A 55022-nucleotide genomic window follows, 5' to 3' on the forward strand; every position below is an offset into this window, starting at 1 on the left:
TGACCAGTCAGCCCAACACCGGACCCGATTCAGCAGCCCAGGACATGAGTCCTGCGGAAATCCAGGCTGTCATCGACCGGATCCTCTCCAAGGACACCCCTGCCCGGAACACAGCCCCGGCCGGCGCCGAGCCCACCTCGGTGCTCGGCAAGGCCCAGGCGATTTCCCGGCTGGACGAGGAACACAGCACCTTCGACGGCGACCAGCAGGACCTCGAGGACCGCCACGCCCGGCGCCGCACCGGCAGCCTGTCCACGGAACTCGAAGACGTCACCGAAGTCGAATACCGGCAGCTGCGCCTCGAGCGTGTCGTCCTGGCCGGCCTCTGGACCGAGGGCACCCTCGCCGACGCCGAAAACTCGCTCCGCGAGCTTGCTGCCCTCGCCGAGACCGCCGGCTCGGAGGTCCTCGACGGGATCGTCCAGCGCCGGCAGAAGCCCGATCCGGGCACGTTCCTCGGCTCGGGCAAGGCCCAGGAGCTCAAGGACATCGTGGTGTCCACGGGCGCGGACACGGTGGTGGTGGATGCCGAACTGGCCCCGTCCCAGCGCCGCAGCCTCGAAGACATCGTCAAGGTCAAGGTCATCGACCGGACGGCCCTGATCCTGGACATCTTCGCCCAGCACGCCAAGAGCCGCGAAGGCAAGGCGCAGGTGGAACTGGCCCAGCTAGAATACCTGCTTCCGCGCCTGCGCGGCTGGGGCGATTCGATGTCCCGCCAGGCCGGTGGCCAGGTAGGCGGCGCCGGTGCCGGCATGGGCTCGCGTGGTCCCGGTGAGACCAAGATTGAACTGGACCGTCGCCGGATCCGCACCCGGATGGCCAAGCTGCGGCGCGAAATCGCCGCGATGAAGCCGGCCCGGGAAACGAAGCGCGCCAGCCGCCGTCGTAATGCCGTGCCGTCAGTCGCGATCGCCGGGTACACCAACGCCGGCAAGTCCTCACTCCTGAACCGGCTGACCGACGCCGGGGTCCTGGTGGAGAACGCCCTGTTCGCCACCCTGGACCCGACCGTCCGGAAGGCCGAAACCTCGGACGGGCTGGGCTATACCCTCGCCGATACCGTGGGTTTCGTCCGGTCGCTGCCCACCCAGCTCGTGGAGGCGTTCCGCTCCACCCTGGAAGAGGTTGCGGACGCGGACCTCATCCTGCACGTCGTCGACGTCTCCCACCCGGATCCTGAAGGCCAGATCGCCGCCGTCCGCAAGGTGTTCAGCGAAGTCGATGCGCGCAAGGTGCCGGAAATCATCATCCTGAATAAGGCCGACGCCGCGGATCCGTTCGTGATCGAACGGCTCAAGCAGCGCGAACCGCGCCACGTTGTGGTCTCGGCGCGCACGGGTGAAGGCATTCCGGAACTGCTCAAGGCCATCAGCGAAGGCATCCCGCGGCCCAGCGTGAAGCTCGAACTGATGATCCCCTACAACCGCGGGGACCTGCTCAGCAAACTGCACGATGCCGACGCCGAGATCCTCAGCCTCGACCATGAGGAAGCCGGCACCCGTGCCGTGGTGATGGTGCGTGAGGGCTTCGCGGCTGAACTGGATCTGTTCATCACCCATGACTGAGTCAGCGGTGGCAGGGGCGGCGGTGGCAGAAGAGGACGCGGCAGACGGATCAGCAGCACTCCAGCCGCGGGGCGAGGAGTTCGTCGTCGAGCTCCTCGACCGGGCGGTGGCAGGCATGGGCGGCCAGAGCCGCACCGGACAGCACGAAATGGCCCGGCAGGTGGCACGCGCGATCGACTCCGGCGACCACCTGCTGGTCCAGGCCGGCACCGGTACGGGCAAATCGCTCGCCTACCTGATCCCGCTGATCGCCCATTCGCTGGTCAGCGACAAACCGACCCTCGTTTCCACGGCCACCCTGGCCCTGCAGACCCAGATCGTGGGCCGGGACCTTCCCCGGCTCCTCAAGTCGATCACCCCTGCCCTGGACCGGCCAGTCAAGGTGGCCCTCGTCAAGGGCCGTTCCAACTACGTCTGCCGCCACAAGCTCGAAGGCGGCTTCCCCTCCGAGGAACCCTCCGAGGGCCAGCTCTTCTCGCTCGGCGAGGACACGAGTGTGCCGCATTTCGCGGCAGCCATGGGCGGGCCGTCCTCCCAGCTGGGCAAGGAAGTCGTCCGGCTCCGCGACTGGGCCGAGGAGACCGCCACGGGCGACCGCGACGAGTTGATGCCAGGCGTGACCGACCGCGCCTGGCGGCAGGTCTCCGTCACCTCAATGGAGTGCCTCGGCGCGCAAAAATGCCCGCTCGCGGCCGAATGCTTCAGCGAACTGGCCCGGCAAAACGCCGCGGACGCCGACGTCGTCGTGACCAACCACGCCATGCTTGCTGTGAGCGCCTTCGAGGGCCTCGCCGTGCTGCCCGAGTACGACGTCGTGGTGGTGGACGAAGCCCACGAGCTGCAGGACCGCGTGACCGGCGCCGTGTCCGGCCAGCTCTCCGCCGCGATGGTCCACGTTGCGGCCTCCGGTGCCCGGAAGCACACCGGAATCACCGTGGACGCGCTCAACAACGCCGCGGCCAACCTCGAACTCGCCATCGAAGGCGTCCCCAGCGGACTCATGCCCAACGGCCTCAACGGCGACCAGCTGGACTGCGTGGACCAACTGCGTGACGCGTGCCGCGCCGCGCTCTCCGATTCGAAGGGGGATAGCGCCAACACGGCCGACGGCGGCAGGCAGCTCGCGCGATCCCGCCTGATGGTGATCCTGGAACTCTGCGAGCGTTTGCTCGCGGCCCGGGAAAACCGCGAAGTGGTCTGGTTTTCCCGCAACAGCACCTTCGACCCGGCGCAGGGCTACTCCCAGCCGGACGAGAATGCACCGGCACTGATCAATGTGGCACCGCTCAGCGTCGCTGGCCGGCTCCGTGAGGGCTTGTTCGCGGACCACACCGTGATCCTGACCTCGGCCACGCTGGCGATCGGGTCCGCGTTCGAGCCCGCCGCCGGCGGCCTGGGCCTGGTCGGCCCCGGTGCGCCGAGCTGGACCGGCGTCGACGTCGGCTCGCCGTTCGAATACCCCAAGCAGGGCATTCTCTATGTTGCCAGGCACCTCCCCAAACCCGGCCGCGGCACGTCTCCGGAAGCGCTGGATGAGCTGGAGAAGCTGATCCGGGCCTCCGGCGGCGGGGCCTTGTGCCTGTTCTCGTCCCGGCGCGCCGCGGAGGACGCCGCAGAGGCCATGCGGCCGCGGCTGGACGTCAGCATTCTGTGCCAGGGAGACTCGACCATGACGGCGCTCGTCCGGCAGTTCGCGGACGAGCCGGACACCTGCCTCTTTGGCACCATGTCCCTCTGGCAGGGCGTGGACGTCCCGGGCGATTCCTGCCGGCTCGTGGTGATCGACCGGATTCCGTTCCCCCGGCCCGATGACCCGCTGATGACGGCGCGGTCCCGTGCCGTGGCCCAGGCGGGCGGGAACGGCTTCATGAGCGTCTCCGCAACCCACGCGGCGATCCGGCTAGCCCAGGGCGCCGGGCGCCTCATCCGAACGACGACGGACAAGGGAGTGGTGGCAGTGCTCGATTCACGGCTCTCCACCGAACGCTACGGGGCATTCCTCCGGGCCGCACTGCCGCCGTTCTGGCCCACGACCGATCCGGCGATTGCCCTCGCGGCGCTGGAGCGGCTCGCCAAGGAATCAGGGCAGCCGGCCCAATAGGCGGCGCTGGCCGGGGCTGTGACGGCCGGGGCTGTGACAGCGGGAGCTGTGACAGCGGGAGCCTGCCGCAGGCACGTCCACGCCCCGGCTGCTCCTAGAGGGAGCGCAGCACCGAGACGACCTTGCCCATGATCACGGCGTGATCGCCGAGGATGGGCTCGTACTGCGTGTTCTGCGGCAACAACCACGTGTGGCCGTCGCGCTGGCGGAATGTCTTGACAGTTGCTTCGTCGTCGAGCAGGGCGGCCACAATCTCGCCGTTCACGGCATCGCCCTGCCGGCGCACAACCACCCAGTCGCCGTCGCAGATGGCGGCGTCGATCATGGAGTCACCCGCGACCTTGAGCATGAACAGTTCGCCGTGGCCCACGAGCTGGCGCGGAAGCGGCATAACATCCTCCACCACCTGGTCGGCCAGGATGGGGCCGCCGGCGGCAATGCGGCCCACGAGCGGAACCATCGCGGTGTCTGTGGCGCTGGCCAGCTCCGAGACGGAATGGCCGCCGACGGACCGCAGGCCGCTCGACTTCTCCACACCGGAAATTTTTGTTGTTCCCTCGTCCAGGGTGAGCGGCATCAGCACCTCCATCGCCCGCGGGCGCTTCGGATCGCGGCGCAGGTAGCCGAGCTTCTCTAGCTGGGAAAGCTGGTGGGTGACGCTGGAGAGGCTGGCCAGTCCGACAGTGTCGCCGATCTCGCGCATGGAGGGCGGGTAGCCATGGTCCGAGACGGAGCGCTGGATGGTCTCCAGGATCTTTTTCTGCCGGACGGTCAGACTCTTGGGAGGCCGCGCTGCCTGCGTGTTCCGCGGCGTGGCCCTGCTGCCCGGGGCTTGTGCTGCCATATTCGCCAACGCCTTTCCATTCCGCCCGGCTGCCGTGGCTGCAGGTGCCGGGAACGTCCGGCCTGAATGTCAGACCCTGCTGATCAACTGCAGATGTGGTTGTTCTGTGACTCAAACGTAGGCCAGCCGCGCAGCTTTTTCAAACATTTGTTCTAGCGAGTCTCGACAATGTTCGTCAATAGGTGCTAAAACAGAAACAACAGAGTTCGAATATGTGTTCGATTCAGCAGTGGTTTGGCCAGTGCACAAGTTTCGGTTCTATGTTCGAAGGTCAGGCCGGTTGGCGGAAAGTACGTGGAGTACGCCGGGCGGCACAGTTTGGTCCAGGAAGGCTCAGTTCATGTCAGCATCTAGCGCATTTCACGACACATTCGGTGAGGCAGCATTTGGCGTCGCCTCGGGCGGGAGTGATTCGTCCCGTTCACATTCCCGCCCCGCGGGCGGAACCGTCCGCGGGTACGGCTCGGTTGCCCCCACACGGCAGGCGCCGCTGCGGCTGACCAGGCGCGGCCGCTTCGTCTTCTTCGGCGTTCCGCTGATCCTGCTGGCCGCCCTCATGCTTTCCTTCAGCGGCTTCCTCAACGCCCCGGCCAAGGCGTCTGAGTCCGCGGCGGAGCTGTCGCTGACACCCACCGTGTCGGTCACCGTGAAGTCCGGAGAGTCGCTCTGGGCCATTGCCGGAACCGTGGCACCGGAGCGCGATCCCCGCGACGTTGTTGCCGATATTGTGCAGCTCAACAACCTGGATGCGGCGCGCGTGGTGCCGGGCCAGACCCTCTTTGTCCCGTCGAAGTAACACCCCCGGCGCCGGCCCGGGGGAGTCACAGTTTCAGAGCCCGTCGTCCTTCCACTTAAACTGGTGCAGTGAACGACCAGTTAGAGCGCCTGAACCGACTGCCCCTCCGGACCAACCTGCGCGGCCTGAGCCCGTACGGGGCGCCGCAGCTGGACGTTCCCATCCTGCTCAACGTTAACGAAAACACCCACGGAGTGCCGGCCGATGTCCGTGCCGCCATCGCCGAGGCCGTGACGATTGCCGCAGCCGGGCTCAACCGCTATCCGGACCGCGAGTTCACCGAGTTGCGCGAAGCCCTGGCGGAATATCTCGGGCACGGCTTGGGAGCGGAGAATATCTGGGCAGCCAACGGCTCCAACGAGGTCCTCCAGCAGATCCTCCAGGCTTTCGGCGGGCCGGGCCGCACCGCCCTGGGATTCCCCCCCACCTACTCCATGTACCCCCTGCTGGCGGCCGGCACGGATACGGAGTACATCACTGGGCTCCGCGCCGATGACTACGGCCTCAGCGCCGAATCCGCGGCCCGCCAGGTCCGCGAACTTCAGCCCAACATCGTGTTCCTGTGCTCTCCCAACAACCCGACCGGAACAGGCCTGGGCCTGGATGTCGTGGAAGCGGTCTACGAGGCCGGAGAGGCCAGCCAGAGTATCGTGATCGTCGATGAGGCGTACCACGAGTTCGCCCACGACGGCACCCCCAGCGCCCTGATGCTGCTTCCGGGCCGCGAGCGGCTGATCGTCTCGCGCACCATGAGTAAGGCCTTCGCCCTCGCCGGCGCACGGCTGGGCTACATGGCGGCAGCCCCGGAGGTCGCCGACGCCCTTCGCCTTGTCAGGCTCCCGTACCACCTCTCGGCCATCACCCAGGCGACCGGCCTGGCCGCCCTGCAGCACCGCGTGGCGCTGATGGCCGACGTCGAGGACATCAAGCGCCAGCGCGACCGGATCGTCGCAGAACTGCGGCGGATCGGCCTCAAGCCGGCCGCCTCCGACTCCAACTACGTCTTCTTCGGCGGTCTCGACAACCCCCACGAGACCTGGCAAGGCCTGCTGGAGGCCGGTGTGCTGGTCCGCGACGTCGGCATTCCGGGTCATCTGCGCGTCACCGCAGGAACTGAGACGGAAACCACAGCGTTCCTCGAGGCCCTCGAACGGATCCTGACCGGCCCCGCGGCACAGCAGGCCTAGACTTAAGCGCGGAGCCCGCACCACCCCCCCGCTGGCACCCCGCAAGCACACCGCAAGCAGGAGCTGAACGGCCCCACATCCCGCCTCATCCAAAGGACACCTCCACATGAGCAACACCGGATCAACCGCTGCCCGGACCGCACGGATGGAACGGACCACCAGCGAGTCATCCGTGCTGGTCGAGATCAACCTGGACGGCACCGGCGTCTCGGACATCAGCACCTCGGTGCCGTTCTATGACCACATGTTGACGGCGCTGAGCAAGCACTCGCTGATCGACATGACCGTCAAGGCCACGGGGGATATCCACATCGACGTCCACCACACGGTGGAGGACGTCGCCATCACCTTCGGTGAGGTCCTGCGCACCGCGCTGGGCAACAAGGCCGGCATCCGTCGCTTCGGTGAAGCGACGGTCCCCCTGGACGAGGCCCTTGCGCAGGCTGTTGTCGACGTTTCCGGTCGCCCGTACCTCGTGCACGCCGGAGAACCCGCCGGCCAGGAGTACCACCTGATCGGCGGACACTTCACCGGATCCCTCACCCGCCACGTGTTCGAGGCCATCACCTTGCACGCAGGCATCTGCCTGCACATGAACGTCACCGCCGGCCGCGACCCGCACCACATCGTCGAGGCCCAGTTCAAGGCCTTTGCCCGTGCGCTGCGCGCGGCCGTGGAGCCCGATCCCCGCGTCACAGGCATCCCCTCCACCAAGGGTGCGCTGTGACCGGCAAGGTGCTGCAGGACGGCGCCATCATCAACCCCGACGCAGGCCGCAAGCCCGCCTCGCCCGAGGGCAAGCCCACCGTCACGGTCCTCGACTACGGCTCCGGCAACATCCGCTCGGCCGTCCGGGCGCTCGAGCGTGCCGGTGCCGAGGTCATCCTCAGCTCCAAGCCGGAAGACGTGTTGAACGCTGACGGCCTCCTGGTCCCCGGCGTGGGAGCGTTCGAAACGGTCATGCGCGAGCTCAAGGCCGTCGACGCCCTCCGCATGATCGGCCGGCGCGTTGCCGGCGGACGGCCCGTCCTGGCCATCTGCGTGGGCCTCCAGGTCCTCTTCGAGGCCGGCGTCGAACACGGCACCGAAGCCCCGGGCATGGGGGAGTGGCCCGGCAAAGTCGAGTTGCTGCCTGCCGAGGTAGTGCCCCACATGGGCTGGAACACGGTGTCCGTCCCGGAAGGTTCGACGTTGTTCGCCGGAGTCGAGAACGAGCGCTTCTACTTCGTGCACTCCTACGGCGTCCAGCAGTGGGACTTTGACGTTATCCAGCCGCGGATGGCAGCGCCGCTGGTCACCTGGTCCGAGCACGGCGCCCCGTTCATCGCGGCCGTGGAAAACGGTCCGCTCTGCGCCACCCAGTTCCACCCGGAGAAGTCCGGCGATGCCGGAGCCCGGCTGCTGCGGAACTGGGTCGAGAGCCTACGTGCGCGTTCCAGGACCACTGAAGCCGGGACCACTGAAGCCGGGACCACTGAAGCCGGGACCGCCTAGATGTGGTCCCTCGTGCTCATGGGACTTGCGGGTCTGCTGGTGGGCGGCGCGCTGTCCTTCCGGCAGCAGAAGAGCCCGCGCTGGGTCCAGGTCGTCTTCTATGGGCTCGCCGGAATGTCCCTGCTGGCCGCCTATCTCCTGACCCTGCCCGCCAGCTAGCCGCCGGCAGCGCCCCCACCACCCCGCCGTCCCCGAAAAGCTGAGGATCCCACGATGACCACCGAAACCCCGTTGCCCGTGCTTGAGCTGCTGCCCGCCGTCGACGTCGTCAACGGCCAGGCCGTCCGCCTCGTCCAGGGCGAGGCCGGCAGCGAAACTAGCTACGGGACACCGCTGGAAGCCGCACTCAACTGGCAGCAGCAGGGCGCCGAATGGGTGCACCTGGTGGACCTCGACGCCGCTTTCGGCCGGGGCTCCAACGCCGGGCTGCTCCGCGAGGTGGTCGGCCGGCTGGACATCAACGTGGAGCTCTCCGGCGGTCTGCGGGACGACGAATCCCTCGAGAAGGCGCTGGACCTCGGCGTGGCCCGGGTGAACCTCGGCACTGCTGCGCTGGAGAATCCCGAGTGGACGACCCGCGTGATCGAGCGCTTTGGTGACAAGATCGCCGTCGGACTCGACGTCCGCGGAACCACGCTCGCGGGCCGCGGCTGGACGAAGGACGGCGGTGACCTCTGGGAGGTCCTCGGCCGTCTCGAAGAAGCCGGCTGTGCCCGCTACGTCGTCACCGACGTGACCAAGGACGGCACCCTCCAGGGCCCGAACGTGGAACTGCTGCGCCAGATGGTCGAGCGGACCGGCAAGCCCGTCGTGGCCTCCGGCGGGATTTCCAGCCTTGACGACCTCAAGGTCCTGCGGTCCCTGGTGCCGCTGGGCGTCGAGGGTGCAATCGTCGGCAAGGCCCTCTACAACGGCAACTTCACGCTGCCCGAGGCGCTTGACGTCGCCGGACGCCGCTAGCCGGACCGCCGCCATGGAGCCCCAGCCGGCGGACGCCGGGAGCCACTCCCGCCCATTGCCCGGCCACATCGCCGCAGCCCTGGCAGCCGCGGGCGGCCCTGCCGACTCGGCGGGGCAGCCCTGGGCCGGGCGCAGCCTGAGCGGTGACGACGCCACGATCCACAACTTCGAGGACGACGACGGCACCGCGGATTCCGGCTACGCCGCCGCGCTGGCGGCCCTCGCCGCCGGGGACGGCGACGAAGCGGCCGTGGTCGCTGCCCTGGCCACCGCGCGGGTCTTCGTGCCGATCGTTGCCCAGCTGGCGGAAGACGGCGAGGGTGCCGTGGGGCCTCGCGGCGACAGACTCCAGGGGGACAAGCAGGCAGACATGGCCCTCGTGACGCTCAAGGCGCCCGACGGCCGGACGGCGCTGCCCGTCTTCACCTCCGCGGCTTCACTTGCGGCCTGGCACCCCGAAGCACGCCCCGTCGCGGTCTACGCAGCCCGCGCGGCGCTCTCTGCCGTTGCGGAAGGGGCCGAACTCCTCGTGCTCGACCCAGGCTCCGCGGTCACCTTTGTGGTGCGCCGCCCGGCTGTCTGGGCCTTGGCCCAGCAGCAGCACTGGACGCCGTCGTATGCTGATCCCGAACTGGCACAGTCCCTCGGCGCGGCCGCGGTTGGCATTCCGGCGGTCCGGCGTGTTGAAATTCAACCAGGCGGCGGAGTAGCTTCGCTGGCAGCGGACGGCCGCCAGCTGCCCGGTGGAGGCGCCGGCCCTGAACTGCGGGTGATCCTCTACCTTGAGGACGGCCTCGACGCCGCGGGCGTGCAGTCGATCGTCGCGGGCCTGAACAACGAGTGGGCCCGGAATGAAATGTTCGCCGGCCGGGTTGACTCGATCGAAGTCAAGTTGCAGCGGGCAGCACCGTAGCTGACGGCCGCCCGGGAGCATTCCCGTGCTGCCCGGGGCAGTACCTGAAGGATGTGTCAGTGAACTTCACGCTTTACCGGGAACTACTGGCAGTGCGGCCGATCAGGCGGCTCCTGCTGGTGGGGATGATCGCCCGCATACCGCATTCGGCCGCGGGCGTGCTGCTGACGCTGCACATAGTCCTGACCCTTGGCCAGGGCTATGCCGCCGCCGGAGCCGCCGCCGCCGTCATGACCATCGGCATCGCTGTCGGGGCACCCTGGCGGGGCCGGCGCGTCGATACAGTGGGCCTGCGGAGGGCACTGATCCCGTCGGTTATTTCCGAGACCGTCATCTGGTCGATCGTGCCGCATGTGTCCTACGAGCTGCTCCTGCCTCTGGTCTTTGTCGGCGGCCTGCTCACCCTGCCGATCTTCAGCGTGGTGCGCCAATCCCTCGGCGTCCTGGCCACGGGTGAACAGCGGCGCACGGCGTTCGCCCTCGACGCGATCACGACGGAACTTGTCTTCATGATCGGACCGGCCGCAGGCGCCCTTGTCGCCACCGCCGGGTACTCGGTCCTTGGACTGACCATCGTCGGCATCGCCACGTCCGTGTCCGGGTTGTTCCTCATGTGGTTCAACCCACCGACCCGCAGCGCCGCGACCGACGCAGGGTTCGAGGCGGACCAGCTTGAGTGCGCCGAAGCCGCCCTGGTGGCCGCCGCTCCGGCCCACGTGCACGAAGCTGCCGCTGAGCTCGCCCCGCTGGCCGCCGCTGGGCAAAGGCGCCGGCGCGGTTCCGGTCTGCGGCACAGGGTCGTCCATAATTTCGCCTGGCTCACGGCAGCGGTCGGCGCCGTCTTCGCCGTCGCCGCCGGGGCCGGCATGGTGCTCAGCGGTACCGACGTCGGCATCGTGGCCGCTCTTCAAACGGGGGGACACCAGGCCGAGATCGGGATGGTGTTCCTGTTCTGGTGCGCGGCTTCGGTGGTCGGCGGCCTCATCTACGGCGCCATGCACCGGCCGATCTCGCCGATCCTGCTGCTCCTGGGCATGTCCGCACTGACCGTCCCGATGGCGTTCGCGGCGGACACCTGGACACTGAGCCTGCTCTCGCTGCTGCCGGGGCTGCTGTGCGCCCCCGTCCTTTCGGCCGCCTCGGAAAAAGTTGCCGAGCTCGTCGACGAGAGCCGCCGCGGCGAGGCGATGGGCTGGTACGGCTCGGCCCTCACCGGCGGCGTGGCGCTCGGGGCGCCGCTCGCCGGTCTCTTCATCGACGAGGTGGGCCCGGGGGCCGGATTCGTCTCGGTGGGGGCAGCCGGCGTCGTCCTGTGCGTCGTGGGACTGGTACTGCAGCACCGCCGCCGTCGTGGCTGGGTTGGTGAGGCTCCTAGTTGACGGCCCCGGTATACTTCTCGCCCGGGCCCTTGCCCGGGGCATCCGGAATGACGGAGGCCTCGCGGAAGGCCAGCTGCAGGGAGCGCAGTCCGTCGCGCAATGGTCCGGCGTGCTGAGAGCCGATCTCGGGCGCGGCCGCGGTGACCAGGCCGGCAAGGGCCGTAATCAGCTTGCGGGCCTCATCCAGGTCCTTGAGCTCCTCGGCATTTTCCTCGGCGGCGAGCCCGAGCTTCACTGCGGCGGCACTCATGAGGTGCACTGCGGCGGTGGTGATGACCTCGATCGCGGGGACCTCGGAGATGTCGCGGATCTGCTGTGAGACGTCGCCCTGGGCGCCGGCGGGCTCGTAAACGTGTGAATTACTTTCTGAAGTGCTCATGCTGGTAAGCTTGTCACAGACCGACTGGATGTCGTTATTTCGCTTAGGCTCTTTCATCGTGACGATGAAGCGCCGCAGCGGGGAACTACCGAGGAAGCCCTTCCGATCCATACATGCTCCGTCATGTATGTGCGGCGGACGGGTTTTGTTCTGTAGTATCGGTATCCAGTTTGCAAGCGGAGTTCTCTCCCACCCGCGTCAGCCGCTCTCCTTCGGGAAGCTTCGCAAGAAGCAAGGTTGCCGGGTATCTGGTCGGGCATTCACCACGGGCGTCAGCCTGGCGGGAATGTATGCCGCCTCCCACGGGGCAGGCAGTACCGATCTTCGAGGCCTTCGATTGCTCCGGCAATTGGGGGCCTTCTCTTTTTGCCGGTGGAATACCCCTCACGAACACAGGAGCTTTAACATTAGCGAGCCAAGAATCAATGAGCGTATCCGCGTCCCCGAGGTGCGGCTGGTCGGCCCTGCAGGCGAGCAAGTAGGCGTTGTCCGTATTGAGGATGCCCTGCGTTTGGCTGCCGAGTCCGATCTTGATCTCGTTGAAGTTGCACCGCAGGCCAAGCCTCCGGTGTGCAAGCTGATGGACTTCGGCAAGTACAAGTACGAAGCCGCCGTCAAGGCACGCGAGGCCCGGAAGAACCAGACCAACACGGTCCTGAAGGAAATCCGTTTCCGCCTGAAGATCGACACCCACGACTACGAGACGAAGCGCGGCCACGCGCTCCGCTTCCTCGGCGCCGGGGACAAGGTCAAAGCCATGATCCAGTTCCGCGGCCGTGAGCAGCAGCGCCCGGAGATGGGCATCCGCCTGCTCCAGCGTTTCGCGGACGACGTCGCCGAAGTCGGCGTTGTAGAGTCCAGCCCGCGGATCGATGGCCGCAACATGGTCATGGTGGTGGGTCCCCTGAAGAACAAGGCCGAAGCCAAGGCTGAGGCGCGCCGCGCAACGCAGCGCGCAGAAGCCAAGGCGGAGAACGAAGCCAAGGCTTCGGGTCGGGTTGAAACCTCCCGCCCCGACGCACCCCTGACGCAGTCGCTCGCGGATCTTCTTCCTGAAGGCTACGAGGTCCGGACTGCGGCACCCGAGGCAAAGGTGGCCGAGACGGCGGCTCCGGCAACGGAAGCCCCCGCCGCGGAAACCGCTCCCGACGTCGCCCCGGCCGAAAAGGTCGAAGCCGGCGCGGACAAAGCCGTCGCTGCGGAGGCCCCGGCCGCCGAGGTCAAGGAAGCCCCGGCTGCCAAGGCTCCCGTCCAGGAAGCGCCGAAGCAGGAGGCCCCCAAGGCTCCCAAGGCCGCTCCGAAGCGTGAAGCCCCGAAGGCTGAGGCTCCCAAGGCCGCCGCCAAGCCGGCAGTAGTCAAGGCGCCCGCAGCGCCCAAGGCTGCCGCCAAGGCACCGGAAGCCGCGAAGGCGCCCGAGGCTGAAAAGGCTGCTCCGGCAGCGGCGCCGAAGCCGGTAGCCGCTCCGAAGCCGGTACCGCGTCCTTCGGCACCGAAGCCCGCCGCGCGGCCGGCGGCTCCCAAGGCCGCCGCCAAACCGGGTACCAAGAAGACCAACTAGTTCACGGCTGCCGGACAGCAATGCCCGGCAGCAAGCAACCAGCACGCCGCCCGCAGGGGCGGCTGCACGAATGACTGCAGACTCCGTCTGCGGATACGTAAGGAGATCGGTTCCCATGCCGAAGATGAAGACCCACAGTGGTGCTAAGAAGCGCTTCAAGCTGACCGGCAGCGGCAAGCTGCGCCGCCAGCAGGCCAACCGCCGCCACTACCTCGAGCACAAGTCCTCCAGGCTGACCCGCCGCCTCGCCGGCGACAAGATCGTCTTCAAGGGCGACGCCAAGGTCATCCGGAAGATGCTCGGCATCTAAGTTCCAAGTTCTCTGACTGCTAGCCACCTGGCAGCAGTCAACTACCAATAAGGCTTCTCAGGCCAGCCGGTTGTTCCGGCAGTAGTCGCTTGGGATCAGAATTTTCTAAGGAGTACGCACGTGGCACGTGTGAAGAGGGCGGTAAACGCCCACAAGAAGCGCAGGGTTATCCTCGAACGCGCAAAGGGCTACCGCGGACAGCGTTCACGCCTGTACCGCAAGGCCAAAGAGCAGCTGCTGCACTCGTTTGTATACAGCTACGGCGACCGCAAGAAGAAGAAGGGCGACTTCCGCCGCCTGTGGATCCAGCGCATCAACGCCGCATCCCGCGCCAACGGCCTGACCTACAACCGTCTGATCCAGGGCCTCAAGGCCGCTGAGGTCGAGGTTGACCGCCGTATGCTGGCCGAGCTTGCCGTTTCTGACGCCAACGCCTTCGCCGCTCTGGTCCAGATCGCCAAGGATTCGCTGCCCGCCGACACGTCGGCTCCGGCCGTCCAGGCCGACGCTGCACCGGCCGCCAAGAAGCCCGCCGCGAAGAAGGCCCCCGCCAAGAAGTCGGCTGCCAAGCCGGCCGCTGACACGGCTGCCAAGTAGTTCCTGAACGAGTTCACGATCTGCCTCGTTCCAGAACCGGCTGCAAAAGCTACTAAGGTTCTTGTATGAACGAAACCGGGCGCCCGCAAGATGTTCCACTCTCCAACCCTCGAGCTGATCGGGTGAGGAAGGTGGCACAGCTTGCCGGGCGCCCGGCCCGTTTAAAGCGCCGCGAGTTCCTCGCGGAGGGGCCGCAGGCAGTCCGGGAAGCCCTTGTCCTGCACCAGAAGAGGATGGCCGCGGGGGAGCCCGGCGTGGTCTACGAGGTCTACGCGAGCGAATCCTGCCTGGACCGGCACCCGGACCTGGAGGCACTCGCGGACGGCACCACTGCCTTCCTCGCCACCGACGAAGTGCTCGCCGCGATGGCGGACACGGTGAACCCGCAGGGCATCCTCGCGGTCTGCGGGTTTTTGGATGTCAGCCTGGACACGGTGCTCGACGCCCGCCCCCAGCTGATTGCCGCACTGTGCCAGGTCCGTGACCCCGGCAACGCGGGGACCGTACTGCGGGCTGCCGACGCCGCCGGCGCCGACGCCGTCGTCCTGACAGCCTCCAGCGTGGACATCTACAACCCCAAGGCCGTCCGGTCGACGGCGGGCTCCTTGTTCCATCTTCCTGTGGTGCTGGGTGCCGAGACCGACGAACTGGTGGCACGCTGCAGGGAACGCGGCATCGGCGTTCTGGCCGCAGACGGCAACGGGGAACTGAACCTGGACCGGCTCCAGGACCAGAACGCCGCGCGCCGGCTGGGTGCACCGGCACAGGACGCCGGGTACGCGCTGGAAAGCCCCACAGCCTGGCTGTTCGGCAACGAAGCGCAAGGCCTGGCCGAGGAAGAACTCGCCCTCGCCGACCACCGGGTGGCCGTTCCGGTCTACGGGGCGGCCGAAAGCCTCAACCTCGGCACCGCCGCGACGGTGTGCCTTTACGCCAGCGCCCGGTCCCAGCAGGCACGTTCGCTGCCGTAGCCTTCCTTGCGGGAATCTGCTGGAAAGTGCGGGACCGGTACCGGGGATGAGCCGGTACCGGCAGGTGACAGCGGGACAACGAAAAACGGGGGGTCCACCACATGGTGGGCCCCGCCGTCGTTGTGTGCAATGTCGTTGTGTGAAATCAGGTGGTCTTGTTCCGGCCTGTGATGGCGCCGTAGGCAAGGGCAACAACCAAGCCGCCGACGATGGCGAGGAGCCAGGAACCAAGATTCCAGAATTCCATCTTGCCGCCGCCGAACAGGAGGTCGCCGATCCAGCCGCCGACAATGGCACCGACAACGCCGAGCACGAGGCTGGTAACCCAGCCGCCGCCAACCCTGCCAGGCATGACTGCCTTAACGATTGCACCTACTATGAGTCCGAGAATGATCCAGCCTAGAAAGCCCATTACTCCTCCTACATATTCGTCGGCATCCAAATTGTGAATCCCGATTATGGCTTCAAGCTAACACCTGCGCGGTTGCTTGTCAGCAGGATCACAGTCAATCGTTACCTCCCGCGTCATCTACGGCGCCGCTGCCGGGTTGAGGACCTGGCACTGGCGGCGGCCGGCCCTTGCGCGGTACAGGGGGCCCGGTCCAGCGGGTACGGTATTCCTTGTGGGCGCAGGCATCAGCCGTGTCCGCGACCACCCCGGCAGAACCCCTAAGGAGAAGCACCCGTGGCTGCAAATGGCGGTACCAAGGCGATCGTTGCGGCGCTGGCCGCCAACCTGACTATCGCCGCCCTGAAGTTCGTTGCCTACGCCCTGACGCTGTCCTCGTCGATGCTGGCCGAGGCGATCCACTCGCTCGCGGACTCCGGCAACCAAATCCTGCTGCTGATCGGCGGCAAGCGCGCGAAGAAGGCCGCGAGTCCCGAACACCCCTTCGGCTACGGCCGCGAACGCTACATCTACGCCTTCATCGTGTCGATTGTGCTGTTCAGCGTCGGCGGCCTCTTCGCGCTGTACGAAGCGTGGGGGAAGATCCAGCACCCGCATGCCATCGAGGGCGACTTCTGGTGGGTGCCGCTGGCGGTACTCGTGGGCGCCATCTGCGCCGAGGGATTCTCTTTCCGGACCGCCATTGCCGAATCCAACCTCGTCCGCGGCCAGCAGGGCTGGATCAAGTTCATCCGCAATGCCAAACAGCCGGAGCTTCCGGTCATTCTGCTGGAGGACTTCGGCGCCCTCGTGGGCCTGGCCTTCGCGCTCTTCGGCGTGGGGCTTACCCTCCTCACCGGTGACGGCATCTGGGATGCCCTGGGCACCGGCATGATCGGATTGCTGCTCGTGGCCATCGCCGTGGTGCTTGCCATGGAAACGAAATCGCTGCTGCTGGGCGAGTCCGCGACGAAGGACGATGTGGCGAAAATCCGGAACGCCATCGAGTCCGCCGGCAGCGGCATCATCCATTTGAAGACCCTGCACCTGGGTCCCGAGGAATTGCTCGTGGCGGCCAAGATCAGCGTTGACCGGGCAGACACCGGCCAGGACATCGCCGGGGCCATTAACGACGCCGAGGCCCGGATCCGGGAGGCTGTCCCGATTGCGCGGGTCATTTACCTTGAGCCGGATGTGCAGCGCGTCAGCGCCTCCTGACGGGTTCCGCCGGCTGCGCCGGGTGACCGGTGACGAAGGGGCCGCTGGGCCGGCGCCGCTCTGCGGCTACGATGCCAGCGGCCTCTTGCGTTCCACGAAGCCGCTGATAGCCGCGACACCGAGGCCGAGCACTGCCAGGCCGGCGCCCACGAGGGCCGGGGCGACGTAGCCCCAGCCCCACGCGATGACGAGGCCGCCCAGGAAGGCGCCCAGGGCGTTGGCGACGTTCAGTGCGGCGTGGTTGAGCGAGGACGCAAGTGACGGCGCGTCCGGGGAGGCATCCAGGAGCCGGGTCTGTAGGGCCGGGACCAGCATGGCGCCGCCGGCCCCCACCACGAACACCATCACCAGGGCCGACCACGGCCAATGCACGGCCAATGCGTAGACCACCAGGGCCACGGCAATGGACGGCAGAACCCAGTAGATGGTCCCCATCACGGACTTGTCCGCGATCCGGCCGCCGACGATGTTGCCGGCCACCATGCCAAGTCCGTAGAGCGCGACGACGAGCGGCAGCCAGGCCGAGGGAATGCCGGCCACGGAGGTCATGGTGTGGGCGATGTAGGTGTACGTGGCGAAGAACCCGCCGAACCCCACGATGCCGATCAGGATGGCAAGCCAGACCTGGAGCCGCTTGAGCGCGCCAAGCTCGCGGCGGAAGCTGGCATCGGCGTGGGGCTTCTGGAACGGCACGAACTTCCAAAGCATCACCAGCGTGATGATGCCGATGAGGCCCACCAGCAGGAACAACAGCCGCCAGCCGTAGGTCTGGCCCAGCCAGGTGCCAAAGGGCACGCCGATCACGTTGGCGATCGTCAGCCCGGCCATCACCATCGAAATGGCCCAGCCGCGTTTGGTCGGGGCGACCAGGGAGGCCGCGATGACGGCCGCTACGCCAAAGAACGCCCCGTGCGGGAGTCCTGCCGCGAAGCGGGAGACGAGCATGGTGCCGTAGTCAGGGGCAATGAACGAGGTGAGGTTGGCGATGCTGAAGAACAGCATGAGGCCCAGGGCCAGGTATTTCCGCGGCATTTTGGCGCCGACGGCGGCCAGCAGCGGGGCGCCGACGACGACGCCGAGTGCATAGGCCGAGATCAGGTGGCCGGCCTCCGGGGTGCTGATGTTGAGGCCCTGCTCCACTTCTTTGAGCAGGCCCATCATGGTGAACTCTGTGGTGCCGATGCCGAAGCCGCCCATGGCCAAGGAAACGATGGCAAGGGCAAGGTGGCGGTTCCCGGTCCGGGGTGTCGCCGGGGCTTGTGTGGTGGTTGTCATTCGTCTGCTTTTCCGTGACGTTCCCCGGAGAGGCCAGGGGAATGCGCCAGCTTAAATCTGATGTGTGGCCCGAGCTGTGCAACGGGGCGGGCGCGCCAGGTATTCCGGCTGATCGGGACGGCGGCCTCCTCCATTCTCCCTTAAGCGCCCGCCGTCCTAGACTTGGGGGCGTGACTGGACTCATTGACGTCGTTGGCGGCGCGGTACTGGACTCCCTTTCCGAACCGGGCCGGCTGCTCGTGGCCCGGCGGACGGCGCCGCCGCAATTTGCCGGCATGTGGGAGTTCCCCGGCGGAAAAGTGGAGTCAGGTGAGACCGCCGAAACGGCTCTGCACCGTGAACTGCTGGAAGAACTGGGCGTCCGGGTCCGGCTCGGCGCAGAACTTGAAGCAGGGTCCGCTGCCGGCTGGCCGCTGAACGCACGCGCCGTGATGCGGGTCTGGTGTGCGGAACTGGTGGACGGAGACCCCCGCCCCCTGCAGGACCACGATGAGCTGCGCTGGATCGAGCTGGGGAACCGCCGGGACGTCCTGGGGTTGCCGTGGATTCCCGCGGACCTGCCCATCGTCGAGGCACTCCTTGACCGGCTCCAGGGACAGACTCCAGGTCACGGATTCCCACGCCGCAGTGGCGAATTGATTCGCTGAGGTGTTCCGGCGGCAAGCCGCGGTCCCTGCCTCTCGCCAAAGCGTTCAGCATGTGACTACTCTGAAGCGAACCGAGAGGAGTCGCCCGTGCAGGTCGGTGTCAGACGGGAGCAGCGCGCCGGGGAACGGCGCGTTGCGGCCACGCCGGAGACGGTGCAGCAACTGACGGCTCTTGGCCTGAACGTGGCGGTGGAAAGCGGCGCGGGAAGCGAGGCCGGCTTCGCGGACGCCGCCTACGCCATGGCGGGTGCAAGGATTGTTACGGAGCTCCCTGTCGACGCCGTGGACGTACTGCTGCACGTCAGGGCGCTCGCACCCGAAACCGCCGCCGGGCTGCGACCCGGCACCATCACGCTAGGCTTCGGCTCGCCGGCCTCGGAACTGGCCACCGTGCGTGCCCTCGCCGATGCCGGAGTCACGTCCTTCGCTCTCGAGCTCGTCCCGCGCATCTCCCGCGCCCAGTCCATGGACGCGCTCAGCTCGCAGTCGCTGGTCTCCGGCTACCGCGCCGTGCTGGAAGCTGCCCTGCGCTACCCGCGCTTCTTCCCGCTCTACATGACCGCCGCAGGAACCATCCCGCCGGCGCGGGTCCTGGTCCTGGGAGCCGGGGTCGCCGGGCTGCAGGCCATCGGCACGGCAAAACGCCTGGGCGCGCGCGTCTCGGCTAACGACATCCGGACTGCCTCCGCCGACGAGGTCGCCTCGATGGGCGGCACGTTCATCCACCTTGACCTCGATGCCGCTGCGGAAGGCGGCGGCGGCTATGCGCGTGAGCTGGGCGAGGACCGGGCCACGCGCCAGCGCGCCCTGCTGGCCCCGCACGTCGCTGCGGCCGATGTCCTCATCACGACGGCAGCAATTCCCGGCCGGGCCGCCCCCTTGCTGGTGACCCTGGAAATGGTGGCCGGCATGCGGGCCGGCTCCGTCGTCGTCGACCTTGCAGCCGAATCCGGCGGCAACGTCGAAGGCGTGATTGCCGGCCGGGACCTCAAGATACCCGTTGCCGGCGGTTCCGTGACCCTTGTGGGGCTGCGGGACGCCGCCTCCGCAATGCCGTCCGACGCCTCACGCCTGTTCGCCAAGAACGTCGCGAACCTGCTCGCCCTGATGACTGTGGACGGCCAAGTCACGCCGGATTTCGACGACGTCGTCGTCGCCGGGGCCTGCCTCACCCACGGCGGCTCCGTCCGGCACGCCGCCACCGCCGACGCCATGGAGGCAACCAGCTGATGGATCCGATCACGTTGCTTACGGTGGTGGTGCTCGCTGTCTTCGTCGGGTTCGAAGTGGTCTCCAAGGTGACCAGCAAACTGCACACGCCGCTGATGTCCGGGGCGAACGCCATCCATGGCATCATCCTCGTTGGCGCCGTCATCGTGGCGGGCCAGGCCAGCGATCCGTGGTTGCTGACAGTTGCCCTCGTGGCCGTAGTCCTCGCGACCGCAAACCTCGTCGGCGGGTTCGTGGTGACGGACCGGATGCTGGAGATGTTCGGCGGCCGGAAGGGCGCACGGACCCCGGCCCGTCCGCGCGCTGGCGGTCCGGCGGGGGAGGACGGCACGTGAGCATCCTCGCCCCGGGGTGGACAGCACTGTTGTACCTCGTCGCCGCCGTCTGCTTCATCCTCGCGCTGAAGGGACTGAGCTCGCCCCGGACGGCCCGGCGGGGCAACGCCATCGGCGCCGCCGGCGCCCTCCTTGCCGTGGTCACAGTGTTCCTGTCCGCGAGGCTGGCGAACATCCCGCTGATCCTGGCCGCGATTGCCGCCGGCTCGGCCGTCGCGGTCCCCGTGGCCCGGCGCGTCCAGATGACCCAGATGCCCCAGCTGGTCGCCCTGTTCAACGGCGTCGGCGGCGCGGCTGCCGCCCTGGTCGCCGTCCTGGAGCTCGGCCACACCGAGGACCCGTGGGTACGGCTGGCCGTCGTCTTCACGATGGGCGTGGGTGCCGTGTCCTTCGCCGGCTCCGCGGTGACGGTCGGCAAACTGCAGGAACTCATCAGCACGCGCCCCTTGCTCTTTCCGGGAATGCCCGTGGTGATGGCCGTTGTCCTGCTGGGTGCAGTCGTCTCCGGCGCATTCATCATCCTCACGGGGTCGACGGGCTGGGCCCTGGTGCTCCTGGTGCTGGGACTCGCAGCCGGGTTGCTGCTGGTGCTCCCGGTGGGCGGGGCCGATGTACCGATCGTCATCTCGCTGCTCAACGCTTTCACCGGCCTCGCCGTGGCGGCCTCGGGAATCGTGCTGGGCAATGTCCTGCTGGTGGTCGCCGGGACTCTCGTCGGAGCCAGCGGCACCATCCTGACCAAGGTGATGGCCGCCGCGATGGGCCGGGGGGTGGCCGGCATCATGTTCGGAGCCTTCAAGGGAGGCTCGACGGCGGGATCGACCGTGCAAAGCGACCGGCCGGTGCGTTCCTCCTCCCCGGAGGATGTCGCCGTCCAGCTTGGCTACGCGCAGCGGGTGGTGATTGTCCCCGGCTACGGCCTTGCCGTGGCCCAGGGCCAGCACACGGTCGCCGAGCTCGCCACAGCGCTGCAGGCCCGCGGCGTGGAGGTGGTCTTCGCCATCCACCCGGTGGCCGGCCGGATGCCCGGGCACATGAACGTGCTGCTCGCCGAGGCCAATGTGCCCTACGAGTCGCTCCGGGAACTCGACGAGGTCAATCCGGAATTCCCCAACACCGACATCGCCCTGGTTGTAGGCGCCAATGACGTCGTCAATCCGGCCGCCAAGTCCACCCCGGGCGCGCCCATTTACGGGATGCCCATCCTGGAGGTGGCGCTGGCCGGCCAGGTGGTGTTCCTCAAACGCTCCATGCGGCCGGGCTTCGCCGGCATTGAGAACGAACTACTGCACGATCCGAAGACAACGCTCCTGTTCGGCGACGCAAAGGACTCGCTCGCCAAGGTGCTGGGCGCCGTGAAGGCACTCTAGATCAAGGCCCTCTAGAACGGTGCCCTCTAGAACAGGGTGGGCTGCGCCGCCTCAGCGGCCTGGTTCCCGTGCCGGGTACCGGGGAGCGCGGCCGGCTCCGGGATGCTGCCGGCCGGGTACTGCGCTTCCTCGTCCCTGGGATCAATGCTGCCGGGATCGTTGTTGACGGGACCGCCGTCGAGGTCGCGGTGGCTGAAGCCCCGCGAGCCGGAGAAGCCGTGCAATGCCTTGAAGTACCGGATGCGGCCAGACAGCCAGTCCCGGTACTCCTTGGAGGCGTAGGAGCCCGTCCCGTACAGCCTGCGGTACTTCCCGGCGAGCTGGGGATGTTCCCTGGCGATCCACTGCATAAACCATTCCCGGGTTCCGGGCTTGAGGTAGAGCGCTCCTGCCGTGACTCCCGTGGCGCCCGCCGCAGCCAGGGAGCCGAACAGGGAATCGAGGGCCTCGTCGCTGTCCGCGAGCCAGGGCAGGATCGGCATGGCCATCACGCCGCACGGCAGGCCAGCCTCGCGAAGCCGCGAGATCAGCTTGAAGCGCGCACGGGGACCGGGCGTGCCGGGCTCCACAGCCTCCGAAAGCCGTTCGTCCGTCATCGCCAGCGAGATGCCCACCCCGACCGGGACCTGGGCTGCGGCATGCTTCAGCAGCGGAATGTCACGGGCCAGCAACGTGCCCTTGGTCAGGATCGACAGGGGAGTGCCGGAATCGGCAAGGGCCCCGATGATGCCCGGCATCAGCTGGTAGCGGCCCTCGGCGCGCTGGTAGGGATCGGTGTTGGTGCCCAGGGCCACGTGCTGCCGCCCCCACGAGGGCTTGGCCAGCTCCCGGCGCAGGACCTCCGCGGCGTTGATCTTGACCACCACCTGGCTGTCAAAGTCCAGGCCGGCGTCGAAGTCGAGGTAGGTGTGGCTCTTCCGGGCGAAGCAGTAGACGCAGGCGTGGCTGCAGCCGCGGTAAGGGTTGATGGTCCACTCGAACGGCATCCGGGAACCGGCGACCACTCTGTTGAGCACCGATTTGGCAGTGACCTCATGGAAAGTGACCCCGGCAAACTCAGGAGTGGTCACTGAGCGCACCAGCCCGATGAGGGGCAGCAGTGCATCCGTGGCCGGGACGGACGGGGGTCTGCTGCTTCCGCTGAGTGCCCCCGAGGCGCCTTCTCCGCTGGCCCCGGTCCCGTGCACGGTGAGTGCTTGTGCGTCCCATCTCATGCCTCTATTCGAAGGTATGTTCGAATTTAAGTCAAGGGTCCGCGCCGCATCGGACGGCAAGTTTCGAGACTGTGGATTGCCGTTCGGCTCCGGCGGCGGGCGGCATTGTTAGGCTGGGGCGATGATTCTCCTGACAGGGTTCGAACCGTTCGGCGGCGAAAGCACCAACCCGTCATGGACGGCTGCACGGGTGGCCGCGGCCCGGCTCCGCGCCGAGGGGCTCGACGCGCAGGCTGTGGAGCTGCCCTGCGTTTTCGGGGACTCCATCAGGGCGCTGGAGGAGGCGCTGGACCAGTACCGCCCGGAGCTGGTGGTCTGCGCCGGCCAAGCCGGCGGCAGGTCCCGGGTCTCGCTCGAGCGGATCGCGATCAACTGCGACGACGCGCGGATTCCGGACAACGCGGGCAAGGCCCCGGTGGACGAGCCCGTGGTTCCCGGCGGGCCGGCTGCGTACTTCAGCTCCCTGCCGGTGAAGGCAGCCCTCGCGGCGCTGACTGCCGCGGGGATCCCGGCCGAGGTTTCCCAGACAGCGGGGACCTACGTCTGCAACCACCTCTTCTACGGGCTGATGCATGCCCTGCGGCTTCGGCCGGGAAGCCGCGGAGGCTTTGTCCATGTTCCTTACGAGCCGGCCCAGCTGCCGCCGGGGAGCACTGATCCGTCCCTTCCCCTGGAACAGCTGGCGGAGGCGCTCGCCGTCGTCGTCCGGAGCGCGCTGGCGGCCGCAGCGGACCTCAAGATCGCCGCGGGAGCCACGCACTAAGGGCGCAGCCGCCCTCAGGCGAGCAGTTCCCACACGACGCCTACTGTGGCGCTGACGCTGGACTCTCCGGCCTCCACGGTCAGCGACTCCACGGCGGCGGCCCGCTGCATTTTCGCGACCGGGATGGGCGCCGGGTGCCCGGGCTGCTGCTCGAGCGAGACTACGTTGCCCAGGGAGGCCCCGGCGAGCGACGCGAAGTGCCCGGCCGTGGTGACGGCGTCCTGCCAGGCGGCCTCGCGGGCCCGGGCGGCGACGGCGGCGGGATCGGCAAAGCCGAGCTCCAGCCCGTTGAGCCGGACATCGTTGCCGCCGGCCGCGACCGCGGAGGCAATGACCTCCGACGACGTTCCCAGTTCCCGGATCCGGACACTCAGGACGGTGGACGCCAGGTATCCCGAGACGACCTGCCCCCGGCCCTCCTGCCAGTTCACCTCGGCCCGGACGTTGAGGCCCGACGTCGTGATGTCCGGATTGGTGACGCCGTGACCGCGGAGCGCCGCAGTGATGGCCGCGGAGACGCGGCCCGCCTCGCTGTACGCCGCGCCGACGTCCTCCCTGCGGCATTCGACGCCGATCGAGAGGGTCAGCAGGTCCGGGGCGGCTTCCGCGCTGCCGGATCCGGTGACTGAAATTGTCCTGGGACTGTCGGTCATGTCATGCCTCGTTCCGTTTCGGTTGGTCGGATCGTGTGCCGGGATCCGGTGACCGGTTCCGGATAGCCGCCGGCCTGGAGCCCTGCCTGGCGTTCGAAGAAATTACGTGAGCCGGGGTTGCCCGTCCGGAGCAGGGACCAGCCTGCCGCGAGGAAATACAACGGCAGGAAGGGAAGGCCCAGGCACCAGGCGTATTGGGTGCTGTGGCGCTCTTCGTGTCCCAGCAGCACGGGGTTGGCCAGGGCTTGTTCCGGCCCGGCGCGAAAGAGCACCACATTGCCCACCGTGAAGGCGGCGGCGACGGGCAGCCGCCAGCGGTAGCCGGTGGCAATGAGCAGTCCGCGGGGTCCGCGGCGGACGGGAGCGCGGGCACAGCCGGCCAGCAGCAACCCCAGCGGAGTTGTTGCATTCAGTACATTGGCCAGCTGCCGCAGCCGTTGTCCCGGCGTCATGAGGCCATGCTAGCCCCGCGAAGCTGTGCCGTTCGAAGAGCCGGGCCGGCCAGGGGGAGGGCGCCGCTGTCACGTTCGGGCACGGGGATGCGTTCAACTAGACTGGAGGCGAATGGCCGCCGGAGCGATTGAGGCGTGCCCTGCCCTTTGCCGGCGCACTGGTCCCGGAACCTTTCGAAGGTCCAGTGCCGCCGGCATGAACCGACTCGTAGCTAAGAACAGTAGATGACTGAAACTTTGCCGGGCGCCGGCGTCCCGAATCCTCTGGATGAAGCCGCTATCACCGCCGCTGTAGACCAGGCTGTTGCCGCTATTGCCGCTGCCTCCACGCTTGATGAACTCAAGGCCGTTCGCCTCGCCCACACCGGCGAAAAGTCCGCGCTGAGCCTGGCCAACCGTGGGATCGGCGGGCTGCCGAAGGACCAGAAGGCCGCCGCCGGCAAGCTCATGGGTGCCTCCCGCGGACGCGTCAACAAGGCGCTCGCGGACCGCACGGCCGAGCTGGAGGCAGAGAACGACGCGCGGATCCTGGTCGAGGAGACCGTGGACGTCACCGCAGCCCCGCGCCGCCGTCGTGCCGGTTCGCGCCACCCGCTGTCCACCCTGCAGGAACGCGTGGCGGACATCTTCGTCGGCATGGGCTGGGAAATCGCCGAAGGCCCTGAGGTCGAGTCCGAGTGGTTCAACTTCGATGCGCTGAACTTCAAGCCGGACCACCCCGCCCGCGAAATGCAGGACACCTTCTTCGTGGAGCCGCCCGAGGCCCACCTGCTGATGCGCACCCACACCTCCCCGGTGCAGGTCCGCTCCATGCTGGAACGCGAGCTGCCCATCTACGTCCTGTGCCCCGGCAAGGTGTTCCGCACCGATGAGCTGGACGCCACGCACACCCCGGTCTTCCACCAGTTCGAGGGCCTGGCCATCGACAAGAAGCTCAGCATGGCGGACCTCCGCGGCACCCTGGAGCACTTCGCGCGCCAGATGTTCGGCGACGAGGCCCAGATCCGGCTGCGTCCGAACTACTTCCCGTTCACCGAGCCGTCCGCGGAGCTGGACATCTGGCACCCGGGTGCCAAGGGCGGCCCCGGCTGGATCGAATGGGGCGGCTGCGGCATGGTCAACCCCAATGTGCTCCGCGCAGCCGGCATCGATCCGGATATCTATTCAGGTTTTGCCTTCGGCATGGGCATCGAGCGGACCCTGATGTTCCGCAACGAGGTCGGCGACATGCGCGACATGATCGAGGGCGACGTACGTTTCAGCGAGCACTTCGGGATGGAGATCTAACCGTGCGTATCCCAATTTCCTGGCTGCGTGAATTCGCGCAGGTACCGGCCGGAGCAACGGCCGAAGACGTGATGGCCGACCTGGTCAAGGTCGGCTTTGAAGAAGAGGCAGTCCACCGGCCCACGGACACCCTGCAGGGCCCCATCGTGGTGGGCCAGGTCCTGAGCATCGTCAAGGAACCCCAGACCAACGGCAAAACCATTAACTGGTGCCAGGTCCGGGTAGTCCCGGACGGACAGCCGCAGAGCCTCACCGGCGAGGGCATCGACCCCTCCGGCGTCCAGGGCATCATCTGCGGCGCGCACAACTTCGTGGCCGGCGACAAGGTGGTGGTCACCCTTCCCGGTGCCGTGCTGCCCGGCGATTTCCGCATTTCCGCACGCCAGACCTACGGCCACCTGTCCGCGGGCATGATCGCCTCCGTGCGCGAACTCGGCATCGGCGAGGACCACGACGGCATCTTGGTGCTGGCCAGGATCGGGCTGGACCCGGAAATCGGCACCGACGCCATGGAACTGCTCGGCCTCTATGACCAGGCCGCCGAAATCAACGTCACCCCGGACCGCGGCTATGCGTTCTCCCTCCGCGGCGTGGCCCGTGAGTACGCCCACGCCACGGGCACGTCCTTCACCGACCCGGCCTCCAGGGTCCAGGCACCCGTGGAACTGGCCGGCGGCTTCGGCGTGAAACTCAACGACGGCGCCCCGATCTACGGCAAGCCCGGCTGCGACCGTTTTGTGGCCCGCACTGTCCGCGGCGTCGACGCCGCAAAGCCCACGCCCCCGTGGATGACGTCCCGGCTCCGGCTCGCCGGCGTCCGCTCCATCTCCCTTCCGGTGGATATCTCCAACTACGTCATGCTCGAGCTCGGGCAGCCCATTCACTGCTACGACCTGGACAAGCTGTCCGGCGACATCGTGGTCCGCCGGGCGGTGGCCGGGGAAAAGATCACCACCCTGGACGGGAAGGAGCGCGCGCTCGACGCCGAGGACCTGCTCATCACCGACGGCTCCGGCGCGATCGGCGTCGCCGGTGTGATGGGCGGCGCCGCCACCGAGGTTTCCGATTCCACCACGAGCATTCTCGTGGAGGCGGCGCACTTCGACGAGGTGTCCATCGGGCGCTCCCGACGCCGGCATAAACTGCCGTCCGAAGCCTCCAAGCGCTTCGAACGCGGCGTCGACTGGCACATGGCGGGCATCGCCGCCCAGCGCGTCGTTGACCTGCTCGTCGAACTCGCCGGCGGCACCGCTGACGAGGCGGGAACCGACGTCGGGACCGCGCCGGACGCCGTCAGCATCACCCTTCCGGCCGGCTTTGCCGCCGCCCGGATCGGCATCGACTTCACCGAAGAACAGATCGTTACCTCGCTCGAGGACCTGGGTGCCGTCGTCGAGAAGAACGGCACCGCCGCCGGCCTCTGCTACGACGTCACGGCACCCAGCTGGCGGAACGACCTGGAGACGCCGGAGGACCTCACCGAGGAAATTGCGCGGCTGGTCGGCTACGACAAGATCCCGGCGACCCTGCCGGTGGCGCCCCCGGGCCGCGGCCTGACCCGCGTGCAGCTGCAGCGCCGGCGGCTGGTCCAGGCCCTGGCCGCCTCGGGCCTCACCGAGGTCCTTGCCTACCCGTTCGTCTCCAAGGCCGCCAACGACACCTTCGGGGTGGCCACGGAAGGAGCGCCGCACAAGTCGCTCAAGCTCGCCAACCCGATCAGCGAGGAGCAGGGCTACCTGCGCACGTCGATCCTGCCAGGCCTGATCGAGGTGGCCAAACGCAACCACTCGCGCGGGTTCCGCGACCTGGCGCTGTTCGAGGCCGGGCTCGTGTTCCTGCCGGGCGAGACGCTGGGCACGGCTTCCATCCCGCCGCTCGGCGCCAAGCCCAGCGATGAGGTGCTCGATGCCCTGTACGACGGCGTCCCGGACCAGCCGCTGTACCTCGCCGCCGTGTTGACCGGCCACGAGACGACAGCAGCCGCCGGCCACACGCCCCGTGCGTGGGACTGGGCGGATGCGCTGGACATCGCCCGGACCGCCGGCGACGTGCTCGGCGTCGAGATCGTGATCAGCCAGGGCCGGCACCAGGCCTTCCACCCGGGACGGGCCGCACAGCTGGCGCTCCGCACCGGCGAGGTGGTGGGCTACGCCGGTGAACTGCACCCGAAGCTGCTGGCCGCGCACGACATGCCTCCCCGCTCGGTGGCCGTCGAGTTCAACGCCGACGCCCTCTTCGACGCCGCAGCCGACGTCATTGTCGCCCGGCACATCTCCACCTACCCGGTGGCCACCCAGGACGTCGCCCTCGTGGTGCCGCAGGAGGTCCCGGCGGAAGAGGTGCTGGCGGCCCTGCGCGAGGGAGCCGGCGGGCTGCTCGAGGACGTCGCGCTCTTCGACGTGTACGCGGGCAAAGGCATCGAGGACGGCAAGAAGTCGCTGGCGTTCAGCCTGCGCTTCCGCGCCGGGGACCGGACGCTGACCGCCGACGAGGCGTCCGTGGCCCGCGAGAGCGCTGTGGCGCTCACCCATGAGCGCTTCGGAGCAGTCCAACGCTAGACGTGCCCGGAGCCCTGGACGTTACCGGAATCCCGGGTGTTTCCGGGGTCGCCGTCCGGTCCGTGCGTCTGGCCGACGCAGGACCGGACGGCGAGGCGTTCCTCGACCCCGCGGAACGCGGGCGTGCCGCGCAGCTCAGGGACGCGTCAGCCCGGCGGGACTTCCTGGCTGGCAGGGTCGCGCTACGGGGCTTTGCCGCCGGGATCCTTGGCGTCGGACCCGGGAACCTGACAGCTGCCTCTGTCTGCCCGGACTGCGGAACGGACCAGGATCACGGCCGGCCCGGCTACGTGATCGGCGGCGCCCCGGCGGGCCTCGCCCTGAGCCTGTCGCGCTGCCGTGGCTGGGCGGTGGTGGCCGCAGGGCCGGCCGCCGTCGCTGGGGCGGCAATCGGCATCGACCTGGAGCACCGCTTAGGGGTCCGTTTTGACGGGTTCGACGACGTCGCGCTCACCTCTGCGGAACGGCGGCTGCTCGGCGGCCTCGCGCCGGAACGGCGGGACCACTTCCGGACCCGGGCCTGGGCCCGCAAGGAGGCCCTGCTCAAGGCCAGCGGCACCGGACTGCGGGTCAACCCCGCGTCGGTGGAGGCATTTGCCCGGCCCGCAGACGGCACCGTCCTGCTGGACCTCGACACCACCGCGCTGGGCCTGCCGGAGGGTTTCGCTGCCGCGCTGGCAGTCCTGCCGGTGCGTTGACTTCCGTGGCCGCCGACGCTCGGCCTCCCCACTGACTGCGGCAGCTGCTTCAGATGCTGTTTCCCGGCGCCCGCAGCCGCCCGCGAGGCGCGGGATTCAGATCCTGTTCTCGCATCGCCCAACCATATCTTCTCAGTGCGGCAGCGGGGGAAGGGCTTCCTCGTACAGCCAGGGGTGCAGCAGGGCTTCGGCGTCGATGCCGGTGGCGCGGTCCGCGGCCAGGATGAACTGGGACGTTGACACGGATCCATGGCGGTGCTGCCCGGCCCAGTCGTGCAGCAGGGCAAAAAACGCCAGGTCGCCGCAGCGCAGTCGCAGGGCGTGCAGGGCCAGGGCGCCGCGCTTGTAGACGCGGTCATCGAACATCCGCTCCGGCCCCGGGTCGCCGACCAGCAAGTCCTGGCTGCCGGCGCGGAGTTTCCGCCACGCGGCGGCAGCCCGGTTCGCCACGGGCAGGACCCCGGCTTCCTCGGACCAGATCCATTCCGCGTAGCAGGCAAACCCTTCGTGCAGCCAGATGTCCCGCCACGATGCCGCCGTCAGCGAGTTCCCGAACCACTGGTGCGAGAGTTCGTGGGCAATGAGCCGCTGCGACTCCCAGTCCAGTCCCAGATGGTTGGGACCGAAGATGGAGAGGGTCTGCGCCTCAAGCGGGATCTCGAGCTCGTCCTCCGCCACCACCACGGTGTATTCGGCGAAGGGGTACGGGCCGAAGCAGTTCGTGAAGGTGCGCATCATGGCGGACTGGCGCGTGAGCCCGCTGCGGGCACGCTCCGCCAGGGCCGGCGGAACAGCCGCGTACTGCGGCACCTGCGCCCCCGGCCCCCCCGGGTTGAGGGCGAGAAGCTCGTAGCGGCCAATCTGGACCGTGGCAAGGTACGTGGACATTGGCTCGGACTGTTCATAGACCCAGGTCTGGCGGCTCGCCCGGGTGGTGTGGGAGAGGAGTACCCCGTTACACACGGCGCGGTAGTTGGCGTCCGTCGTCACGCTGATCCGGTAGCTGGCCTTGTCCCGGGCATGGTCATTGCAGGGAAACCAGGAAGGGGCACCGTTGGGCTGGCCGGCCACAAGCACCCCGTCGGTAAGTTCCTCCCAGCCCACCTCGCCCCACAACCCGCGCCGGGGCGAGGGGTTGCCTTCGTAGCGGATGTCCAGAGTGAATTCCTCGCCGGGCAGCAGGGCGGCCTCGGGGACGACGACGAGCTGCTCGGCGCGCTGGCTGAATTTCCGCACCCGGCGGCCGCTCAGGTGGACCTTGGTGGCCCGGAGGCCGGCCAGGTCCAGGACGATGGCCGACGTCGGATGCCGCGTCACCGCGTGGACAAGGGCGCGCGCGTTCAGGCGGTTGCTGCTGAGCTTGTAGTCCAGATCGATTTCATAGCGGGTGACGCGGTAGGCGTTGGTGCCTTGGCCCGGCAGGTAGGGATCCGGCGCACCGGATTCTTTCGACAACGACGGCGGCGCGCCGCCGGTGCTCGCTGCTGGGCTGGAACTTGGGGCGCTGGGACTCATAGAACCGGTCTTTCGCGATTGCAGGTGCGGTGTGGCGGGACGGGGTGTGGCTACGTGGGCCTGGGGGCCGGCTCGGCCGGCCCGACCCACGGGCTGACCGGATTACCCATCCAATAGGACCCGGCCGGCACAGTTTCACCCCGCATGACCAGGGATGCCGGTCCCACCGTGCCGCCCCTGGCGATCCGGGCCTGCGGGAGGATGACTCCGTGCGGGCCCATGGTTGCTCCGTCTTCGAGCGTAACAGTGTCGATGCTCATCACACGGTCGTGGAACAGATGCGTCTGAACCACACAGCCGCGGTTGACGGTGGAATTCCTGCCAAGGGTGACAAGGTCCGCTTCCGGGAGCCAGTAGCTCTCACACCAGGTGCCCGCACCGATATTCGCGCCGAGGGCCCGGAGCCACCAGATCAGGGCCGGCGTTCCACTGGCCGCGCGGGCGAACCAGGGCGCGCTCACCATCTCGATAAAGGTGTCCACCACCTCGTTGCGCCAGATGAAAGAGCTCCACAAGGGATGCTCGCCGGGGCGGATCCGCCCCACGAGGAGCCATTTGGCCACGACGGCGCTCCCGGCCGCCACGGCGCCGGCCAGCAGGATCACAATGCCGCCCAGGACCGCGGCAATCCCGTAGTTGAACGCGGTGGCCAGCCAGTCGAAGGCGAGGAAGACCCCGGCAGCGACCGCGACCGTCGCCACGACCGGGACAAAGCGGCACAGTTCCCAGAGCGCCCGGGCGACCTTGAGCCTCATCGGCGGCTGATACGTGCGGCTGTCATCGGAGGCGATCGCGGTGCGCCGGAGCCGCACGGGCGGGCTGCCCAGCCACGACGTCCCGGACTTGGCCTTTGCGGGCGTCGCCGAGAGCACCGCGACGAGGGAGTTCTTGGGCACGTTCCGGCCGGCGGCCGTCATGCCGGAGTTGCCGAGGAAGGAGCGTTTTCCGATCTTGGCGGGGGCAATCCGCAACCAGCCGCCGTCGAGCTCGTAGGAGGCCACCATGGTGTCGTCGGCCAGGAAGGCGCCTTCCCCCACGGTGGTCATTTTGGGGATCAGGAGGACGGTGGAGGCCTCGACGTTCTTGCCGATCCTGGCGCCGAGCAGTCGAAGCCAGACCGGCGTGAACAAGCTCGCGTAGACCGGGAAGAGCAGGTCGCGGGCCAGGTCCAGAACCCGTTCGGTGGCCCAGACCTGCCAGCCGATCCGGCTGCGGACCCGGTAGTAGCCCGGGGCCAGCCCGAGGCCGAGGAGCCGGGTGGTGGCGAGGATCAGCACAAGGTTGGCCAGGAACCACACGAGTGCGGCCGGCGGGAGGGAGAGCGCCAGTTGGGGCAGGGCCTCGGAGAGTGATTCCCTGCCCTGAATGAAGAAGAACACCACCAGCGCTGCGGCGACGGCGGAGACGATGGGGATCAGGGCCAGCACGGCCGAGGCCGTGGCGAAGCCGGCGAACCAGAGCCTGCCGATCAGGGCGTGCTCCGGGGCCGCGTCAGGCCAGGAGTGCTTGGCCTTGCCCCGCCGTTCGGCCGGGGAGCCCGCGACCAGTTGCCCGGCCTTGACCTTTCCCAGCACGGCCGAGCCGGGCTCCACCTGGGCCCCGGCGCCAATGGTGGCCCCGGGCATGAGGGTGCTCCGCGCGCCCACGGTGGCACCGGCGCCGATATGGATGGCCCCGATGTGAACGATGTCGCCATCGATCCACCAGCCGGACAGATCCACTTCCGGTTCAATGTTGCAGCCGCTGCCGAGGGTGAGCAGCCCAGTCACCGGAGGCAGGGAGTGGAGCTGGACGTTGTTGCCGATCTTCGCCCCGAGGGCCCGGGCGTAGTAGGGCACCCAGGGCGCGCTGGCGAGGCTGACGGCGCTGGCCAGGTCCTGGATCTGCTCGGCCAGCCAGAGGCGCAGGTGTACCCGCCCGGAGCGGGGATAGGTTCCGGGCACCAGGTTCCGGAGCAGGATCCGCGCGGCGGCCACGGAGATCAGCATCCGGCCCGCCGGGCTCACGAACACGAGCCAGGAGGCGGCCACCCACCACCAGGACAGCGTGGGTGCGGCACTGAATCCTGCCAGTGCCGACAGCAGGTTGTTGGCGGCCATCAGGTAGGTCAGCCAGCGCATGCCCACGAGGATGTGCAGCGGTATCCCCATCAGCGTCTGGAAGACCTGTGACTTGCGGGCCGTGGGGCGGACGGTGCGTTCCGGGGCGGGGCCGGCCCCGCCCTCGGGCAGCGACTGCCGGGCGACGTCGATGAGGGCACCGATCCGCGGGGTGGCGTAAATGTCCGCGACCGTGATAGTGGGGTAGCGGGCACGGAGGGCCGAGACGAGCTGGGCCGCCGCGAGGGAGCCGCCCCCGTAGGCGAAGAAATCGGCGTCGAGGCTGCTGACCGCGGCGCCCAATACGGCGCTCCACTGTTCCACGATCCAGTGCGCGTCCTCCGGCAGGTTCAGCGGCGCGTTGTCGGCGTCGGCTGCCCCGGCGCCGGCCAGCGGCCAGGGGAGTGCGTGACGGTCGACCTTGCCGCTGGTCTTGGTGGGCAGCGAGTCCACCAGGGTCAGCATGGGGATCAGCGGTGCCGGCAGGCTCGTGCCCAGGAGCTCACGCGCCGCAGCCAGGTCGATGTCCACACCGGACACGGGGGCGAGGTAGCCGACCAGTATCTGGTTCCCGGCCGCCGTCGTCTGGACAGCGGCGGCTGCTCCTGCAACGCCCGGGAGCCGCTGGAGCGCGGCGTCGATCTCGCCGAGTTCGATCCGGCGGCCGCCGAGTTTGACCTGCTCGTCCGCGCGTCCCTGGAAGATCAGGCCTGCCGCCTCGTAGCGGACCAGGTCTCCGGAGCGGTAGGCCCGGTCCCAGCCCAACGAGGGCATCGGCGCGTATTTCTCCGCGTCCTTTGCCGGGTCGAGATAACGGGCCAGGCCGACGCCGCCGATGATCAGCTCGCCCACCCCGCCTTCGCCGACGGGCAGGGAATCGGCATCGACGACGGCCAGGTCCCAGCCGTCCAGCGGCAGGCCGATCCGGATCGGTCCGGGACCGCCCAGCGGCGCCGCGCAGGCGACGACCGTGGCCTCGGTGGGGCCGTAGGTGTTCCAGACTTCACGGCCTTCGACGGCGAGCCGTTCCGCGAGTTCAGGCGGGCATGCCTCGCCGCCGAAGATCAGCAGCCGGACGCTTTCGAGGGATTCCACCGGCCACAGTGCGGCCAGCGTGGGCACGGTCGAGACCGCCGTGATGCCGTTGCTGATCAGCCACGGTCCGAGGTCCATCCCCGTCCTGACCAGGGCGCGGGGAGCCGGCACGAGGCAGGCGCCATGCCGCCAGGCGAGCCACATCTCCTCGCAGGACGCATCGAAGGCGACGGACAGCCCGGCCAGGACACGGTCCTGGGGCCCCATGGGTTCGTCCTGGAGGAAAATCCGTGCCTCGGCGTCGACGAACGCCGCCGAGGACCGGTGCTGCACGGCGACGCCCTTGGGCGTTCCGGTGGAACCCGAGGTGAAGATGACCCACGCGTCATCGTCCGGGCCGGGCGTCCGGGCCGAGGGAAACGGCCGGGGCCGCTTGCCGTCAGTGACAATCTCGCCGCCGCCGCGCAGGATGCCCGCGACCCGTGCCTCGCCGAAGACGAGCTTGGCCCGTTCGTCAGGGTCGTCAGCGTCCACCGGAACGTACGCCGCCCCAATCAGCAGCACGGCGAGGATGGAGATGTAGAGCCGGTTGGTGCCCGAGGGTATGCGGACGCCGATTTTGTCTCCGGCGCCCAGGCCAGCCAGATGCAGCTCCCGTGCCGCGGCCCGCACCGCCGCAAGCAATTCGGTGTAGCTCAGCGATTCACGGCCGTCGTCGAGGGCTGACGCGTCCGGGAACCGCTCTGCGGTCTCCTGCAGGATGTCAATCAGCGTCCGCTCCGGCGGCGCGGACAGCGATCCCGGAAGCTGCGCCGGATAGAGACGGCCGGCGGCCATCCGGGTCGCGGCTGCGGGAGCTGAGCCGGGCGGTGCGGGATGATCGCTGGGATGCTGGTGCTCAGTCACTGCGGCATTGTCTCCGGGCTAGATGAATGGATGATGTCCGGATTCACTTTCTGGTCTTTCTGCGCTGGCCGGACGTTTGGATGCCGTTTCGCCGGTTCCTGGACCCAGCCCCCCACGCTGCGGTGCAGGCGGGGGGCCTCACGGGACCAGGATGACTTTGCCGGTGGTGCGGCGCTGTTCGAGGTCCTCGTGGGCCCGGGCGGCGTCCGCGAGGTCGTAGCGCCCGCCGATCCGGACCTTGAGGCTTCCGTTGGCTACCGCCGCGAACAGCTCGTCGGAGCGCCAGCGGCGTTCCTGGGCGGTAAGCAGGAAGTGGCTAATCGTCGGCCGCGTCAGGTACAGCGAGCCGCCGGCGTTCAGCCGCTGCGGATCGACGGGCGGCACCGGGCCGGACGCGGCACCGAAGAGCACCAGGGTTCCGCGGATGCGCAGGGCGGCGAGGGAGCCGTCGAACGTGTCCTTCCCGACGCCGTCGTAGACCACGTCCGCGCCGGTCCCGTGGGTCAGTTCGCGCACCTTGGCGGCGAAGCCGTCGTAGCGCAGCACGTGCTCGGCCCCGGCCTCGCGGGCCAGCTGTTCCTTCTCGTCGGTGGAGACCGTGGTGATGACCCGTGCGCCCTTGGCCTTGAGCAGCTGGATCAGCAGGAGGCCGACGCCGCCGGCCCCGGCGTGGAGGAGGACGGTGTGGCCGGCCTCCACCTTGAAGGAGGAGTTGATCAGATAGTGCGCCGTGATGCCTTGCAGGGGCAGGGCGGCGGCCGTGAAATCGTCGACGCCGCGCGGGACAGGCAAGGCCTTGTCTGCGTCGATCAGGGCGTAGCCGGCGTAGCAGCTGGTGCCTTCGGCCGTGGCGACCCGGTCACCGGGGGAGAAGCCCGTAACGGCGTCGCCGCATTCCTCCACGGTGCCCGAGGCCTCGGAACCGGGGGTGAAGGGATAAGACACCTTGTAGGCGCCGCTGCGCTTGTACGTGTCGATGAAGTTCACGCCGACGGCGGAGACCCTGACCAGCAGCTGGCCGGGTCCCGGAACCGGTCGCTCCACCTCGGCAGGTGCGAGAACCTCCGGGCCGCCTGCCTCGCGGGCGAGAATTGCGTGCATCATGTGTGTCCTTCGCTGGGCTGGATGCTCCGGGGCTGGATTATCAGGGACTGAAAATTCCCTGGGCTGGATATTCCCTGCCGGGATTTCCTGACCGTGTTCCTGCACCCATCCTAGGGACTCCGGCGCCAACGACGAAGTGACGGCCGGTCAGCGGCCGTCACGTCGGGTCAAACAAATTACCGGTGCCCTCCGCAGGGCACGTGCGCCGGTGCGAAGGCCCGCACGCGGCCTAGAAGCGGCGCGTCACGGTGGCCATCGGGCACTCGAAGTGGCGTCCGGCGGAGAGGCCCACCTCGTTGAGGTACCGGACGATGATGCCGTAGGACTGCAGCAGTGTGGTTTCCGTGTACGGAACCTGGTGTTTCGCGCAGAACTCGCGGACGATCACGGCGGCCTTGTCGAGCTGCGGGCGCGCCATGTCGGGGAAGAGGTGGTGTTCGGCCTGGCGGTTGAGGCCGCCGAGCAGGATGTCCATGAAGCGGCCGCCGGAGATGTTCCGGGACGTCAGGACCTGGCGGCTGAAGAAGTCCACGCGGCTGTCCGCCGGCAGGACCGGCATGCCCTTGTGGTTCGGCGCGAAGGAAGCGCCCATGTAGAAACCGAAGACGGCGAGCTGGACGCCGATGAAGGCCAGCGCCATGCCCCACGGCAGGAACGTGAAGGCCAGAACCGGCAGCAGGCTCAGCCGGACGGCGAGGATCGGAATTTCAACCCAGCGGTGCGTGACCTTGGCGCGCTGGAAGATGAACCTGATCGAATCGATCTGCAGGCCCAGTCCCACGAGGAACAGCAGCGGGAAGAACAGCCAGCCCTGCTTGCGGGTGAGAAAGGAGAACCGTCCCTGCCGGGTGGCGGCAGCCTCCGGAAAGAACGCGATGGCGCCGGTGGCGATATCCGGGTCCTTGGATATGACGTTGGGGTGGTTGTGGTGCGCGCCGTGCTTCTGCTCCCACCAGGAGTAACTGATGCCGGCGACCGAGGTCGCGAGCAGCCGTGCGGCCCAGTCGTTGGCGCGGCGGGAGGCGAAAATCTGCCGGTGCCCGGCCTCGTGCGCCAGGAAGCTCAACTGGGTGCAGAGAATGCCCAGGGCCGCAGCGATCAGGAGCTGGAACCAGCTGTCGCCGATGAGGGCGAAACCAAACCACGTGGCGGTCATCAGCAGCACCAGGATGGAGAACACCGTGACGTAGAAGCGGACCCGCCGTTCGAGCAGGCCCGCGGACTTCACCGTCTTGAGCAGCTCCGAATAGCTCAGGACCACGGCGTTCGGTTGCCGGACCCGCGATTTCGGGGGCTCTGAGGCGGTAAGGGTGGGAGTCATGTAGGGCGTGCCTCGTAACTGTCAAGGGCAACGCTGCGGCCGACATTCGGAGCGCACGGTCTGGATCACCCTCCGCCCAGCATACGCTCCCCGCATGTGCCTTGGCCGGGACACGACCCCGCTGATGCATAAATATCGGCATCTATGCATACTCTTGCTGTAGAGTGGACGCTATGACTATTTCTGTTGCCGTCTCCGGCGCAAGCGGTTATGCCGGCGGCGAGGTGTTGCGGCTCCTCGCCGGTCATCCGGACGTCATGATCGGCGCCATCACGGCGCACAGCAACGCCGGTTCCAGACTAGGGGAATTGCAGACGCATCTCCACGGTCTCGCCAGCCGCCTCCTCGAAGACACCACAGTGGAAAACCTGGCCGGACACGACGTCGTGTTCCTGGCCCTTCCGCACGGCGCCTCCGCCGCGATCGCCGCGCAACTGCCCGCCGGCACCCTGGTCATCGATGCCGGTGCCGACCACCGCCTGGCGGACCCGGCGGCCTGGGAAAAGTTCTACGGATCGCCGCACGCCGGCGCCTGGCCCTACGGACTGCCCGAACTTCCCGGCCAGCGCGAGGCACTCCGCGGCGCCAAACGGATCGCCGTGCCGGGCTGCTACCCGACGTCGGCCCTGCTGGCCCTCACCCCGGGATTCAGCAACCACCTGCTGCAGGCCGACGACGTCGTCATCGTTTCCGCGTCCGGCACGTCCGGGGCCGGCAAGGCCGCCAAAGTCAACCTGATCGGTTCCGAGGTCATGGGCTCCATGAGCCCCTACGGCGTCGGCGGCGGACACCGGCACACGCCCGAGATCGAACAGGGGCTCTCCAGGGCCCTGAATGCTCCCGTGACCGTCTCCTTCACGCCCACGCTGGCCCCGATGAGCCGCGGCATCCTCACCACCGCCACGGCCAAGGTGCGTCCCGGCGTCACCGCCGAGGAGCTCCGCGGCGCCTGGAGCGAGGCGTACGACGACGAGCCGTTCGTCCACCTGCTGCCCGAGGGCCGGTGGCCCGCCACGAAATCCGTGCAGGGTTCCAACCATGCCGTCATGCAGCTGGCGCTCGACACCCACACCGGCCGCGTGATCGTCACGTGCGCCATTGACAACCTGACCAAGGGGACCGCCGGCGGCGCCGTGCAGTCCATGAACATCGCCCTCGGCCTGGCGGAAACCGCCGGCCTCGATCTGCAGGGAGTTGCCCCGTGAGTATCACCGCACCCCAGGGATTCCGCGCCGCCGGCGTCACCGCCGGCCTCAAGGCCTCCGGAAACCCGGACCTCGCCCTCGTGGTCAACGACGGGCCCTCGAAGGCCGCCGCAGCCGTGTTCACCTCCAACCGGGTGGCAGCGGCCCCCGTGCACTGGTCCCGCGAGGTGGTCAGGGACGGCCGCGTGGACGCAGTGATCCTCAACTCCGGCGGAGCCAACGCCTGCACCGGCCCGCTGGGCTTCCAGAACACGCACACCACGGCCGAGAAGACCGCCGAGGCTCTCGGCCTATCCGCGACGGACGTTTTCGTGTGTTCCACCGGCCTGATCGGCGAGCAGCTGCCCATGGACAAAATCCTGGCCGGGATCGGTTACGCCACAGCGGCCCTCACCACGGACGGCGGATCCGACGCCGCCGCCGCGATTATGACCACGGACTCCGTCTCCAAGCAGGCCGTGTTCACCGGCACCGACGCCGAAGGAAACGGGTTCACCATCGGCGGCATGGCCAAGGGCGCCGGCATGCTCGCCCCGGGGCTCGCCACCATGCTGGTGGTCCTGACAACGGACGCGCAGGTCCAGCCGGAGATGCTCGACGTCGTTCTGCGCGACGCCACCCGCGTCACCTTCGACCGGGCGGACTCGGACGGCTGCATGTCCACCAACGACACCGTGGTGCTGCTGGCCTCCGGCGCTTCCGGATCGGTTCCCTCCGCCACCGCGTTCGGTGCCGGACTGACCCAGGTGTGCGCGGAGCTGGCCCGCCAGCTCATCGGCGACGCCGAGGGTGCCAGCCACGACATCGCCATCCGCACGTTCAACGCCGCGAGCGAGCGGGACGCGGAAACTGTGAGCCGCGCCGTCGCCCGCTCCAATTTGTTCAAGACGGCGATTTTCGGCAAGGACCCCAACTGGGGCCGCGTGCTCTCCGCCGTCGGCACCACCGACGCGGCGTTCGAGCCGGACCAGCTCAACGTGTCCATGAACGGCGTGCAGATCTGCCGCAACGGCAGCATTGGTGATGACCGCAACCTCGTGGACCTCGAACCCCGCGAGGTGCTCGTTGAGATCGATCTGCAGGCCGGCGACGCCGAGGCCACCATCCTGACCAACGACCTCACGCACGAGTACGTGCACGAAAACAGCGCCTACTCCAGCTAGGCCCGTCCGGGAAGGACGAACACCCATGAACACCCAGACCCGCGAGACCACCTCCATGTCAGATGCCCGGGGCAAGGCAGGCACCCTGGTCGAGGCCCTGCCCTGGATCCAGCGCTTCGCCGGCACCACCATGGTGATCAAATACGGCGGCAACGCCATGGTCAACGACGAGCTCCGCCGTGCCTTCGCCGAGGACGTCGTCTTCCTGCACCACGTCGGGATCCATCCGGTGGTGGTGCACGGCGGCGGCCCGCAGATCAACGCCATGCTCAGCCGGCTCGGGATTGAGTCCGAGTTCAAGGGCGGGCTGCGCGTCACGACGCCCGAGGCCATGGACGTGGTCCGGATGGTCCTCACCGGCCAGGTGGGACGCGAACTCGTGGGCCTGATCAACTCGCACGGCCCGTACGCCGTCGGGATGTCCGGGGAAGACGGCGGCCTGCTGCGCGCGGTCCGCACCGGCACCGTGGTGGACGGCGAAGAGGTGGACCTGGGCCTCGTCGGGGAAGTCGTCGGCGTGAACCCCGAGGGCATCCTGGACATCATCGCGGCCGGCCGGATCCCGGTGATCTCCACCGTGGCGCCGGAGATCTTCGACGACAGCGCGGCAGAGAGCACCCTGCGCGCGCAGACCACCGGGCAGGTCCTGAACGTCAACGCGGACACCGCAGCCGCGGCCCTGGCCGAGGCCCTCGGCGCCTCCAAGCTGGTCATCCTCACCGACGTCGAGGGCCTGTACGCCAACTGGCCCGACCGCTCCTCGCTGATTTCCTCGCTGACGGTCTCGGAACTGCGCGGGCTGCTGCCGAGCCTGGAATCGGGCATGATCCCGAAAATGGAAGCCTGCCTCAAGGCCGTCGACGGCGGCGTGGAACGCGCGCACATCGTGGACGGCAGGCTGCCGCACTCGATGCTGCTGGAAACCTTCACGACTGCGGGCATCGGCACGCAGGTCGTCCCGGACGAGGACAACGCATGAACCAGCTGGAAAAATCCCCCGAACTCAGCGACATCGTCGGGACCCGCGGACCCGGCACGGGAGCCGACTGGCTGGCCCGCTACTCCTCCTCGCTCCTGGGTGTGTTCGGCACCCCGCAGCGCGTCCTGGTCCGCGGTGCCGGCTGCCTCGTCTGGGACGCCGACGGCAAGGAATACCTCGACCTGCTGGGCGGGATCGCCGTCAACGCGCTCGGCCACGCGCACCCCTTCGTGACCTCCGTGATCTCCAGCCAGCTCGCCACCCTGGGCCACGTCTCCAACTTCTTCACGAGCCCCACCCAGATCGCCCTGGCCGAGAAGCTTCTGGAACTCAGCCACGCGCCGGCCGGTTCCAAGGTGTTTTTCGCCAACTCCGGCACCGAAGCCGTCGAGGCGGCCTTCAAGCTGGCCCGGCGCAATACCGGCGCCAGTCCGGACAACACAGTGAAGCCCCGCACCAAAATCATTGCCCTCGAGGGCGCCTTCCACGGCCGCACCATGGGCGCCCTCGCGCTCACCGCGAAGGAAGCGTACCGGGCGCCGTTCGCCCCGCTGCCCGGCGGCGTCGAACACATCCCCTTCGGTGACATCGACGCGCTCCGGGCTGCGGTGGACGAGACCACCGCCGCCGTTTTCCTAGAACCGATCCAGGGGGAGGCGGGCGTCCGGCCGCTGCCACCCGGGTACCTGCAGGCCGCGCGGGAGGCCACAAGTGCCGCCGGCGCCCTGCTGATCCTGGACGAGGTCCAGACCGGCATCGGCCGCACCGGCAAGTGGCTCGCCAGCGAGGACGCCGGGATCGTGCCCGACGCCGTCACCCTCGCCAAGGGCCTCGGCGGCGGCTTCCCGATCGGCGCGCTCGTGACCTTCGGGCCGGCAACGTCCGCGCTGCTGACCGCCGGCCAGCACGGGACCACGTTCGGCGGCAACCCGGTGGCCACCGCGGCGGCCCTGGCCACCCTGCACGTCCTGGAAAACCAGCAGGTCCTGGCACATGTCCGGGTTGTGGGGGAGCACCTGCGGGCCGGCCTCGCCGGAATTGACGGCGTGACCGAGGTCCGCGGCGAAGGACTGCTGATCGGCTTTGACCTGGACGCCGACGTCGCCCCCGCCGTTGTGGCCGCAGGCCTTGAGGCGGGCTTCATCATCAACAGCCCTGGCCTGCACACGATCCGCCTCGCGCCGCCGCTGATCCTGACCACCAGCCAGGCCGACCTCTTCCTCGCGGCACTGCCCGCCCTCCTCCGCACCGCAAAGGACGCCCAGTGAATACGACCGTGACCACCCGCCACTTCCTTAAGGACACCGACCTCACCCCCGCCGAGCAGGCCGAGGTCCTGGACCTTGCCGTCCGGATGAAGGCGGCCCCCTACAGCGTGCAGCCGTTCGCGGCGGAGGGCAGCGGACGCAAGACCGTTGCCGTGATCTTCGACAAGACCTCCACCCGGACGCGCGTCTCCTTCGCCACCGGCGTCGCGGACATGGGCGGCAACGCGCTCATCATCAACCCGGGCGAGGCGCAGATCGGCCACAAGGAATCCGTCGAGGACACCGCCAGGGTCCTGGAGCGCATGGTGTCCACGATCGTCTGGCGCACCGGAGCCCACGCCGGGCTCCTCGCCATGGCGGCGAACTCCCGGGTGCCGGTCATCAACGCCCTGTGCGATGACTACCACCCGTGCCAGCTCCTGGCCGACCTGCTCACCATCAAGGAGCACAAGGGCGGCCTGGCCGGCCTGACCATGAGCTACCTCGGCGACGCCGCCAACAACATGGCCAATTCCTACCTGCTGGCCGGCGTCACAGCCGGCATGCATGTCCGCGTCGCCGGACCCGACGGCTACTTGCCGTCCGCGGAGATCATCGCGGCGGCCGAGGACCGGGCGGCGGAGACCGGCGGCTCGGTGCTCGTCACGGTGGACGCCGCCGAGGCGCTGCTCGGCGCCGACGTCGTCGCCACCGACACCTGGGTCTCCATGGGCCAGGAAGAGGAGAAGGAAGCCCGGCTGCAGCTGTTCCGCAGCTACGCCGTGGACGAAGCGGCGATGAAGCTCGCGGCGCCGGACGCCGTCGTGCTCCACTGCCTGCCCGCCTACCGGGGCTATGAGATCGCCGCAGCCGTGATCGACGGCCCGCAGTCCATCGTCTGGGATGAGGCCGAGAACCGGCTGCACGCCCAGAAGGCCCTGATGGCCTGGCTGATGCACCGCTCCGGCCTCGCCGTGGTTGAAGGACTGGCGCCGCTTGAGGGACCCGCGTAGTGTCCGCCCAGCCCGCTTCACCGGGGGCCAGCCCGGCCACCAAAACCGCCCGGCAGGCGCGCATCACCGCGATCCTGACCGGCGAGTCGGTCCGCTCGCAGGCGGAACTGGCGGCCCTGCTCGCGGACGACGGCGTCCAGGTCACCCAGGCCACGCTGTCCCGGGACCTCGTGGAACTGCGTGCCGTCCGGGTCCGGGGCAAGGACGGCGTGCTCGTCTACGCGGTGCCGGGGGAGGGCGGGGAACGGGCGGTCAAGAGCGGCGTGACCCAGGAGATCCTCGACGCGCGGCTGGCCCGGCTCTGCGGGGAACTGCTGGTTACCGCCGAAGCGTCCGCGAACATCGTGGTGCTCCGGACGCCGCCGGGGGCGGCCAACTTCCTGGCCCTGGCCATCGACCACTCCGTGATGCCCTCGATCCTGGGCACGATCGCGGGGGACGACACCTTGCTGCTGGTGACCCGCGATCCGCTTGGCGGCGCGGCCCTGGCGGCCCGGTTCCTGCAGCTCGCCGAGGAAGCCGGCCAATAAACTTGCACCAGAGAACTTGCACCACAGAATTAAGAACCAAACAACTAAGGAGCATGTGAAGTGACTGAGCGTATTGTGCTGGCCTACTCCGGTGGCCTCGATACTTCCGTAGCCATCGGCTGGATCGGTGAAGCGACCGGCGCCGAGGTCATCGCCGTGGCGGTCGACGTCGGACAGGGTGGCGAGTCGCTGGAGACGATCCGCCAGCGTGCCCTGGGCTGCGGCGCCGTCGAAGCCTACGTGGCTGACGCGTCCGACGAGTTCGCCAATGAATACTGCATGCCCACGCTGAAGGCCAACGCCCTCTACCAGGGCCACTACCCGCTGGTCTCCGCGATCTCACGCCCGGTGATCGTCAAGCACCTGGTCAAAGCCGCCCGCGAATTCGGAGCCACCACCGTGGCGCACGGCTGCACGGGCAAAGGCAACGACCAGGTCCGCTTCGAGGTCGGCATCCAGACCCTCGGCCCGGACCTGAAGTGCATCGCGCCGGTCCGCGACCTCGCCCTGACCCGCGACAAGGCCATCGCCTTTGCCGAGGAAAAGGGGCTGCCGATCGAGACCACCAAGAAGAACCCCTACTCGATTGACCAGAACGTCTGGGGCCGCGCGGTCGAAACCGGGTACCTCGAGGACATCTGGAATGGTCCCACCAAGGACATCTACGACTACACCGCGACCCCGGAATTCCCGCCGGCCCCGGACGAGGTCACCATCTCCTTCGAGGCCGGCGTCCCGGTCGCGATCGACGGCGTCAAGGTCACCCCGCTGCAGGCCATCAAGGAACTCAACCGCCGCGCCGGTGCCCAGGGCGTCGGCCGGATCGACGTCGTCGAGGACCGCCTCGTCGGCATCAAGTCCCGCGAGATCTACGAGGCGCCCGGTGCCATGGCGCTCATCACCGCGCACAAGCACCTCGAGGACATCACCATCGAACGCGAACAGGCCCGCTTCAAGGCCACGGTGGGCCAGCGCTGGTCCGAGCTGGTCTACGACGGACAGTGGTTCTCGCCGCTCAAGCGCTCCCTCGACGCCTTCATCGAGGACACCCAGCGCTACGTCACCGGCGACATCCGCATGGTGCTGCACGGCGGCCAGGCGATCGTCAACGGACGCCGCTCGGAGACCTCGCTCTACGACTTCGACCTCGCCACCTACGACACCGGCGACACCTTCGACCAGTCGATGGCCCGCGGCTTCATCGAGCTGTGGGGCATGTCCGCCAAGGTTGCCTCGGGCCGCGACATCCGCGTCGCAGGCCAGTAGTGGCGTCGGCTACGAATACAGGTGCGCTGTGGGGCGGCCGGTTCGCCGGCGGCCCCGCGGACGCCCTCGCCGCGCTGAGCAAGTCCACGCACTTTGACTGGCGGCTGGCCCGCTACGACATCGCCGGGTCCAAGGCGCACGCCCGCGTGCTGCACAAGGCCGGACTGCTCGACGACACCGAGCTGGCAGGCATGCTCGACGCCCTGTCGCGGCTGGACGCGGACGTGGCCTCCGGCGCCTACCTGCCCGCGGAGTCCGACGAGGACGTGCACGGATCCCTGGAACGCGGCCTGATCGAGCGGGCCGGCACCCAGCTCGGCGGCAAGCTCCGCGCCGGCCGGTCCCGGAACGACCAGGTGGCGACGCTGGGCCGGATGTTCCTGCGCGACCACGCCCGGATCATCGCCCGCGGCGTGCTCGCCACGATCGACGCCCTCGTGGGCCAGGCCACGTCGCACCGCGGTGTGGCCATGCCGGGCCGCACCCACCTCCAGCATGCCCAGCCGGTCCTGCTCAGCCACCACCTGCTGGCCCACGCCTGGGCGCTGCTGCGCGATGTGCAGCGGCTTCAGGACTGGGACAAGCGCGCCGGGGTTTCGCCGTACGGCTCCGGCGCCCTGGCCGGCTCCTCGCTGGGCCTGGACCCGGAGGCCGTGGCCGCGGAGCTGGGCTTCTTCTCCGCCACGCACAACTCGATTGACGGCACCGCCTCCCGCGATGTCTTCGCCGAGTTCGCGTGGATCACGGCCATGATCGGCGTGGACCTGTCCCGGGTCTCGGAGGAAGTGATCCTCTGGGCCACCAAGGAATTCTCCTTCGTGACGCTGCACGATTCCTACTCCACCGGCTCCTCGATCATGCCGCAGAAGAAAAACCCGGACGTGGCCGAGCTCGCGCGCGGCAAGGCCGGCCGGCTGATCGGGAACCTGACCGGGCTGCTGGCCACCCTGAAGGGGCTGCCGCTCGCGTACAACCGCGACCTGCAGGAGGACAAGGAACCGGTCTTCGACGCCGCCGACACCCTGGAGGTCCTGCTTCCGGCCGTCTCCGGCATGATCGCGACCCTGACGTTCAACACCGAACGGATGGAATCGCTGGCTCCTCTTGGCTTCGCGCTGGCCACGGACATCGCCGAATGGCTGGTCCGCCAGGGTGTTCCGTTCCGCGAGGCGCATGAGCTCTCCGGTGCCGCGGTGAAGCAGGCCGAAACCCGCGGCGTCGAGCTCTGGGACCTGACGGATGAGGAATACGCCGCCATCTCGGAGCACTTGACGCCGGAGGTCCGCACGGTCCTGTCCACCGAGGGCTCGCTGAACAGCCGGAATTCCCAGGGCGGCACCGCGCCGGCCGCCGTCGAGCGCCAGTTGCTGGCCCTTGAGGGCGAGCTCGCCGGCGTCCGCCGGTACGCGGGCGAGTAACCGGGGCGGGCATCACACCCACGCGAGGGGGCATTTCGCGGCAATGTTTTTCGTAAACACTGCCGTGAAATGCCTCCTCGCGGCGCTTAAAGTGGGTACATGAGCGAATCCTTCCGCCAGTACCTGCGCGCCCTGCCCGATTTCCCCGAGGAACTTCCGGACTTTGACCCGTCCACCGCCCCCGCGGACCCGGCGGAGCTGTTCCGCCAGTGGTTCGGCCAGGCTGTTCAGGCCGGCGTGCCGCAACCCAACGCCTTCAGCCTTGCCACGGTAGACGGGCTCGGCCGGCCATCCTCCCGCATGCTGATCCTCAAGGACCTCGACGACGACGGCTGGCAGTTCGCGAGCTCACGCGCCTCCCGCAAGGGCCGGGAACTCGCGGCCAACCCGCACGCCGCGCTCAACTTCTACTGGCAGCAGCACGGCCGGCAGGTGCGGGTGGCCGGGACCGTCGTGGAGCTCTCCGCCGAGGCCTCCGCCGCCGACTGGCACGCCCGGCCCGGTGCCGACGGCAGCGAGAACCCGCACTGGCAGCTCTACGCCCTACGCCCCCGCGAGCTCGAATTCTGGCAGGCCCGCCACGACCGGCGCCACATCCGCCACCACTACGGTCCGGCCGGGCTGGGTTAATCCCGGTTAGCCCGGCAGCTCGGCTAGGATGGCGCCATGACCCCCATCACCCCAGAAAATCTGCTGTCAGAACTCCGCCGCGCGGCCGTCACGATCACCGGAATCGCCGCGAAGCTGACGGACCACGACGTCGTGGCGCCCTCGGAACTGCCGGACTGGACCCGGGGCCACGTGCTGGCGCACATCAGCGGCATTTCCAACGCGATGGCCCGCCAGCTCGAATATGCCGCCCGGGGCGAGAGCATCGAGCTGTATGACGGCGGCTTCGAAGGCCGCACCCGCGCCATTGACCTGGCCGCCGGGCACACCATCGAGGAACACCGCGCCGATGTGGACGCCGCCGTGGCACGGGCCCTGCGCGCCTTCTCGGCACTCGATGCGGCCGGCTGGCAGGAGCCGGTCAGCTACCGCGGGGGAGTCGTGTTCGACGGCGGCCTGGCGCTGTGGCGCGAACTCACCATCCACGCCACGGATCTGGGCACGGGCCGCGGCCCTGAAACCTGGAGCCGGCCGTTCTGCGAACAGCTCTTCGAGTTTCTCGCTGACCGGGTGCCGGCCGGCGATCGGCTTGTGCTTCAGCCCCTCGGCCTGCCGCCGGTGACGATCGGCAGCGGCGGCCGGTCCACGGTGATCAACGGCATGCTGACGGACATCGCTGCGTGGCTCGCCGGACGCACACCCACCCTCGGCAGCTTGCGCGCCACCGCCGCCGCCGACGGCGTCGACCTCCCGGCGCTGCTGCCCTGGCCCGCCGGAGTGCCGGTAGACCGGTAGGCCCGGCGGCAGGGCCAGCGTTCCGTGCCTATTTCAGGGCGCGCGCCAGGTGCCGCTCCCGCTCCAGCAGGCTCTCCTTGATGGCCAAACCCCAGCGGAAGCCGCCGAGGCTGCCGTCGGTGCGGATGACGCGGTGGCAGGGCACGAACAGCGCCGCCGCGTTGAAGGCACAAGCGCTGGCCGCTGCCCGGACGGCCTTCACATTGCCGGACAGCTCGGCATAGTCGGTGTACGTCACCGGGTGGCCCGGTTCCACGCTCCGGAGCACCTCCCAGGCGTGTCCGCGGAACGGGCCGGACTTCTGCAGGACCGGAACCTCCCTGGCCGCGGCCGGGTTGCCCGCGTAGAAATCCCCCACGGCCGCCGAGATGGCACCCAGATCCGTGACGGGTTCATACTCCGTGGGCAGCAGGTCCGCGTGGATCTGCCCGGTCAGCTCACCGGGAACGGCCGTCCAGCCCGAGGCCAGCACGGCCCCGTCCCGCGCAATGATGGTGAACGGGCCATCCGGGGTGGACATGGTTAACAGCTGGGCTTTCATGGGGTCACTTTCTCGAGGAGACGGTTCTGTGCGCGGGCGGCGGACGGTGTTTCCGTCCGCGCGGCGGCCTGTGCTGCCGCGGCCGAGCGCCACAGGTGCATGGTGGCGTAGGACCGCCACGGGCTGAGCTCGCGGAAATCAGGACTGAGGTCACGGCCGCCGGAAACGCCGGCGAGTGAGCGGATACCGTTCCGCACGGCGGCGTCGTTGGCCAGGAAAACATCCGGGGCCCCGATCACGCGCATCGCAACGTACCCCACGGTCCAGGGACCGATGCCGGCCAGCGGAAGAAGCTTCGCCTCGAGCCCGCGCAGGTCCTCGCCATAGCCGAAATCGAGCTCACCGGAGGCCATGGCCGCGGCGGCCGCCCGGATGGAGTCGATGCGCCGCGCCGGGCCCCGCAGCAGTTCGAAACCCGTTTCCGCGATCTGGCCCGCGGTGGGGAATAGCCGGTGCAGGCCTTCGGCCGGGACAAGGCTTCCGCTCCCGGACTCGGCGAGCCGGACGAGCGCGGTCCGGGCGGCTGCCACGGTGATCTGCTGCCCGATCATGGCGCGGATCAGGAGCTCCTGCGGGTCGACGGCGCCTGGCATCCGCATGCCAGGGACGCGTGCCACGCTGTCGGCGAGCCGCGGATCGGCCCCCAGCGCGCCGTCAATGGCGACCGGGTCCGCGTCCAGGTCCAGCAGCCGGCGGACCCGGCTAAGCAGGGAGGCAAGGTCCCGGAGGTCGACGGCGCCGATCGTCAGCACCAGCGGACGTCCCCTTGCCCCGGCGTCGAACTCCACCCGGAAGCGGGCATCGCCATGGGCAAGCCGCAAGGTCCGGGCGTAGAAGGTGGGCGATCCGTCTTCGATCCCAGGGATGGCGCGGACCGCGAGGAAAGCGAACACGCTGGGATCGAACGGATCCCGGTACGGCAGGTTCAGTGTCAGGGCCGTCGAGGATACCGCCGTCGAGGACACCGCTGTCAGTCCCGGCGGCCGGTGGTGCCGGGCGGTGGCCCGCAGCGCCGAGGGGGTCATGGCGAACACTTCGCCGATAGTCCCGTTGAACTGGCGGACGCTGCTGAAGCCGGCAGCGAACGCAATGTCGGCAACCTTCATCTGGGTGGACACGAGCAGGGTGCGGGCGGTCTGGGCGCGGCTGGCCCGGGCCAGTGAGAGGGGACCGGCGCCGAGTTCATGGCTCAGGATCCGGTTGAGCTGCCGGGAGGAGTAGCCCAGGCGGGCGGCGAGCCCTTCCACGCCGTCGCGGTCAATGACACCGTCGTTGATCAGCCGCATGGCCCGGCCTGCGATGTCAGAGCGGAGGTTCCACGCCGGCGTGCCGGGGACCGCCTCGGGCAGGCACCGCTTGCAGGCCCGGTAGCCGGCGTCGTGCGCGGCGGCGGAGGTTTCGTAGAACGTGACATTTTCCGACTTGGGGGTCCTGGCCGGGCAGGAGGGCCGGCAGTAGATGCCCGTTGTGCGGACAGCGGTGAAGAACTGCCCGTCGAAACGGGTGTCCCGGGCGTCGATTGCCCGGTAGCGCTGCCAGAAGTCCATTCGTCCATCCTGCCAGCTTCCCGTGGCTGCTGCTAGCGGAAATCGGACACGGCCGTAGACCCTCTGGAGGGAGTGCAAGTCAGGGTTTGTTAACGGGGGTTTGTTAACGAGGATTTGTTAAAGGGTTTGTTAAAGTCGGAAGATGAGTTCCAGCCATGCAGACGGTGAAGTCCGCGCAGGTCTTCGCTCCACCACCGCGCTGTCCGCCGCACTGTCCGCCGGCAGCCTGCGGGAAGTGCTCTCCGGGGACCCCCGGCATGTGGCGGCGCTGGTGCTGGGCGCTGTACTGACGCACGACGGGCCGGACGGTCCCGTGTCCGTCCGGATCACGGAGGTGGAAGCCTACCTCGGCCCGCGCGACTCCCTGCACCCCGATCCCGGCTCTCACACCTTCCGGGGCGCCACGGCCCGCAACGCCCCTATGTTCGGGCCGGCCGGCCATCTTTACGTCTACTTCACCTACGGCATGCATCACTGCGCCAACATCGTCTGCGGTCCGGAGGGAGTGGCGTCCGCCTTGCTGCTGCGTGCCGGCGAGATTGTTGCGGGAGAGGACCTTGCCCGTGCCCGGCGTCCGACGTCGAAATCCCCCAGGGACCTGGCCAGCGGACCGGCGAGGCTTGCCACAGCGCTCGGACTGACGACGGCGGACAGCGGCCGGGACGCCCTCGGCACCCCGTTCCGCCTGGAACTGCCGCCCGCCCCGGCGTCCGGGATCAGTTCAGGGCCCAGGGTCGGCGTCTCCGGAGCAGGCGGCACGCACGACTACCCCTGGCGTTTCTGGCTCAGCGGCGATCCCACGGTTTCCCGCTACAAGGCGGCGAAGCTGCGCACGGGGTGATTCCAGGGACGTCGGCGTGCCCATGGAGCCAGCGTCCGCACGGCAGCCCGTAAGGTAGACGGGTGAATCAACGCGCTAAGGACCAGATCAACAGCACTGCGACGGTGGACGAGCTGATCAACAGCCTGTGCGCCACCATCCCGGACTATCCCCAACCCGGGATCAGCTTCAAGGATTTGACGCCGGTCTTCGCCGACGGGGCCGCCCTGAAGGCCGTCGTCGATGCGCTGGTGGCACCGTTCAAGGGCCAGTTCGACGCCGTCGCCGGCGTGGAGGCCCGCGGGTTCCTGCTCGCAGCCGCCGCGGCGTACTCCACCGGCACCGGGGTGATTACCGTCCGCAAGGCCGGCAAGCTCCCGCGTGAAGTGGTCTCCGAGGATTATTCCCTGGAATACGGGACGGCCACCTTGGAGTTGCACACCACGGACCTGGCGGCGGGAAGCCGGGTACTGATCCTTGACGACGTGCTCGCCACCGGCGGCACGCTCGGCGCGGCGGTCCGGCTCTTTGAGCGGTGCGGCGTCCAGGTTGCCGGCGTGGGCGTCGTCCTGGAACTTGATGAGCTGCAGGGGCGCAGTGCCCTGGGCGGACACCAGGTCAGCTCCCTGCTGCGCGTGTAACCGGAGCATTCCGGCTGTCCCGGTACACTTCCTGAGAAGTTCACGGCGCGTTTGCCGAATTGGTTGTAGAATGGTGGGTCTGTCTTTTTCGATAGGGGAACGTTCGATGCACGACGCTGATTTGGTCCATGAACGCGATTATGTGGCCGGACTCTACGCCCGGCTCGATGAGTTGCGGGCGGAAAAGCGCGCCCAGCTGGCCCAGGTGCGCCGTGCCGGCGCGGTGGGCACCATGCAGAACGTCTCGGAGCGTGACGCCTTTGCGGCGATGTACGAGGACCGCCTCGCCCAGCTCGACGCCGTCGATGACCGCCTCGTGTTCGGCCGGCTTGACCTTGACAGCGGGGAGGCCCAGTACATCGGCCGTATCGGCCTGACCACCGAGGACCTCCAGCGCCTCATGCTGGACTGGCGCGCTCCCGAAGCCGGCCACTTCTACCAGGCCACCGCGTTCGACCGGCAGGGCGTCCGGCGCCGCCGCCACCTGATCCTGCAGGGCCGCGAGGTCAAGGCCATCGAGGATGACGTTCTGGACGCCGACATGCTCGCCGACGTCGATTCGCTCCAGGGCGAAGGCGCGTTGCTGGCAGCGCTGAATTCCAAGCGGACCGGCCGGATGTCCGACATCGTCGGAACCATCCAGTCCGAGCAGGACCGGATCATCCGCTCCTCCATCTCCGGAGCCCTCGTGGTTCAGGGCGGACCGGGCACCGGCAAAACCGCCGTCGCGCTCCACCGCGCCGCCTACCTGCTCTACACCCACCGGGACCGCCTCAAGACCGCCGGGGTGCTGCTCGTGGGACCGTCGTCGTCGTTCATGAAGTACATCGAACGCGTGTTGCCTTCGCTCGGCGAGACCGGCGTTGTGATGGCCAGCGTGGGGCGCCTGATGCCGGGCATCAACGCCGTCCCCGAGCCGGAGTCCGACGTCGCCGCGATCAAGGGGCGGCTGGACATGGTGGACGTCGTGGCCAACGCCGTGGGCAACCGCCAGCGGATCCCCGCCGAAAACCGGATCCTTGAAGTCGACGGACGCAAGCTCGTCCTGACTCCGCGGCAGGTCCGCCGGGCCCGGGATAAGGCACGCGCCACGGGCAAGCCGCACAACGAGGCCCGGGTTTCCTTCGTCAAGATCCTGCTCCGCGAACTGACCGAACAAATGACGGAACTGGTGGAGGCGGGCAGCATCGGCAACAACGCCGACCGCTCCTACCTGGCCGAGGACGTCCGCTCGGCCCGCGACGTCCGCATCGCCCTCAACTTGTGCTGGATGCCGATGACTCCGGAAAAGCTCGTGGGGGAGCTCCTGAGCAAGCCGGCCGTCCTGGAAGCCTGCACGCCGAACCTCAGCCCGGCGGAGCGCGCACTGCTGCTCCGGCCCGCGGATGCTCCCTGGACCGAAGCGGACGTCCCGCTCCTGGACGAGGCCGCCGAACTGCTCGGCGAGCTCGACCCGGCCGCCGGCAGGGGACTGGCACAGCAGGAGAACGACCGGGCCCGTGATATCGCCAACGCCAAGCAGACCCTGGTCAACATGGAAACCGCAGGTGTGGATGTCCTCATCTCCGCGGAGGAACTTGTGGACCAGAACCAGGAACGCGAGGCCAGGCTGACCGCCGCGGAGCGTGCCACGACCGACCGCAGCTGGGCCTTCGGGCACATCGTGGTGGACGAGGCGCAGGAACTCTCGCCGATGCAGTGGCGCCTCCTGGTCCGCCGTTGCCCGCTGAAATCCTTTACCATCGTGGGCGACATCGCCCAGACGAGCTCCGTTGCTGGCGCCAATTCCTGGCAGGGCGCCCTGGCCCCGATGTTTGGGGACCGCTGGCAGCTCGAGGAACTCACGGTCAACTACCGCACGCCGTCGCAGATTGCCGAAGCGGCCGCCCGGATGGCCACGGCGGCCGGCCTCGTCGTTTCGGCCCCGAAGGCGGTCCGGGAAGGCCGCTGGTCCCCGATCATCGACCGCGTCGAGCCCGGCCGGATCGTCAGCAAACTGGTTGAGGTCCTTCCGCAGGAGCTCGGAGCCCTGGACGGCGGCCTGCTGGCCGTCATTGCCGACGGCGCCCTCCTTCCGGAAGCCACTGCCGCGCTGCGCGCCGTCTACGGCCGCCGCGTCGGAACGGGCGCCGGCAGCTATGTGCAGGACATCGTCGTCATCAGTCCCCGTGAGGCCAAGGGACTGGAGTTCGACGGCGTCGTGGTGCTGGAGCCCTCCGCCATGCTCAACCACGAGCACGGCCGCGTCGGCGACCTCTACGTGGCCATGACCCGGGCCACCCAGCGGCTGCGGCTCATCGCCGCCGCCCCCGTCCCGGCAGGCATCGAAGACTAGGCTGCCCGGCGGCCACACGCGCTCCGGATGCCCCGATCCTGCTACCTTAGATTCCGTGTCCCCGCTAAATGATGATCTCCGTTCCCAGCACAATGACCCCGGCTTCGCCAATATCTGGCAGGAGCTGAAATGGCGCGGCCTTGTCCACGTCTCCACGGATGAGGCGGAGCTCGAAAAGCTTCTCGCCGGTGATCCCGCGACGTACTACTGCGGCTTCGACCCGACGGCGCCGAGCCTGCACCTGGGCAACCTGGTCCAGTTGCTGCTGATGCGCCGTATCCAGCTGGCCGGCCACTTGCCCCTGGGACTGGTCGGCGGCTCCACCGGCCTGATTGGGGACCCCCGGCAGAGCGCCGAACGCGTGCTGAACACCCCCGAGACGGTGGCGGAATGGGTCGGCAAGCTCCAGGCCCAGGTACAGCGCTTCCTCAGCTTCGAGGGGGACAACGCCGCACGGATGGTGAACAACCTGGACTGGACGGCGCCGCTGAGCGCCATCGACTTCCTGCGCGGGATCGGCAAGCACTTCCGCGTCGGCACAATGATCAAGAAGGACATTGTTGCCAACCGGCTCAATTCCGACGAGGGCATCAGCTACACGGAGTTCAGCTACCAGATCCTGCAGGGCATGGACTACCTCCAGCTGTTCCGCGACTACGGTTGCGTCCTGCAGACCGGCGGCTCCGACCAGTGGGGCAATCTCACCAGCGGGACCGATCTCATCCGCAAGGTCGAGGGCAAGCACGTCCACGCGCTGGGCACGCCGCTTATCACCAACGCTGACGGCACCAAGTTCGGCAAGAGCGAGGGCAACGCCATCTGGCTGGATCCGGAGATGTGCAGCCCGTACGCCTTCTACCAGTTCTGGCTCAACACCGCAGACAGCGACGTCGCAGCCCGCCTCAAGATCTTCACATTCCTGGGCCGGGCAGAGATCGAAGCCCTGGAAGTCTCCGTGGCCGAGCGGCCGTTCGCCCGGGAGGGCCAGCGGAAACTCGCGTACGAGGTGACATCGCTCGTCCACGGCGTGGGCGCGACGGAGAAGGTCATTGCCGCGTCGGCTGCGCTGTTCGGCAACGGCGACCTCACGGTCCTGGACGAGGCCACGCTCAGGGCGGCCACCTCTGAACTGCCGACCGCGTCTGTCGACGCCGGCGCGCTCGGCATCATCGACCTGCTGGTCGCCACAGGGCTCTCGGAGAGCAAGTCCGCGGCCCGGCGCACGGTAGGGGAGGGCGGGGCCTACGTGAACAACACCAAGGTCGCTGATCCCGAGGCGGTCATTGGGTCAAGCCAGCTGCTGCACGGACGGTACCTGCTCCTGCGCCGGGGCAAGAAAAATCTGGCGACAGTGGACGTCTCGGCGTCCTAGCCAGTGGCGCTACGCGTCCCGTGACAGCGGTTGACCGCTCCTTCCCGTCCTTCCAGGCTGATTTGCACGGCCGGGAAGGAGCGTGTAGTGTCTTCTCAGTCGCCACCGATGAGTGGCGAACGACCCCCACTAAATAGAGAAGCGTTTTCAACTGCATTTACGCGGACATGGAAAATTGCTTCAAATTTTGGTGGGCGGATTCGTAGCACGAAGTGAATTTCGAGGGAATATCCCGGATTTGCAAAGTGAATATGAATGAAATAAGATGTAAACATCGCAGCGAAGGAAAGCGAAACAAAAGAATTCATTGACTTGAATTGTTTCGACAAGTATTCGAATGTGTCTGTTGTTTGAGAACTCAATAGTGTGCCAAGTTTGTTGATACCAATTTATTGTATTGGATTGGTTGTTTTGCC

At 68.3% G+C, this 55022-nt stretch carries 51 protein-coding genes; 37 read left to right on the forward strand and 14 right to left on the reverse strand.

Going from position 1 to position 55022, the window contains the following annotated elements:
- Nucleotides 1-1568 (forward strand): GTPase HflX (gene hflX / locus BJG92_RS03140; protein WP_232082567.1); only part of this gene is annotated, 1568 nt, incomplete at its 5' end.
- A complete protein-coding gene (locus BJG92_RS03145; RefSeq protein WP_269461685.1) occupies nucleotides 1561-3669 on the forward strand; it encodes an ATP-dependent DNA helicase in 2109 nt (702 codons plus the stop codon). The genes hflX and BJG92_RS03145, both read left to right, overlap by 8 nt.
- Before the next feature lie 94 nt (nucleotides 3670-3763).
- On the opposite strand, the gene lexA is transcribed toward BJG92_RS03145, so the two are convergent.
- The gene (gene lexA / locus BJG92_RS03150; protein WP_232082568.1) at nucleotides 3764-4513 is read right to left on the reverse strand and encodes a transcriptional repressor LexA; all 750 of its coding nucleotides are present in this window, start codon (nucleotides 4511-4513) and stop codon (nucleotides 3764-3766) included.
- 340 nt (nucleotides 4514-4853) lie between these two features.
- On the opposite strand from lexA, the gene BJG92_RS03155 reads away from it, so the two are divergent.
- The 8 genes from BJG92_RS03155 (at nucleotide 4854) to BJG92_RS03190 (ending at nucleotide 11242) form a co-directional block, all read left to right on the forward strand.
- Nucleotides 4854-5309 (forward strand): LysM peptidoglycan-binding domain-containing protein, encoded by a 456-nt coding sequence (locus tag BJG92_RS03155; protein ID WP_308011619.1) that lies wholly within the window; start codon nucleotides 4854-4856, stop codon nucleotides 5307-5309.
- Between the two features lie 68 nt (nucleotides 5310-5377).
- Nucleotides 5378-6496, forward strand: coding sequence for a histidinol-phosphate transaminase (locus BJG92_RS03160; RefSeq protein WP_232082569.1), 1119 nt, complete (start codon nucleotides 5378-5380; stop codon nucleotides 6494-6496).
- A 106-nt stretch (nucleotides 6497-6602) separates the two neighbouring features.
- A complete protein-coding gene (hisB, locus tag BJG92_RS03165; protein ID WP_232082570.1) occupies nucleotides 6603-7223 on the forward strand; it encodes an imidazoleglycerol-phosphate dehydratase HisB in 621 nt (206 codons plus the stop codon).
- The gene (gene hisH, locus BJG92_RS03170; protein ID WP_232082571.1) at nucleotides 7220-7990 is read left to right on the forward strand and encodes an imidazole glycerol phosphate synthase subunit HisH; all 771 of its coding nucleotides are present in this window, start codon (nucleotides 7220-7222) and stop codon (nucleotides 7988-7990) included. The genes hisB and hisH overlap by 4 nt, the downstream gene beginning before the upstream one ends.
- Nucleotides 7991-8149, forward strand: coding sequence for a hypothetical protein (locus BJG92_RS03175; RefSeq protein ID WP_232082572.1), 159 nt, complete (start codon nucleotides 7991-7993; stop codon nucleotides 8147-8149). It abuts the gene before it with no gap.
- A 54-nt stretch (nucleotides 8150-8203) separates the two neighbouring features.
- Entirely contained in the window at nucleotides 8204-8950 is a 747-nt protein-coding gene (gene priA, locus BJG92_RS03180) for a bifunctional 1-(5-phosphoribosyl)-5-((5-phosphoribosylamino)methylideneamino)imidazole-4-carboxamide isomerase/phosphoribosylanthranilate isomerase PriA (RefSeq protein ID WP_232082573.1), read from the forward strand.
- A 13-nt stretch (nucleotides 8951-8963) separates the two neighbouring features.
- Nucleotides 8964-9863: an SseB family protein gene (locus tag BJG92_RS03185; protein WP_232082574.1), complete on the forward strand. Its 900-nt coding sequence runs from the start codon at nucleotides 8964-8966 to the stop codon at nucleotides 9861-9863.
- A gap of 59 nt (nucleotides 9864-9922) precedes the next feature.
- Nucleotides 9923-11242, forward strand: coding sequence for an MFS transporter (locus BJG92_RS03190; protein ID WP_232082575.1), 1320 nt, complete (start codon nucleotides 9923-9925; stop codon nucleotides 11240-11242).
- On the opposite strand, the gene BJG92_RS03195 is transcribed toward BJG92_RS03190, so the two are convergent.
- Complete coding sequence (locus tag BJG92_RS03195) at nucleotides 11235-11621, reverse strand: DUF1844 domain-containing protein (protein WP_232082576.1); 387 nt, start codon at nucleotides 11619-11621, stop codon at nucleotides 11235-11237. The genes BJG92_RS03190 and BJG92_RS03195 overlap by 8 nt on opposite strands.
- Nucleotides 11622-12069: 448 nt before the next feature.
- On the opposite strand from BJG92_RS03195, the gene infC reads away from it, so the two are divergent.
- From infC to BJG92_RS03215, 4 genes are all read left to right on the forward strand, one after another.
- A complete protein-coding gene (gene infC, locus BJG92_RS03200; RefSeq protein ID WP_232082577.1) occupies nucleotides 12070-13179 on the forward strand; it encodes a translation initiation factor IF-3 in 1110 nt (369 codons plus the stop codon).
- 115 nt (nucleotides 13180-13294) lie between these two features.
- A complete protein-coding gene (rpmI, locus tag BJG92_RS03205) occupies nucleotides 13295-13489 on the forward strand; it encodes a 50S ribosomal protein L35 (RefSeq protein ID WP_009358635.1) in 195 nt (64 codons plus the stop codon).
- A 120-nt stretch (nucleotides 13490-13609) separates the two neighbouring features.
- A complete protein-coding gene (gene rplT, locus BJG92_RS03210; protein ID WP_232082578.1) occupies nucleotides 13610-14086 on the forward strand; it encodes a 50S ribosomal protein L20 in 477 nt (158 codons plus the stop codon).
- A gap of 65 nt (nucleotides 14087-14151) precedes the next feature.
- Nucleotides 14152-15057 carry an RNA methyltransferase gene (locus tag BJG92_RS03215; protein WP_232082579.1) on the forward strand — a complete coding sequence of 302 codons (906 nt, stop codon included), beginning with the start codon at nucleotides 14152-14154 and terminating at the stop codon, nucleotides 15055-15057.
- A 145-nt stretch (nucleotides 15058-15202) separates the two neighbouring features.
- Here the strand turns inward: BJG92_RS03215 and BJG92_RS03220 are convergent, their stop codons facing one another.
- Nucleotides 15203-15469 (reverse strand): GlsB/YeaQ/YmgE family stress response membrane protein, encoded by a 267-nt coding sequence (locus BJG92_RS03220; RefSeq protein ID WP_232082580.1) that lies wholly within the window; start codon nucleotides 15467-15469, stop codon nucleotides 15203-15205.
- Between the two features lie 273 nt (nucleotides 15470-15742).
- Between BJG92_RS03220 and BJG92_RS03225 the strand changes: the two genes are divergently transcribed.
- A complete protein-coding gene (locus BJG92_RS03225) occupies nucleotides 15743-16663 on the forward strand; it encodes a cation diffusion facilitator family transporter (protein ID WP_232082581.1) in 921 nt (306 codons plus the stop codon).
- Between the two features lie 66 nt (nucleotides 16664-16729).
- Here the strand turns inward: BJG92_RS03225 and BJG92_RS03230 are convergent, their stop codons facing one another.
- A complete protein-coding gene (locus tag BJG92_RS03230; protein ID WP_232082582.1) occupies nucleotides 16730-17938 on the reverse strand; it encodes an MFS transporter in 1209 nt (402 codons plus the stop codon).
- 170 nt (nucleotides 17939-18108) lie between these two features.
- On the opposite strand from BJG92_RS03230, the gene BJG92_RS03235 reads away from it, so the two are divergent.
- The 4 genes from BJG92_RS03235 (at nucleotide 18109) to BJG92_RS03250 (ending at nucleotide 21520) form a co-directional block, all read left to right on the forward strand.
- On the forward strand, nucleotides 18109-18585 hold the full coding sequence (locus BJG92_RS03235; protein WP_232082583.1) for a (deoxy)nucleoside triphosphate pyrophosphohydrolase: 477 nt from the start codon (nucleotides 18109-18111) through the stop codon (nucleotides 18583-18585).
- Nucleotides 18586-18672: 87 nt separating this feature from the next.
- Nucleotides 18673-19815, forward strand: coding sequence for a Re/Si-specific NAD(P)(+) transhydrogenase subunit alpha (locus tag BJG92_RS03240; RefSeq protein ID WP_232082584.1), 1143 nt, complete (start codon nucleotides 18673-18675; stop codon nucleotides 19813-19815).
- A complete protein-coding gene (locus BJG92_RS03245; protein WP_232082585.1) occupies nucleotides 19815-20150 on the forward strand; it encodes an NAD(P) transhydrogenase subunit alpha in 336 nt (111 codons plus the stop codon). The genes BJG92_RS03240 and BJG92_RS03245 overlap by 1 nt, the downstream gene beginning before the upstream one ends.
- On the forward strand, nucleotides 20147-21520 hold the full coding sequence (locus BJG92_RS03250) for an NAD(P)(+) transhydrogenase (Re/Si-specific) subunit beta (protein ID WP_232082586.1): 1374 nt from the start codon (nucleotides 20147-20149) through the stop codon (nucleotides 21518-21520). The genes BJG92_RS03245 and BJG92_RS03250 overlap by 4 nt, the downstream gene beginning before the upstream one ends.
- 26 nt (nucleotides 21521-21546) lie before the next feature.
- On the opposite strand, the gene BJG92_RS03255 is transcribed toward BJG92_RS03250, so the two are convergent.
- Nucleotides 21547-22734: an Rv2578c family radical SAM protein gene (locus BJG92_RS03255; protein ID WP_232082587.1), complete on the reverse strand. Its 1188-nt coding sequence runs from the start codon at nucleotides 22732-22734 to the stop codon at nucleotides 21547-21549.
- Between the two features lie 121 nt (nucleotides 22735-22855).
- On the opposite strand from BJG92_RS03255, the gene pcp reads away from it, so the two are divergent.
- A complete protein-coding gene (gene pcp, locus BJG92_RS03260; RefSeq protein ID WP_232082588.1) occupies nucleotides 22856-23497 on the forward strand; it encodes a pyroglutamyl-peptidase I in 642 nt (213 codons plus the stop codon).
- 14 nt (nucleotides 23498-23511) lie between these two features.
- Here pcp and BJG92_RS03265 read toward each other — a convergent pair whose 3' ends face one another.
- Nucleotides 23512-24150 carry an SIMPL domain-containing protein gene (locus BJG92_RS03265; RefSeq protein WP_232082589.1) on the reverse strand — a complete coding sequence of 213 codons (639 nt, stop codon included), beginning with the start codon at nucleotides 24148-24150 and terminating at the stop codon, nucleotides 23512-23514.
- Nucleotides 24147-24602 (reverse strand): hypothetical protein, encoded by a 456-nt coding sequence (locus BJG92_RS03270; protein WP_232082590.1) that lies wholly within the window; start codon nucleotides 24600-24602, stop codon nucleotides 24147-24149. The genes BJG92_RS03265 and BJG92_RS03270 overlap by 4 nt, the downstream gene beginning before the upstream one ends.
- A gap of 225 nt (nucleotides 24603-24827) precedes the next feature.
- Between BJG92_RS03270 and pheS the strand changes: the two genes are divergently transcribed.
- From pheS to BJG92_RS18515, 3 genes are read left to right on the forward strand one after another with little or no spacing between them, the layout of a single operon-like run.
- Nucleotides 24828-25889, forward strand: coding sequence for a phenylalanine--tRNA ligase subunit alpha (gene pheS / locus BJG92_RS03275; RefSeq protein WP_232082591.1), 1062 nt, complete (start codon nucleotides 24828-24830; stop codon nucleotides 25887-25889).
- 2 nt (nucleotides 25890-25891) lie between these two features.
- The gene (gene pheT, locus BJG92_RS03280) at nucleotides 25892-28447 is read left to right on the forward strand and encodes a phenylalanine--tRNA ligase subunit beta (protein ID WP_232082592.1); all 2556 of its coding nucleotides are present in this window, start codon (nucleotides 25892-25894) and stop codon (nucleotides 28445-28447) included.
- A gap of 2 nt (nucleotides 28448-28449) precedes the next feature.
- Nucleotides 28450-29145 (forward strand): 4'-phosphopantetheinyl transferase superfamily protein, encoded by a 696-nt coding sequence (locus BJG92_RS18515; protein ID WP_232082593.1) that lies wholly within the window; start codon nucleotides 28450-28452, stop codon nucleotides 29143-29145.
- 132 nt (nucleotides 29146-29277) lie between these two features.
- On the opposite strand, the gene BJG92_RS03290 is transcribed toward BJG92_RS18515, so the two are convergent.
- The 4 genes from BJG92_RS03290 to BJG92_RS03305 all read right to left on the reverse strand — a co-directional run bounded on the left by BJG92_RS03290 (nucleotide 29278) and on the right by BJG92_RS03305 (nucleotide 37125).
- A complete protein-coding gene (locus BJG92_RS03290; protein WP_232082594.1) occupies nucleotides 29278-30660 on the reverse strand; it encodes a M1 family metallopeptidase in 1383 nt (460 codons plus the stop codon).
- A 50-nt stretch (nucleotides 30661-30710) separates the two neighbouring features.
- Nucleotides 30711-34631: a Pls/PosA family non-ribosomal peptide synthetase gene (locus tag BJG92_RS03295; protein ID WP_232082616.1), complete on the reverse strand. Its 3921-nt coding sequence runs from the start codon at nucleotides 34629-34631 to the stop codon at nucleotides 30711-30713.
- A 207-nt stretch (nucleotides 34632-34838) separates the two neighbouring features.
- Complete coding sequence (locus tag BJG92_RS03300) at nucleotides 34839-35804, reverse strand: quinone oxidoreductase (protein WP_232082595.1); 966 nt, start codon at nucleotides 35802-35804, stop codon at nucleotides 34839-34841.
- 229 nt (nucleotides 35805-36033) lie between these two features.
- Nucleotides 36034-37125 carry an acyl-CoA desaturase gene (locus BJG92_RS03305; protein ID WP_232082596.1) on the reverse strand — a complete coding sequence of 364 codons (1092 nt, stop codon included), beginning with the start codon at nucleotides 37123-37125 and terminating at the stop codon, nucleotides 36034-36036.
- A gap of 173 nt (nucleotides 37126-37298) precedes the next feature.
- Here BJG92_RS03305 and argC point away from each other — a divergent pair, with 173 nt between their 5' ends.
- The 10 genes from argC (at nucleotide 37299) to BJG92_RS03355 (ending at nucleotide 47350) form a co-directional block, all read left to right on the forward strand.
- Complete coding sequence (gene argC, locus BJG92_RS03310) at nucleotides 37299-38330, forward strand: N-acetyl-gamma-glutamyl-phosphate reductase (RefSeq protein WP_232082597.1); 1032 nt, start codon at nucleotides 37299-37301, stop codon at nucleotides 38328-38330.
- On the forward strand, nucleotides 38327-39493 hold the full coding sequence (gene argJ, locus BJG92_RS03315) for a bifunctional glutamate N-acetyltransferase/amino-acid acetyltransferase ArgJ (RefSeq protein ID WP_232082598.1): 1167 nt from the start codon (nucleotides 38327-38329) through the stop codon (nucleotides 39491-39493). Before argC ends, argJ begins: the two co-directional genes overlap by 4 nt.
- Before the next feature lie 25 nt (nucleotides 39494-39518).
- Complete coding sequence (gene argB, locus BJG92_RS03320) at nucleotides 39519-40472, forward strand: acetylglutamate kinase (RefSeq protein ID WP_232082599.1); 954 nt, start codon at nucleotides 39519-39521, stop codon at nucleotides 40470-40472.
- Nucleotides 40469-41740, forward strand: a complete 1272-nt coding sequence (locus BJG92_RS03325) for an acetylornithine transaminase (RefSeq protein ID WP_232082600.1) — start codon at nucleotides 40469-40471, stop codon at nucleotides 41738-41740. The genes argB and BJG92_RS03325 overlap by 4 nt, the downstream gene beginning before the upstream one ends.
- Nucleotides 41737-42732: an ornithine carbamoyltransferase gene (gene argF / locus BJG92_RS03330; RefSeq protein WP_232082601.1), complete on the forward strand. Its 996-nt coding sequence runs from the start codon at nucleotides 41737-41739 to the stop codon at nucleotides 42730-42732. The genes BJG92_RS03325 and argF overlap by 4 nt, the downstream gene beginning before the upstream one ends.
- Entirely contained in the window at nucleotides 42732-43262 is a 531-nt protein-coding gene (locus BJG92_RS03335; RefSeq protein ID WP_232082602.1) for an arginine repressor, read from the forward strand. The genes argF and BJG92_RS03335 overlap by 1 nt, the downstream gene beginning before the upstream one ends.
- Nucleotides 43263-43322: 60 nt before the next feature.
- Nucleotides 43323-44528, forward strand: coding sequence for an argininosuccinate synthase (locus tag BJG92_RS03340; protein ID WP_232082603.1), 1206 nt, complete (start codon nucleotides 43323-43325; stop codon nucleotides 44526-44528).
- A complete protein-coding gene (gene argH, locus BJG92_RS03345) occupies nucleotides 44528-45946 on the forward strand; it encodes an argininosuccinate lyase (RefSeq protein ID WP_232082604.1) in 1419 nt (472 codons plus the stop codon). Before BJG92_RS03340 ends, argH begins: the two co-directional genes overlap by 1 nt.
- Nucleotides 45947-46045: 99 nt before the next feature.
- Nucleotides 46046-46576 (forward strand): pyridoxal 5'-phosphate synthase, encoded by a 531-nt coding sequence (locus BJG92_RS03350; RefSeq protein ID WP_232082605.1) that lies wholly within the window; start codon nucleotides 46046-46048, stop codon nucleotides 46574-46576.
- Between the two features lie 36 nt (nucleotides 46577-46612).
- On the forward strand, nucleotides 46613-47350 hold the full coding sequence (locus BJG92_RS03355) for a maleylpyruvate isomerase family mycothiol-dependent enzyme (RefSeq protein WP_232082606.1): 738 nt from the start codon (nucleotides 46613-46615) through the stop codon (nucleotides 47348-47350).
- Nucleotides 47351-47378: 28 nt separating this feature from the next.
- Here the strand turns inward: BJG92_RS03355 and BJG92_RS03360 are convergent, their stop codons facing one another.
- Nucleotides 47379-47891 (reverse strand): methylated-DNA--[protein]-cysteine S-methyltransferase, encoded by a 513-nt coding sequence (locus tag BJG92_RS03360; RefSeq protein WP_232082607.1) that lies wholly within the window; start codon nucleotides 47889-47891, stop codon nucleotides 47379-47381.
- Complete coding sequence (locus tag BJG92_RS03365) at nucleotides 47888-49438, reverse strand: AlkA N-terminal domain-containing protein (RefSeq protein ID WP_232082608.1); 1551 nt, start codon at nucleotides 49436-49438, stop codon at nucleotides 47888-47890. The genes BJG92_RS03360 and BJG92_RS03365 overlap by 4 nt, the downstream gene beginning before the upstream one ends.
- A 142-nt stretch (nucleotides 49439-49580) precedes the next feature.
- Here BJG92_RS03365 and BJG92_RS03370 point away from each other — a divergent pair, with 142 nt between their 5' ends.
- From BJG92_RS03370 to tyrS, 4 genes are all read left to right on the forward strand, one after another.
- Nucleotides 49581-50279, forward strand: coding sequence for a DNA-3-methyladenine glycosylase (locus BJG92_RS03370; RefSeq protein ID WP_232082609.1), 699 nt, complete (start codon nucleotides 49581-49583; stop codon nucleotides 50277-50279).
- A 62-nt stretch (nucleotides 50280-50341) separates the two neighbouring features.
- Nucleotides 50342-50899: an adenine phosphoribosyltransferase gene (locus BJG92_RS03375; RefSeq protein WP_232082610.1), complete on the forward strand. Its 558-nt coding sequence runs from the start codon at nucleotides 50342-50344 to the stop codon at nucleotides 50897-50899.
- A gap of 106 nt (nucleotides 50900-51005) precedes the next feature.
- Nucleotides 51006-53234, forward strand: a complete 2229-nt coding sequence (locus BJG92_RS03380; RefSeq protein ID WP_232082611.1) for an AAA family ATPase — start codon at nucleotides 51006-51008, stop codon at nucleotides 53232-53234.
- A 55-nt stretch (nucleotides 53235-53289) separates the two neighbouring features.
- The gene (gene tyrS / locus BJG92_RS03385) at nucleotides 53290-54606 is read left to right on the forward strand and encodes a tyrosine--tRNA ligase (protein ID WP_232082612.1); all 1317 of its coding nucleotides are present in this window, start codon (nucleotides 53290-53292) and stop codon (nucleotides 54604-54606) included.
- Nucleotides 54607-54701: 95 nt separating this feature from the next.
- On the opposite strand, the gene BJG92_RS03390 is transcribed toward tyrS, so the two are convergent.
- Nucleotides 54702-54914 (reverse strand): hypothetical protein, encoded by a 213-nt coding sequence (locus tag BJG92_RS03390; protein WP_232082613.1) that lies wholly within the window; start codon nucleotides 54912-54914, stop codon nucleotides 54702-54704.
- Nucleotides 54915-55022 lie beyond the last annotated feature (108 nt).

It is taken from the genome of Arthrobacter sp. SO5, from assembly GCF_020532805.1.
Taxonomy (GTDB): domain Bacteria; phylum Actinomycetota; class Actinomycetes; order Actinomycetales; family Micrococcaceae; genus Arthrobacter.

Bases quoted from the DNA above. Each gene is read 5' to 3' on its own strand.
- BJG92_RS03185 (WP_232082574.1), top strand. From the start codon at position 8,964: ATGGAGCCCCAGCCGGCGGACGCCGGGAGCCACTCCCGCCCATTGCCC.
- BJG92_RS03350 (WP_232082605.1), top strand. From the start codon at position 46,046: ATGAGCGAATCCTTCCGCCAGTACCTGCGCGCCCTGCCCGATTTCCCC.
- BJG92_RS03305 (WP_232082596.1), bottom strand. From the start codon at position 37,125: ATGACTCCCACCCTTACCGCCTCAGAGCCCCCGAAATCGCGGGTCCGG.
- BJG92_RS03290 (WP_232082594.1), bottom strand. From the start codon at position 30,660: ATGAGTCCCAGCGCCCCAAGTTCCAGCCCAGCAGCGAGCACCGGCGGC.
- priA (WP_232082573.1), top strand. From the start codon at position 8,204: ATGACCACCGAAACCCCGTTGCCCGTGCTTGAGCTGCTGCCCGCCGTC.
- BJG92_RS03270 (WP_232082590.1), bottom strand. From the start codon at position 24,602: ATGACGCCGGGACAACGGCTGCGGCAGCTGGCCAATGTACTGAATGCA.
- BJG92_RS03370 (WP_232082609.1), top strand. From the start codon at position 49,581: ATGAGTTCCAGCCATGCAGACGGTGAAGTCCGCGCAGGTCTTCGCTCC.
- BJG92_RS03325 (WP_232082600.1), top strand. From the start codon at position 40,469: ATGAACCAGCTGGAAAAATCCCCCGAACTCAGCGACATCGTCGGGACC.
- BJG92_RS03215 (WP_232082579.1), top strand. From the start codon at position 14,152: ATGAACGAAACCGGGCGCCCGCAAGATGTTCCACTCTCCAACCCTCGA.
- BJG92_RS03155 (WP_308011619.1), top strand. From the start codon at position 4,854: ATGTCAGCATCTAGCGCATTTCACGACACATTCGGTGAGGCAGCATTT.
- BJG92_RS03220 (WP_232082580.1), bottom strand. From the start codon at position 15,469: ATGGGCTTTCTAGGCTGGATCATTCTCGGACTCATAGTAGGTGCAATC.
- BJG92_RS03230 (WP_232082582.1), bottom strand. From the start codon at position 17,938: ATGACAACCACCACACAAGCCCCGGCGACACCCCGGACCGGGAACCGC.
- BJG92_RS03265 (WP_232082589.1), bottom strand. From the start codon at position 24,150: ATGACCGACAGTCCCAGGACAATTTCAGTCACCGGATCCGGCAGCGCG.
- BJG92_RS03195 (WP_232082576.1), bottom strand. From the start codon at position 11,621: ATGAGCACTTCAGAAAGTAATTCACACGTTTACGAGCCCGCCGGCGCC.
- rpmI (WP_009358635.1), top strand. From the start codon at position 13,295: ATGCCGAAGATGAAGACCCACAGTGGTGCTAAGAAGCGCTTCAAGCTG.
- BJG92_RS03300 (WP_232082595.1), bottom strand. From the start codon at position 35,804: ATGATGCACGCAATTCTCGCCCGCGAGGCAGGCGGCCCGGAGGTTCTC.
- BJG92_RS03295 (WP_232082616.1), bottom strand. From the start codon at position 34,631: ATGGCCGCCGGCCGTCTCTATCCGGCGCAGCTTCCGGGATCGCTGTCC.
- BJG92_RS03175 (WP_232082572.1), top strand. From the start codon at position 7,991: ATGTGGTCCCTCGTGCTCATGGGACTTGCGGGTCTGCTGGTGGGCGGC.
- lexA (WP_232082568.1), bottom strand. From the start codon at position 4,513: ATGGCAGCACAAGCCCCGGGCAGCAGGGCCACGCCGCGGAACACGCAG.
- BJG92_RS03355 (WP_232082606.1), top strand. From the start codon at position 46,613: ATGACCCCCATCACCCCAGAAAATCTGCTGTCAGAACTCCGCCGCGCG.
- pcp (WP_232082588.1), top strand. From the start codon at position 22,856: ATGATTCTCCTGACAGGGTTCGAACCGTTCGGCGGCGAAAGCACCAAC.
- pheS (WP_232082591.1), top strand. From the start codon at position 24,828: ATGACTGAAACTTTGCCGGGCGCCGGCGTCCCGAATCCTCTGGATGAA.
- argB (WP_232082599.1), top strand. From the start codon at position 39,519: ATGAACACCCAGACCCGCGAGACCACCTCCATGTCAGATGCCCGGGGC.
- BJG92_RS03365 (WP_232082608.1), bottom strand. From the start codon at position 49,438: ATGGACTTCTGGCAGCGCTACCGGGCAATCGACGCCCGGGACACCCGT.
- BJG92_RS03390 (WP_232082613.1), bottom strand. From the start codon at position 54,914: ATGAATTCTTTTGTTTCGCTTTCCTTCGCTGCGATGTTTACATCTTAT.
- argC (WP_232082597.1), top strand. From the start codon at position 37,299: ATGACTATTTCTGTTGCCGTCTCCGGCGCAAGCGGTTATGCCGGCGGC.
- BJG92_RS03255 (WP_232082587.1), bottom strand. From the start codon at position 22,734: ATGAGATGGGACGCACAAGCACTCACCGTGCACGGGACCGGGGCCAGC.
- BJG92_RS03380 (WP_232082611.1), top strand. From the start codon at position 51,006: ATGCACGACGCTGATTTGGTCCATGAACGCGATTATGTGGCCGGACTC.
- BJG92_RS03145 (WP_269461685.1), top strand. From the start codon at position 1,561: ATGACTGAGTCAGCGGTGGCAGGGGCGGCGGTGGCAGAAGAGGACGCG.
- BJG92_RS03360 (WP_232082607.1), bottom strand. From the start codon at position 47,891: ATGAAAGCCCAGCTGTTAACCATGTCCACCCCGGATGGCCCGTTCACC.
- hisB (WP_232082570.1), top strand. From the start codon at position 6,603: ATGAGCAACACCGGATCAACCGCTGCCCGGACCGCACGGATGGAACGG.
- BJG92_RS03245 (WP_232082585.1), top strand. From the start codon at position 19,815: ATGGATCCGATCACGTTGCTTACGGTGGTGGTGCTCGCTGTCTTCGTC.